Below are 57,671 nucleotides of genomic sequence, written 5' to 3'. Positions count from 1 at the left end.
TAATCAAATAAGTGATATAAGTCCATTAAAGAATTTGACTAATTTACAAATACTCAATTTAGCCTATAATCAAATAAATAATATAAGTGAGTTAAAGCAAATGTCTGCATTAAAGACACTTTGTCTATATAAAAACTCAATTGATGAAGCTGATATAAAGATTTTAAGTGAATACTTGCCTTATTGTGATATTCAAGTTTTCAACATAATCTAGTAGTAATTTTTTTCATTTTATGCTATACTGAAGTCAAAGGCGATGGAGTTCGCCATAACCGCGAAATGCTGATGACTCCTGCAGGTAACAATTTTGTTATTTGTGGGAGTTATTTTGTTTTTAAGCAGTTTTAAATTATAATATAAGGCAGGGATAAAAAATGAGAAAGTATATATTTATTAGTATAGGAGGCATGTTAGGTGCTATTTTAAGGTATGTTATCAGAAACACTCCCATTAGTTATTATCATGGAAATATACCCATAAATACTTTAATTATTAATATCACTGGAAGTTTTATTTTGGCCTTGATTTTAACAATGGCCTATGAAATTTTAGAATTTGATGTTGATATCAGACTGGGAATTGCTACAGGATTTATAGGCTCATATACTACCTTCTCCACATTATGCAAGGAATTTACAACGTTGTTTTTTGAAGGAGATTATTTTTCGGCAATTTTCTATGTTATTATTTCATTGATTTTGGGAATTATAGCTGTGTATTGTGGAATAGTTTTTGCAAGAAAAATTATAGTAAAATTGATTAAAAAGAAAGAAAAATCAATGAGTAAAAGTGGGGTGCAGTGAATATGAATTTTGTTTTTGTTGGAATAGGAGGCGCATTTGGAAGCTTATTAAGGTATAAATTAGGTGAATTTATTTCAAAGAAATGTTCTAAAGGATTTCCTGTAGGTACTTTTGTAATCAATATAACAGGGGCTATTCTTCTTGGGATAGTGAGTGGTCTAGGTATCAGTAAAGACATGTACCTATTATTGGGAGAAGGTTTTCTAGGAGCATATACTACTTTTTCAACATTTATGTATGAAGGATTTAATCTGTTTCAGGAAAGAGAGAAATTAAATGCAATTAGTTATATCTTAGGGTCTTTAATATTAGCTATTATTGGGTATGCTTTAGGACTTTGTATAAATAGGCTCCTTTAGATAAAGTCTAAGTAAGTTAAGTGTTATCAGGTGACTCAGAGAATTAGGTGAAGTTTACTATAGGAGCTGAGTATCCCTTTTGGATAATCAACACTCATGAAGGGGGGTATATTATGTTTAAAGAAATCAGAAGAAAAGATCGAAAATTAGAAAATAGTGAGGCTGAGGAACTTTTAAAAAGATGTGATTATGGCATTTTGTCAACTTTGAATCAGGAGGGATATCCTTATGGAGTACCAGTGAATTATGTGTATTTAAATAATGCACTTTATTTTCATTGTGCTCTGGAAGGAAGTAAAATTAAAAACATTTCTATTAACAGTAAGGTGTCCTTTTGTGTAGTGGGTAAAACTTGTGTTATTCCTGATGAATTTACTACTAATTATGAAAGTGTTGTTGTGTTTGGAGTGGCAGGAGAGGTTCTTGGAGAAGAGAAGTATAATGCACTCCTTGAAATATTAAATAAATATTCCAAAGAATACCTAGAAACTGGAAAAAGTTATATAAGAAAGATGGAAGATAAAACTAAAGTTATAAAAATAGAGGTAGAACATATTTCAGGTAAAGCACGAAAGTAAATTAATGAGAAAAGTACTTAAAAGAAAAAACCGGCCAAAGGCCAGTCTAAAATAATTCGAAAAGGGAATGATATTTATAGTATGTCCAAAATCTTGAAATTATATACATATTCATTTAAATATAATATAAATGAAATAATTGAGTAAATATAGATTCAATAGTACAGTGAGTTTAATCCAGCAACAATAATAGTTTAATTGACAATTAGAAATAGAATGATTATATTTAATGCATATCTATTATTAAAGGAGATGGTGTTTTGAATTATTTAAATAAACCATTAAATACAGATAAACTATTATTAAAAAATAGATTGATTATGCCTCCTATGGCAACAGCGAAATCTGGAGCAGATGGAAAAGTAAGTGAGGAAATTTTAGAGTACTATGATGAAAAATCAAAAGGTGGTTATATTTCTCTTATTATTATTGAACATAGTTTTGTGTCACAGCAGGGGAAAGCCAGCAGCAATCAAATGTCTATTGCACAGGAAAGTATGGTAGGGGAATTAAAAAGATTAGCAGAAACTATTCACAAAAATGGATGTAAAACAATAATGCAGATAAATCATGCTGGAAGTGCGGCAAATACGGAAGTCACAGGTATGGAAATTGTGGGACCTTCTGCCGCTCCCAATCCTTTTGGAACAGGAATGACTCCGAGAGAACTTCAAAAAAATGAAATTGGGGCAATTGTAAATGAGTTTAAGGAAGCTGCAATAAGGGTAAAAAATGCAGGTTTTGATGGAGTAGAAATTCACTCTGCCCATGGATATCTTTTAAATCAGTTTTTATCGCCTATTACCAATAAAAGAGAAGATGAATATGGGGGAGACATAACAGGGAGAATTAAAATTCATAAGGATATTGTCAAAAGTGTCCGTGAAGCTGTAGGGGAATCTTTCCCAATATTTATGAGGCTAGGTGCAGCTGACTATATGGATGGAGGATTAACCATAGAAGACAGTAAATTAGCTGCACAGCAGCTTGAAAAAGCAGGAGTAGATATTTTGGATATTTCAGGAGGCCTCTCCAGGTATACTATTCCCGGGGTAAATGAAGAAGGCTATTTTACATCTCTTTCAAAGACAATTAAAGAAGTTGTGTCAATACCTGTAATCGTAACAGGTGGAATTGTTAATTCAAAAACAGCAGATGATATTTTAAGTAGGGGAGAAGCTGATTTGATAGGAGTAGGAAGAGCTATATACAAGGATTCAAATTGGGCTAAAAATGCAATGAAGTAATTGAAAAAAATAAATCAATAGACAGTTTAAATCTTTTAAAACTGTCTATTGATTTATGGAACTAATTTGGACTATTTGATTTTCTCTGCACTTATCTCTTCACCTGATTCATATAGGTATATTCCTGTGACTTCATCTTTGTTATTTGTATTAAATTTGATTTCAACATCATATACTCTTAGAAAAAATTTATTTTGTGATTGAGCAAAGAGTTCATATTTTTGTCCACTGTTGTTTTGTTCACAATACAGGTGTCCATCTTGTTTGGTTATAGATATATTACCAAGGTTGCCTTCAATTCTATAATTTCCCGTATACCTGTCAAGTTGGGTATCATCAATTTTTATTATGGATTTTCTCTTTGGCATTTCATAGTTTTTCCCAAGGGATATATCTGCCAGCGTATTATTAAGAGAATTTACGTTGTAGTATCCCACATTGGTAAGAATAATTATGGTTAAATTTTCATCTGGGTATCTTGCTATATTACTTGTAAAGCCCAGTGTATTTCCTCCATGATATATTTCTTCACCATAAGTTCCTTTGGATAACATCCACCCATAACCGTAGTATATTCCAGAGGATGCCATTTCTATATGATTTGAAAAAATATCTTTTAAGGTAGACTGTTTTACCAGCTTATCTGTATAAAGGGCTCTGTCCCATTTATACAGATCTTCTGTAGTAGAACACAAGTTCCCTGCACCATAGGCACCATTGAGTGTTATTATATCGCTTATAGGAAAAACGTCCAGGTATCCACTATATCCTGTAGAAGTATACATTTTTTTAGTACCGTCATAACTTAAGCCTGTATTTTTCATATTAAGAGGGTCAAATATATTTTTTTTAAGATAATCTATATAATTTGTACCGCTGACTTTTTCTATTATATACCCAAGCAATATATATCCTGAGTTGCTGTAGTTGAATTTACTTCCGGGCTCAAATTCAAGGGATTTATTTTTAAACAAACTTATTATATTATTTATATCTTTCAAAGAATCAATATCCATTGACCAAAACTCAGGTAAGTTTGTACAATTTACAATTCCGGAACTATGGGTTAGAAGTTCTTGGATTGTTATAATATTACCATTTGGGAAGTCTGGTATGTATTTGGATATTACATCATCTACATTTATAAGGCCTTTTTCAACTAATTGCATTATTGCCATGGCTGTAAATTGTTTAGTCATAGATCCTATGGGAAATGTGGTGTCTTTAGTGTTTTTGATGTTTTGTTCAAAGTCAGATTTTCCATAGCCTTTATTGAGAATTATACTGCCATTTTGTGCTACGAGTACACTGCCATGAAAGTTATCTGTGGTTTCCAGGGTACTTAAATAGTTGTCTAATTTTTGTGTAGTAGTTAAGCAATTTTCAAAACTTAATCTGTTTTTGAAATAATCTTCTATATTTCTTGAAGGAGTATATATTTCAATGGATTTTGTGTTGTTGTCCCAATTTATTGTCTTTCCAAATACTTCACTGAAAAATTCAAGTGGTACAAAAACAATATTGGTTTTAATAACAGGTGCTGTATTTAAAGTTATATTTTTTCCATTTACAGATATTTTTTTATTATTGTTTTGAATTTTTATTTTATAATTGGAAAGGTTTAATAGGGCATTGTCACCTTTTACTTCCAAGTCTGCATTTGTTCCCAGTTTTTGACATGACACATTGAGGGAAAGCATAACTACTGAATTTACATCTTGATAGGGCTGTACATATTTTGATGGTAGAGTGTTTCCGTCAATATTTATGCTGAACTCATTTGAAGTAGATGTTGTTTCAGCATATGTTGTAGTATCTATTGTATAACTGCTTGAAAGTACTAAAAAAATCCACATGAAAATAAATGCAAAAACTTTCTTAAACATTAAATTATCATCTCCCTTATTAAGAAATTAATTCTTACTATAATTATATCATAAATGAATAGAAAATTTTTACAAATGAAGTAAATTATTATTTTATTTTTAACATCTTAATTTTATTATATATGATAAAATGTGTATATCATGTAACATTAATGAAAATTTATGAATTTACAAGTACAAGGCGGGGATAACAAATGACAATTCAGATTTATTTGGTTTTTATTTTAACCTTTATTATTTACATAATAGGAACATTGGCTTATTCTGCAAGAATTGTAGGGGTAAGAACGGGGAGAATTGCAGTATCCTTTGCTGTATTTAATGTTTTTGTACTGATACAAAGAACGGCAAATACCATTCAGGCCCCTTTATTGGGAAAGACGGTTGATAATAGTATAAATACAGGACAGTCTACTGACCTACTTTATATTTTTAGATGGGTAATTTTTTCTATTACTTTAGCTACAATAGCAGGTGCAATTTTGATGCCCACTTTTATAAAAATATTCAGTAAGTTGGTTGAATCATTTAGTGTATATAGGTCTTTACCTAAATTGATATTTCATGCATTTTCAAAATCAGGAATTGAACAATTTAAAAATAGCATTTCAATTCCTAAAAAAGGTAACTTATATGAATTAAAAAATTTTAATAAGGCTCCTAAGAAGGTAATGTTACTAAATATGATTGCATTTTCTGTATCCAGCATAAGTATCTTGTCAGCATTATATGCTGCATGTTTAAGACCGGATTTAAGAACTACATGTAGTACTTTATCATCTGTGATTAATAGTGTTTCTACGATATTTATGTTTGTATTTATTGATCCTTATTTGTCCATGATGACAGATGATGTAGTAAGAGGAGAATCTACAGAACTGGAATTCAACCGCTGTATAATTTTTATTGTGGGAGGCTTGATTGCAGGAAGTATACTTTCCCAATTTTTATTAGTGCCTGCTTCAAAGCTAATAGTAATTATTGCAAAATTTATTTAATAATTTGTGGGAGGATTCTCATGTACTTTTATAGTAGATTGTTATTTTTATTAGCTTTTATATTAGTAGGGTTTTATACTTTTTTGCATAAAAGAATTAATGTTTCAGGTGTAAGGCCATTTATTATATGTGTTTTGTTAATAGCTGTATGGAATAGCACATATTCTATGGAATTATTAAGTTATACACTGAAGGCAAAGGTTATATGGTTTGTAATTAGAATGACATTTATAGTATACATTCCTGCATTTTGGCTAATGGTAACACTGGAGCTAACGGATAGGCGAAATTTTAAAAGCTGGAAAAATAGTATTCTTATTGTTATGCCTACCATTTCAGCTTTTCTAATTTTAACCTCTTTCTACAATAATTCGTTTATATATAATTTTCATATCGAATCTACACATGGATATAAAATTTTACGATTTGATACAGGCTTTTGGTTCTGGATTAATGCAGCTTATAATTATATTCTTAATACAGTTAATATAGGACTATTGATGCAGGCTGTATTTTCAAAACAATATATTTGGAAAAAGCAAGCCGTTACTATGATTGTAGGAATGTTCATACCAATTATTTGTGATATTATATTGGTGGGTAACTTGGGTTTCAATAAGAATTTAGATTTTACTCCTATTTCATTTCTACTTTCATTATTAGTTACTGCTTTTGGAATGCTCAAGTATAGATTTATGGATATTGTTCCTATTGCCCAAGAATATGCTTTTGATGACATGAACGAATTAATGATAGTGCTTAATCGAAATAAAAAGATTGTGGATATGAATAAAAAGGCACTAAAAATGTTTAATATTTCTATTGCAGAAGTAATTGGAATGCCAGTACATGAAGTTATACAGGATATTATAAAGTATGATTTTTCTAATCCACAGGATTCTTCGTTGCAAATTAATCTGAATTATAAATTTGAAGGAAAAGAGTTTTATTATTATGGTTCTATTAATATAATCAAAGGGAATAAATGTAATATAATTGGGTATCTAGTATTATTGGAGGATATAACAGAATTGACAATTACTCAACAAAAGTTAGAGGAAGCAAATGAAGAATTATGGAAATTAAATCAACAACTTTATAATAAATCTATTAAAGATGATTTAACTGGAATTTACAATAAAAAACAGGTTATTATGTTATTGCAGAATAATTTTAAAATAGCAATAAAAGATAAAATACCTCTTATAGTAGCTATGTTTGATATTGATAATTTTAAGCAAATTAATGATAATTACGGACATTTAGTTGGAGACAGTGTACTTAAAAAAGTAGCTGAGTTAATTAGAACAGAATTAGGAAATAAAGGAATTGTAGGGAGATTTGGAGGAGAAGAATTTTTGATGTTTATGCTATATACAGAATTAAATGCTTCTGCTGGATTATGTGATAAAATTAGGTTGAAGATAAGTAATTGCAAGTTTGAAGATGATAGATTAACTGTTACTGTTAGTGTAGGGGTATCACAGTTGAAATTAAATGATGATATTGATTCGTTAATAAAAAGAGCTGATGATTGCCTATATAAGGCAAAAGCTAATGGAAGAAATAAAATCGAATTGGAAGAAATACTTTAAAAGGGTACAAGTTTTTTTATGGGGTATTTTTGAAGGAATTCTATTTTAAAGTGAAAATAAAAAATAACATAAAAGCAGCAGTAATATTTATAGGTATTATTGCTGTTTTTACTTTTTCATTAATTTAAATTTTCTATATAATCTTGTGAAATATTGGCTTTATTATCCGTATTAATTAATGATAGGACAAAGTGAAAGGAGCTAAAAATGAAAATTAATGATGAAAATTTTTTATTAGAACTTAAGAGAAAGAATCCTATGGCTTTAGAGTACATAATTAATACTTATTGTAATTTAGTCTTTAAAATCGTAATAAATGTACTTGGAAAAGATAATTATGAAAATGCAAAAGAATGTATTAATGATGTATATCTTTTAATATGGAATAAAAGTCATTTATACAATTCTGAAAAATCTTCACTTAAAAATTGGCTTTTGGCCGTAAGTAAATATAAAGCTATAGATTATAAAAGAAGTTTAGTTAAACAGAATAACCTCCAAATAGAAGAACAAGTACTGATTTCTAAAACAGATATTGAAAGTGAGTATATATTCAGGGAAAAGAAAGAAATATTAATAAAATTTCTGCAGCATGAACATAAGCTGGACAGGGAACTTTTTATACGAAAATATATTCTAGATGAGGATATGGGAAGCTTATGTAAAAATTTTAGTTTATCAAAAGGAGCTGTTTACAACAGATTATGGCGTACTAAAAATTCACTTATAAGAAAATTGAATATTTCAAATGAAGTGGAGGAATTAAAATGAAACTAAATTTAAATGAAGATGATATATTAATGCTTTTGAATGATGTTAATATAAATGAAGATGAATTCAGTTATGAAGAAATTAATGAAATTGAAAAGAAGAGAATCTGTAAAAATATTATGGGCAGAGTAAATTCTAAAAAATCTAAATGCAAAAGAAATTTTATTGCAGCAGCTATTATTTTATTCATAACTATTCCTGTAATTATATCCCAAAGAAATGTTTTAGCCAATATGATAGAAAAGCTCACCGTGATATCTGGTATTGGAGAAGTGAAGATTTCTTCAGATACCCCCAAAATTCTTAAAAATAGTTTTAAGCAGGGAAACATAACTTTGGCTAATATGTATATAGACAAAAGTAAAATTGTAGTCACTTTAACCATTGAACCGGAAGAACCTGAGTGCTCTTATTACATTATTAGAGACGAACAGGGTAATTCCTATGAACTCAATAGGAGTGATAATCTTGCCATGATGCCGGATAATCATATAGGGTCATACAGGGCAGAATATAATGGCAAAGTAAAAAAGGCGGATAGTTATACTTTAAGTATTATAGATAGTGATAAAAAATTCACTAAAGCAACTTTTAAATTAAAAAGTTCTGACTTTAAAGAGGCACCTAAATCAAAAATATTATATACTGCAACTAATGGAATAACTACATTGAACGTAACTTCATTAAAAAGAGAGGGAGATATTTTAAAAGTAGATTACTATTTTATAGATACCCTGCCAGATTTTAAATATAAAAGAATAGATAAAGTCAATTGGGGGACCTTTGAAGAAAGCAAAAAATTAGGAGTGAAAGAACCAGTTAGTACAGAAGCAATAAATAAGGGTTCTATACAAGATTCCTATATTATAATTTCCGATGAGTATAATAACGCAGTATATGGACATAACAATATTAATTATCTGGATCAGGGAAATGAATCTCTATTTGATTTAAGCAAACTTACAGGTAAAAAATTAAAGTTAACTGTTCCAAAGGCAGTATATCATATTCAAAATGATTACCTGAGCAAAAATAATGATTTTAATATAAACTTAGATGTTCCTAAATCAGGAAAAAGTATTTTAAATAAAACTGGTGAGTACAAGAAAATTAAATATAAAATTATTAGTATTCAACGGCTATCAGATGACAGCGTAGAATTAATTTACAATTATATAAATAACAATAGTGGGAAATTGCAAACTTGGAACATTGAGTTTGGAAATTTTAATAATTGGGAGAATGGCAGTAGTAGTTGTAGGCGTATCAATGGCAATATTAAACAAACACTTCAAAAAGAGAAAGGAATAGGTAATAAATTGCAATTAAATGAAATTGATGCTTCTTTTTCTTCAATAGGCCCTTTTGAAATAGAATTAGAACCATCCATAATTAAATAGTTTTTAAAGAGCAAAGAACGGCAGTTATTTTACCCAATATCCAAGTAATAGTATAATTAAAGGCAGTAAACTAATTGTTTTAAGATAATAAACTGAGGAAAATGAGGTTTCACTTTTATGAAAATAAACAGATTATTGGCAATTATAGTTATGCTTTTAAATAGAGATAAAATATCTGCTGCGGAATTGTCTAAAAAATTTGAGGTTTCCATAAGAACTATTTACAGGGACATAGATGCAATTAACATGGCGGGGATTCCCGTAGCTTCAAAACAAGGAAATAATGGGGGATTTTATATTTTAGAGAACTATAAAATAAATCATCAATTCCTTGCACTGGAGGATATGATCTCCATAGTGGAAGCATTAAACAATATAACCGGGGTATTAAATAATAAAAATGTAGAAATTACTTTGGAAAAAATGAAGAATATAATACCATCTAGCAGAAAAAGTGAAGTTGACATGCATTTTAAACAAATTTTTATAGATACACTGCCCTGGGGATTCAAAAAGTGTGAAAGTGAAGATGTAAAATATAAAATTATATATAAAGCCTTAAGGGAAAACAGGTGCATAAGTTTTAAATATAGAAATTCAAAAGGAGAATATCTTTTAAGGGAAGCAGAACCTGTTACTCTTGTATTTAAGGGATTTTCCTGGTATATTTTTTCTTTTTGCCTTTTAAAAGGTGATTATAGAATATTCAAACTAACCAGAATGGATGGATTAGAGATTTTACACAAGGGAATTTCAAGGGAGCGAGTTTGCTACAGGGAATATATAGGTGGTGAAAATACTGAAAAATATCCTATAATACTTTCACTTAAATTTTCAGAAAAAGTAAGATATAGAATACAGGATTATTTCCATGAAGAGGAGATGACATTTCTTGAAGACGGAAGTGTTATAGTAAAGACGGAAGTTATAGAAGATAGCTGGATATATTCTATGATATTGAGTTATGGTGAGTATGTGGAAGTATTGACACCGGAGCATATAAGGAGAATTATAAAAGAAAAGTGCAAAAAGATAATTGATATGTATAAATAAATTCAAACATGACATAATGATGGCAAAGCTGTTTTATATAATGTAGATACCAAATATGAAAGGGGAAATATATTATGGAACAGAAATATTGCCAGAGTTGTGGAATGCCTTTAAGTGAGGAGTTTTATGCCAGTGAAGCAAATAATAAGAAAAACTATGAATATTGTATGTATTGCTATGAAAATGGAGAGTTTAGACAGCCAAACTTGACTATGGAAGAAATGATTGAGGTTTGTGTTCCTTTTATGAAGGAGGAAGGTATGGCAGAAGGGGAGGCACGATCTCTTATGAAAAATGTCCTTCCAAATTTAAAGAGGTGGAAAAAGTAGTAGAATATTTTAAACTTTACAGTAAAAGATGTAATGACAATGAAAACCCTGAAGTGGATATATGTGGTCATCAAATAATTTAAAATAAGATATTTCTATACAGATATCTATTGACATTAACGCTGCGTATAGGTTTATAGTTGAATTGTCAGGAGGTGAAGTTATGGAGTATACAGTGCAGAAGTTGGCTATTATGTCAGGTGTCAGTGCACGGACACTTAGGTATTATGATGAAATTGGAATCTTAAAGCCTGCTAGAATAAATTCATCTGGGTATCGTATATATGGGGAAAAAGAAGTAGATAGACTACAACAAATACTTTTTTACAGGGAATTTCAAATAAAACTAGATACTATTAAAAGTATTATGGATTCCCCCTATTTTGATAGGACAAAAGCACTTAAAAAACATCATAATAAACTTCTTGAGAAAAGAATGCAGTTGGATTTATTGATTTCCAATGTGGAGAAGACAATTGAATCCATGGAAGGGAGAATTAAAATGAATGACAGTGAGAAATTTCAAGGTTTTAAAGAAAAACTTATTTATGATAATGAAAAATTGTATGGAGAAGAAATCAGAAACAAGTATGGGAATGACGTGGTAGATAAGTCAAATAACAGGCTAAAAAATATGACCCAGAAAGAATATGAAGAAGTTACCAAACTTGAAGGAGAAATTCTTGAAACTTTAGATAAAGCCTATAGGACAGGTGATGCTTCTGGAGAACTGGCTCAAAAGGCCGCAGGGATGCATGCCAGGTGGATAAGTTTTTACTGGGGAAATTACAGTAAAAAAGCCCATGCATCTCTTGCCAAAATGTATGTGGAAGATAGCAGGTTTAAGGCATATTATGATAGAAAGCAGCCTGGAACAGCGGAATTTTTAAGAGAGGCCGTTTTAATTTATACAGGAATTAAAGAGTAATATTAGGTTAATGAAAGCATCTAACACTTGTTTCAGTTGGATGCTTTTTATCATATAATGCTTCTAGTTATTCTCTGGATGGGGAAGTGTTCTATAAGTGAAATTCTTGTTTTTGATTTTTTAGTTATAATTATTTTAGGGGCACTTGTGGGGGTAGATATATCAGACACTAAAATATCTCATATGCATACAGCATCTGTAGTTATTGCAATAGCTCTTTTTCAGAGGATAGTATCAGGCGTTATAATAAATCACAGGAAAATTGGTCGTTTGATTACTTTTGAACCTACCATAATTATTTAAGATGGGAGATTTATAGTCAATAATTTAAAGAGGATACGCTACTCCATAGATAATATACTTGAAATGATGCGTCAGCAGAGTATTTTTGATATAAGCGAAATACATCTTGGCATTATTGAATCAAATGGAAAGAGATCTGTACTGAAAAAGGACAGCAAGTCAGCTGTTACCATGGAAGATATGGAACTTACAAAAAATTGGCTGTATTCCCAGCTTAAAAAACTAAATGTTGAAAGTATACATGAGGTATTTTTTGCCTCTGTAAATGAAAAAAGAGAGCTTCAAGTTTCCATAAAGGATTGTCAAAAAAATAAAAATGAGCTTCCACCCATATATAATTAAATTACCATAAAAAATTATGTAGAAGCTATTTTAAATAAAAAGATTTATTGTCTAGGGCTCTCATGGTAGCAAGTATGCCATCTAAGTGATCATATTCATGTTGTATAAGTTCTGAAAGATCTCCTTGAAATTTTATGGAATTTTCTTTAAACTCCATATCCCTATAGGTTACTGTACAGTTTTTAAAACGTCTTACCTTTACTAAAAGATTAGGAAAGGACATGCAGTCATCTACTACTACCATCATTTCCTTGTCGGTAAAATTGAGTATGGGATTTATGAAAACTATAGGTTTTTCAATGTACATGTATATGAGTCTTTTGAATACGCCAATTTGAGGGGCAGCAATTGCCCTGCCTGCGTTGTATTTTTCTCTAAAATCCATTAAGGTATCATGTAAATTAGAAATGGTTTGCTTTATTAAATCAATATCCTTTCTTTCCACTGGTGAACTTTTTTTATATAAATCCTCATTTCCAAGAAGCAATATTTCTTTTACCATAAATATAAAAACCTCCTTATGTGTAGTACTTTTCCATACAATTTTATCATATAAGTAGGGGTAAAAAAAAGATTGTCTAATATTTAAGAGATGGTTTTTAGCAGACTGTGGTAAAATCAAAGTATAAGGTGGCATATAATTCTATTAATTTAGGAGGGTAAATTAATATATGTATAAAATAATGGTAATTGAAGACGATAAGTCACTTTTGGATAACATTACAGAAATGTTGGTTAAATGGGGATTCCATGCCCATGGAGTAATAAATTATTCAAATATTCTTACTGAATTCATTAAAAATAAGCCTCATTTAGTTTTAATGGATATTAATCTACCTTATTTTGATGGCTTTCATTGGTGTAATAAAATAAGGGAAATATCAAAGTGCCCCATTATATTTCTTTCTTCAAGAGATAGCAATATGGATATTATTATGGCTGTAAACATGGGGGCAGACGATTATATAACCAAACCTTTTTCCATGGATGTTTTGATTGCCAAAATAAGTGCACTTATAAGAAGATCCTATTCCTATGGAGAAGAAGATTATGAATTATTAGAGCATAATGGAGTGATATTAAATTTAACATATAAAATGTTGTCCTATGGTGAAAGAGAAATTGAACTTACAAAAAATGAATTTAAGATAATGTTACTTTTAATGAAAAATAATGGAAAAACCATATCTAGAGAGAGAATAATGAGAACACTTTGGGATGATGATAATTTTATAAGTGACAACACCCTTACAGTAAATATTAATAGACTTCGTGCAAGACTAAAAGATATAGGACTTTATGATTTTATAAAAACAAAAAAAGGACGTGGGTATGAAATATCATGAGTATAGTGACTTATATAAAAAACTCTCTTTTTAAAATAATATATTTTCTCTGCATTTTTACTGTAGTAAATCTAATATTATACAGCAGTAAGTCTTTTGGCGAATCGTTTTATGATATAGTTTACATGGATTTTTTGATTATAGCTATATCATTATTTTTTATATTTGTTGATTATAAAAAGTGGAAATATAATTATGAGGAAATATATGAATCTGTAATTAAAGGGGAGGAAATAACCTTAAATGTGGAGGAAAATTATATATTTGAAACCTGGCTTATAAAGGAAATTTTAAAAATTAAAGATAAGGAGAGAAATGAAGAGAGTCAGGGAATAAGGGATAAATTAGATGAAGTTAATGATTACATAACAAAATGGATTCATGAAGTAAAAACACCTTTATCTGTATGTGAACTTATATTAGACAAGATGGAGGAAACAGATATATCCGAGCAATTGAGACTTGAAATAGACAGAATAAAATTTCTTGTAAATCAGGTACTTTACATAAGTAGAACTTCAAATTTTTCAGAGGATTTCCAACCCTGTGAAGTCAATATAGGAAAAATTGTTAAAAATGTAGTAAAGGAAAATATGTCACTTTTTATAAGAAAAAAAATAAATTTAAATTTCAAAGATATAAATTTTAATGTAATAACGGATAGAAAATGGATTTCCTATATCATAGATCAAATTATAAACAACAGCTGTAAATATGTGTATGAAGGCGGAAAAATAGATATATGGGGAGAGGAAAATGAGAAGGAGGTAATACTTCATATTAAAGATAATGGAATTGGCATAGAAGAAAAGGACATAAGGAGAATATTTGACAAGGGTTTTACTGGAGACAACGGGAGAAAATTTGGAAAATCTACGGGAATGGGGTTGTATCTCTCAAAAAAAATAATAGACAACTTAAATCATCAATTAAAGGTTGAATCAGAAGTGGGAAATGGAGCGGAATTTATTATATGTTTTTATAAACTATCCGATTATTTTAACGTGACAAAAATGTAATGTTAAAAGGGAAAATGTAATTTAAATTCAATGGAAGACTGTAAAGTCAAGGAGTAAAATAACACTGAGCTTTTAAAAAGGAGGATTTTTAAATGAGTATAGTTATAGAGACGAAAAATTTAAAGAAAATTTATGGTTCAAAATCCATGTCTTTTACTGCTTTAAGTGGAATTGACTTACAGGTGGAAAAAGGAGAATTTCTTGGCATAATGGGGCCTTCCGGGGCAGGAAAGACTACTTTGCTTAATATTATTTCTACCATTGACGGTGCTACTAGTGGAGATTACTATTTTGAGGGAAAGGATATGTCAAAGGTTAAAGGCAAGGCTTTGGCAAGCTTTAGGAAAAATAAGATAGGTTTCATATTTCAAGATTTTAATCTTTTAGATAATATGTCGGTTCAGGATAATATAGCTCTTCCCCTTGCACTTTCAAAGGCGGAATATAGTGAAATAATAAGAAAAGTAAATGAAATATCAGATTTTTTAGGACTTAAAGAACACTTAAATAAATATCCCTATCAACTATCCGGGGGACAAAAGCAGAGAGTGGCAGCGGCAAGAGCCCTTATGACAATGCCTTCTGTAGTATTTGCAGATGAACCTACAGGTGCTCTTGATTCAAAATCTGCGGCAGAACTTCTAAGATGTCTTACAGATATGAATAAAAAATATAAAACAACCATAATAATGGTAACACATGATGCCTTTGCTGCCAGCTACTGTAGAAGAATAATGTTTATAAAGGATGGAAAAATTCATGCAACACTAGATAAGAATAGGGACAGAAAGGAATTCTTTCATAGGATTATGGATATGGTTTCTTCTATGAGTACTGGCTTGGATTATTATGTAGGAAATGACAAAGAGGGGGATTATTAATGAATTCTCTTGGTATTGCTTTTGGCAATTTTAAAAGGAACATAAAAGTTTATGGGCTTTATATAATGTCTATGATATTTTCTGTACTGGTATATTATAATTTCGTTGCCTTAAAATATAATCCTGATTTTGAAAGAGCAAAGGAATTTACACAATATATTAAAGGAACTTCTACGGTAGTAGCATACCTTCTTCTTTTATTCATCATATTTTTTGTGTGGTTCTCCAGTTCATTTTTTTTGAACCAACGAAAAAGGGAAATAGGCATTTATGCTTTTATGGGAGTTACAAATTCTGAAATTGCCCTTATATATTCCATAGAATTTATTTTTATGGGGGTTACAGCAATTATAGTAGGATTACTCCTTGGAATTATGTTTTGTAAATTATTTCTTATGATGCTGGCCAAAGTTGCCATAATGAATATGAAAATAAGGTTTTTCATATCCTACAAGGCAATAGTGGAAACAATTATTACTTTTTTTATAATCTTTCTTATAAATTCAATATTGGGTTATATAAATATAGTAAGAACCAGGCTTATTGATCTTTTAAATGCATCTAAAAGAGAGGAAGTTTATCCTAAAGTAAGTTATATAAAAGGCATATTATCTTTAATATTTATAGGTATAGGGTATTATTTTGCCAGAAAGGCAGGATGGGGAAATGGAGCAATCTTTATAAAAAATCTGCCTTTAGCTATTGTATTTGTGGTGATAGGAACTTATTGGCTATTTGGAGCAGCCTGTTCTGTAGTAATGAAATTTATGATAAACAAAAAAAAGATACTTTATAGGGGAGTAAATATAGTGAGTATGTCAAATATTGCTTTCAGGATAAAAAACAATTATAGAACCCTGGCGGCAGTGGCTATTTTAGTGGCTATAACACTGACTTCCTATGGCACTGTGTCATCTCTTAAATATTTTGTTAGCATAAGAGATTACATACAGGCTCCCTATGAAATTTCCTATATTTCAAAGGACAACAGCAAAATAAAATCCAAGGTGCATGATAAATTAAAAGAAAGCAATAAAAATTTAATACTCGAGGAGAATGTAAAGTTTCTTGTTTTAAAACCCCATATAGAAAATAAAACTGAATTTAAAATGGAGGATTCAGATACAGCGGTGGTGAAATATTCTGATTTTATCAGAGTGAGCAGGGATTTAAAGGCAAGAAATTTAAAGGAAATAGAAAAAGAAAAACTTTTGAAAGGGGAAGCTTTTTATATTCAGACGCCTACAGTAGTAATGAGCCTTATAAATCTTGAAAAGGTAAAGGCATATATAGATGGCAAAAGCTATTTTATAAAGAAAACATATAAAACTCCCTTGTTTGGCAATGGCATACCAACAGAATGTCTTATATTAAATGATGAGGATTATAATCTTCTTAAAAATAAGAATGAAGAATATGATTTTTCAGGATTAAAAATAAATAAGGCAGATGATATAAAAAAGACAGCTGGAAAATTAAGAGCTATTGATGAAATAAAAGACACACTTTATGTTACTTCTGGCAAGGATGCTTCAAGTTACAGTACCTTTGGGATAATTTATTTTCTTGGTGCCTTTTTGGCTCTTGTATTTATAATAGCCACAGGAAGTATAATATATTTCAAACTTGTAAGTGAAGCTTATATAGATAAGGGAAAATACAGCATTTTAAAGAGAATTGGAATGACTGATAGAGAAATATATAGTGCTTCTGCAAGACAGATAGGTATTTCATATTTATTTCCCCTTATAGTAGGAATAGTTCACAGTTCTGTGGCCATGTCTGTGTTAAGTGATCTTATGAATTACAATATAATAATGCCTGCAATCTTAAGTATAGTAATATTTATTTTTGTATATGGTATTTATTTTATTGTAACTACTAAAAAGTATTTAAAGATAGTATTATAAAGTTGAGGAATATTTAAGTGAAAAAATGTATAGTGTCACTTAAAGGGAAGGAATATTGTCTATAAATGTAGAAGTCATAATAAAAGGAGTGATATATAATACATGATAATAGACATACACGTACATTGCTTTCCAGATGAAGTGGCTCAAAGGTCAATAGCAGCACGTTCACAAAAATTTAGTATTGTACCTGTAACTGATGGAACTACAACACAATTAAAAAATTCAATGAAAAAAGCAGGGGTGGATATAAGTATAATGCAGCCTATAGCATTGAAGCCTGAACAAACTATGAAAATGAACAGGTGGTCATTAAATGCAAAAGGGGATGGAATTGAAAGCTTTGGTACAATACATCCAGATTTCCCTGATTGGAGAGAAGAGATAAAGTGGTTAGTGGATAATGGATTTAAAGGAGTAAAATTTCATGCAGATTGTCAGGGATATTATGTAGATGATCCCCATATGCTGAATATATATGAAAGAATACTTGATGCAGGACTGATTATATTATTTCATTCAGGCGTAGATCATGCCTTTACCAAGCCGTTCAAGTGCACTCCCTCAAGGATAAGAAAAGTTATGGATTCACTTCCAGGTGGAAACATTATTGCGGCTCACATGGGTGGGTATAGATATTGGGATGAAGTAGAAAAATACTTATTAGGAAGAGATGTTTATTTTGATACTGCATATTCCATACATGAGTTGGGAGTGGAAAGAGCAGAAAAACTTATTAAATATCATGGGGTCGAGAAAGTTCTCTTTGGTACAGATTGTCCATGGAGAAATCAAGCTGAGGATATAAGACTTATTAAATCTATGAATTTATCTAAAAAAGATATAAAAGCTATATTAGGGGAAAATGCCAGAAAAATTTTAAACTTTGTATAACCCTTTCCATTTATTAATTAAAGTGCCAAAGATCTATTTGGTGCTTTTATTATATATAGTTTTATGATATTAAATATAACTTTATATTAATTGGCGGAGTATAATTAATAAATTTATAAATTAACAAAAGTTATATTGAAATTAACAAAGATTAATTATATTATGATAATAAATATTAGTTTGAATTAATAATTAGTCTTTATAAGGAGAATGTTTATGAGAGATAATTTGTGTTATAAAGAAAATTTAAACAAAAAAATTGAGATAACTAGAGAATTACTCCATAAAAAAATAGAAAAGGGGGCTAGTAAAGGAGAAATACAGCGTATAAGTGAGATTTTGGACAAACTTATAGTTGATTACTTTAAATAAATCAGAGGATATGTTTTATTTAAACTCATTTAAGAACTGTACGTATAATTTTTATTAGATTTAACTTATAAAGTATAATCCTATGTTTTAAATCGATATTAAAACGGAAGATATATTAACGATTTCGTGATTTTAAGAAGATTTTTTTGATAAATTATCAAAAACTCTATTGTATTTTAATAAAAGTTATGATATAGTTTAATACAAGTTATTATTCAAGATAATGTTAATTTACATTCAACAGAAATTAATTACTGTGAAAATCATCTCATAAAGCATTACAGCACACTTTTAATAGTCTTGTAAAATAAAACTAGATTTAATTCCGCTTTTTATTGCAAACTCAATTCTATAGCAGCTTGTTAATAAGAATAATTATAAAACTAGCACAAATAAGTATATCCCTTCAGTTTTAAAAACCAAGAGATACACTCGTAAATAAGTCAAGATCCATCAAATCTTAACCATGTACATTTTATCATTTAAAAAGATTGTTTGTCAATCTAAAATTTATACTTTCTGGAATTTGTAATAGTGTGTACTAAATATTATACTTTGTAATATTTTGGTTTTAGCAGATAAATGCACACTATGGAAGGATTAATAAAAATAATTTTTTTAAAATAAGGAGGAAATAATTATGCCATATCATGAATTTAAATGCAGCCAGTGTATTCCTGAGAGAAAAAAACATGCTGTTGTAAAAGGTCCCGGTGAGAACTTAACAGATGCCCTACCACTAGGGTATCTAAACACAATTCCTGGAACAATATCGGAACGGGGTTGTGCATACTGCGGAGCAAAACACGTTATCGGTACACCTATGAAGGATGCTATTCATATGAGCCATGGACCTATAGGATGTACTTATGACACATGGCAAACCAAGCGTTATATTAGCGATAATGATAACTTCCAACTTAAATATACCTACGCCACTGATATGAAGGAAAAACATGTTGTGTTTGGTGCTGAAAAATTACTAAAACAAAATATTATTGAAGCTTTTAAGGCATTCCCAAACATGAAACGAATGAGTATTTACCAAACCTGTGCTTCAGCTCTCATTGGAGATGATATAAATGCTGTAGTTCAAAAGGTTATGAAAGAAATGCCTGGTGTAGATATTTTTGTTTGCAACTCTCCAGGGTTTGGGGGGCCCAGCCAATCCGGCGGGCATCACAAAATCAATATTGCTTGGATTGATCAAAAAGTAGGAACCCTTGAACCGGAAATTAAAAGTGACTATGTCATTAATTATGTAGGGGAATATAACATTCAAGGTGATCAAGAAGTAATGATGGATTATTTTAAGAGAATGGGTATTCAGGTTCTTTGTACTTTTACCGGTAATGGATCTTACGATGACCTGAGAAGTATGCATAGAGCACACCTAAATGTACTTGAGTGTGCACGTTCTGCAGAATACATCTGCAACGAGCTTAGAAAAAGATACGGGATTCCCCGTCTTGATATCGACGGATATGGTTTTAAAGCATTGTCTGCATCACTTAGAAAAGTTGGTTTATTCTTTGGTATTGAAGATAGGGCTCAGGCTATTATAGATGAAGAAATTGCTAGATGGAAACCGGAACTTGACTGGTACAAAGAACGACTTGCAGGAAAAAAGGTATGTCTCTGGCCCGGAGGATCAAAACTTTGGCATTGGGCTCATGCCATTCATGAAGAAATGGGAGTAGAGGTAGTGTCTGTGTATTCAAAATTCGGCCATCAGGGAGATTTTGAAAAAGGTATTGCCAGGTGTGAAGAAGGTGCACTGGCCATAGATGATCCAAATGAACTTGAAGGACTAGAAGCCATGGAAACATTGAAACCTGATGTTATTTTTACCGGTAAACGTCCGGGAGAAGTTGCCAAAAAAATTCGGGTACCGTATTTAAATGCACATGGATATCACAACGGTCCTTATAAAGGATATGAAGGGTGGGTCAGGTTTGCACGTGATATATATAATGCTATTTATTCCCCTATCCACCAGCTAGCCTACCTAGATATCAGCAAGGATGAAATACCTACAGATGCAGGATTTGTAACACAAAGATTAATTTCTGATGTAAATTTAAGCCAAGAGATAACTTCTTCGGATTATCTGAGAGAATACACAGGTAAATACGATAATATTTCAGAATTGTCTAAAAAGACGTACCCAAGTTTTCCATCTAAAAAACAACTGTCGGCATTATAATGGAGGTAAAATTTATGGAAGTAATGAAAGATAGAATTGAACAGCTTGTTGATTATATTATGAAGAACTGTCTGTGGCAATTTCACTCCCGTACATGGGACAGGGAAAGACAAAATAAGGAAATACTCAAAAAAACTATGCAGATATTGTGCGATGAATCTTTAGATCTTGATACTTCTTATGACAGATGCTACTGGGTAGATGCTGTATGTCTAGCGGATGACTTCAAAAACAATTATGCTTGGCTGGCTGACATGGATAAAGCAGAAATTAAGATATTAATGCAGGGACTCAAGGATCGCATGGATTTTTTAACTATTACAGGTTCTCTCAATAAAGAACTTACAGCCCCACTTTATTAGAAAGGAATGATTTTTATGTCTTGTGAAGTGAAAGCAAAAGAGCGTGCAGGGGTTATAAATCCCATATTTACATGCCAACCCTGTGGTGCACAGTATGCTAGCATAGGGATAAAAGATTGTATTGGAATAGTACATGGCGGACAGGGTTGCGTTATGTTCGTACGTTTGCTATTCTCTCAGCACTTCAAGGAAAGTTTCGAACTTGCCTCTTCTTCTCTACACGAGGATGCTGCGGTATTTGGTGCCTTAAAACGTGTAGAAGAGGCAGTAGATGTGCTTTTGATGAGATATCCCCATGTAAAAGTTGTACCAATTATTACAACCTGTTCCACGGAAATAATAGGTGATGATATTGATGGTGTTGTCAATAAACTTAACAAAGGACTTTTGAAGAAAAAATTTGCCGATAGGGAGGTATATCTTATTCCAATTCATACACCAAGTTTTACTGGAAGTATGGTGAGTGGGTACGATATTGCGGTAAAAGATTTCGTAAAATACTTTGCTAAAAAAGGTGAGACTAAGGGAAAAATTAACTTGATTACCGGCTGGGTGAATCCTGGAGATGTGACATCACTGAAGCATCTTTTGTCGGAAATGCAGGTGGATGCCACTGTTCTTTTCGAAATTGAAAGTTTTGATTCCCCTCTCATGCCAGATGGAAATGCAGTTTCTCATGGCAATACAACAATTGAAGATTTGACTGGAACAGCTAATGCCATTGGAACTATTGCGCTTAACAGGTATGAAGGTGGTCAAGCTGCTCAATACCTGGAAAAGGAATTTGGTGTTCCGGCTATTATTGGTCCTACACCTATTGGTATACGTAATACGGATACTTTTCTAAAAAATTTGAGCAAAATCACAGGAAAGCCAATTCCTAAATCTCTGGTTCATGAGCGTGGAGTTGCCATTGATGCAATTACAGATGTTACACATATGTTTTTAGCGGATAAAAAAGTAGCTATTTATGGTGGCGCCGATCTTGTAATAGGCCTTGCCCAGTTCTGTTTAGATATGGAAATGAAACCCAAACTGCTGCTTTTGGGAGATGACAACAAGTCTTATGTAAAAGACCCGCGTATCAAGGAATTGCAGCAAAATGTAGATTACGATATGGAAATTATAACCAATGCGGATTTATGGGAACTGGAGGATCGTATAAAAAATAAGGGACTTGAACTTGATCTCATTCTTGGACATTCTAAAGGTCGTTTTGTATCCATTGACAATAATATTCCTATGCTGAGGGTAGGTTTCCCAACTTATGACCGTGCGGGACTTTATCGTTATCCAGTAATGGGATATACAGGTGCCATATGGCTTGCTGAAGCCATGGCAAATACATTGTTTACTGATATGGAATACAAAAAAAATAAGGAATGGGTGTTGAATGTATGGTAAAATTAGGTCAGGTATATTTATAATTAATTTAATATTATATGATTTATCTTAAATTTTATTAGATTTTGCCAAATCCAGCTTATTGTTGGGTTCTGGCAGAATCATTAAGAAAGGGTATAAATAATGATTAATATAAGAATACACTATTTGCAGCATGTGCCTTTTGAAGGCCCTGCAGGTATAGTAAAATGGGCACGAAAAAAGGGGCACAAGCTTACAGGAACGCATTTATATAATTATGAGGTACTTCCACATATAGATGAGTTTGATTTTCTAGTGGTTATGGGAGGGTCTATGAACATTTATGAAGAAGGGGATTATCCTTGGCTTAAATATGAGAAACAGTTTATTAAAGATGCTATTAAAAATAATAAAATTGTGGTTGGTATATGTCTTGGGGCACAGCTTATAGCTGATGTTTTAGGGGGAAAAGTTACTAAAAATTCAGAGCGCGAAATAGGATGGCTTTCGGTTACTTTTAATTCAATGGCTTCAAAATATGACTTTTTTAAAGATTTTCCTAAAGAGTTTTATGTTTTTCAGTGGCATGGTGATACTTTCAGTACACTACCAGAAGGTGCTGAGTGCATTGCCAGCAGTAAAACATGTAGTAATGAAGCATTTGTCTATAAAAAAAATGTAATAGGCCTTCAATTTCACATGGAAAGTACTGAGGATAGTATTTCACTGCTCATAGACAACTGTTTGGATGAGATAAAAGAAGGTGGCAGCTTCGTGCAATCAGAACATGAGATTAAATCCAAAATGAATTTTTTAAATAATGTCAATATGTTGATGGAGAAGCTATTAGATGAACTTGAAGCTTATTATGTAGAAAGGAACTAATAATATGGAGAGGATAAGTTATACATCCAGAATATGCAGTGATGAGAAAAAAATCAACAATTTTTTAATTCAAAAGAGAGTGGGAGTATTAGGTATGTGCGATAAGGAGGGAATGCCTTACTCCATACCTGTAAATTATATATATGAAGATGGAAAAGTATATATTCACGGTATGGGAAGTGGGAAAAAAAATAGTATACTTAAAGAAAAATCTTCAGTTTGTTTCACTATTTTTGAAGAGTTTGGAACAGTTAAAGATTCCGTTCCTTGTAAATGTGATACATCTTATTTTAGTGTGGTTATCTTTGGAAAAGCAGTTCTAGTAGAAAATTTAGAAGAAAAGGCCAAAATACTTACATTAATTGCAGATAAATTTGTCCCAGGGTTTTTTAAAAATGCACTTTCTAAAGAATTTATAGCTAAGTATCATTCCTCTCGTGATAATAATACTACAGCTGTCTATTGTATTTTTCCAGAGGATATTACAGCTAAAGAAAATCCCGTTGATATGGGGAATATGGTGTAATTTGATTAATAGAAAGGAATTAAAAAAGACAGTATGAAATATTTTTTATCACATAAATTGTAGGGAGTAATTTTATCGTTTAATTGAAATAATATAATTATTATTATAAAATTATAATAATAAATTCATACAGGAGGTTTTATTGTAATGGAGATAAGAAAAGGAAAAAATAAATTTTATATAGGATATGAAGAAAAAGAACCTTTGGCTGAAATAGTGGTAGATGATTTTAATAAAAATCCAGTAACAATTGAACATACCTATGTGTCAGAAAAATTAAAGGGTCAGGGTGCAGGCAAGAGATTAGTTAAGAGTGTTGTTGATTTTGCCAAGGAAGAAAATAAAAAGGTTATACCAGCATGTGAATTTTCAAAGAAGGAATTTTCAAAGAACGAGGAATGTAGGGATGTATTGGATGATTCTGCAAATATTTAGGTATAAGCACTACTAAGATTGGATTAGTAGTGCTTATATATTTGTATATTTCCCAAGAAAAATTTATTTTCACTAAATTCTCCTTCTCCCAAATTGGAAAGAGTATCTTGAAATTGATATATGATAGCATCCATTTCATCTAGTTTGTTTAATAGTTGAGCTTCCAGAATCATTGGTCTTCTAGGAGAACCGTTTTCTTCTGAGCCATGATGAGAAATTAAAATATGTTTCAAAACCATTTCATCTTCTGCAGGAATATTTAATTCCCTGGCTGCATCATGGAGCATAATTACTCCCTGTACTATGTGTCCAACTAACTTGCCTTCTTTGGAATAATCTTCTACTACACCGTTTTCGTTGGAATCTAATTCATTTAACTTTCCTATGTCATGCAGTATGATCCCTGATATAAGAAGTTCTGTATTTATATCATATTTATATATGTCTGAAAGGGCAATTCCGCTTTTATACATTCTGTATATATGATATAAAAGTCCTCCTTGTATAGCATGATGAACTGTTTTTGCAGCAGGATAGTAGAGAAGTTTGTCTCTATTATCTTCTAGGAGTTTTTTAACTATTTTTTTGAAGTTCTCGTTTTTAAAATTGGATACTTTCATTAAAAGTTCATTATATATATCAGAAGGCTTTACAGGAGAAGTTTTTATAAAGTCCTCTATATTTATATTGTCATCTTTGGTAATTGTTCTGCACTGCAATACTGTGAGCTGGAGAGTACCTTTATAAGTTTTGGGAAGGGTTCTTATTTTAATAATGCTTCCTGATGAAACATGGGGAAGATCTGTAATACTTTTATTCCACAGGACTCCTTTTATTGAATCTCTCCCATCAGTAAAAGTAAATTTGATGTAGGGGGAATTGTTAGAGGTTACTCCTTCAGCCATGTCAGCTACCATAAGAAAAATATCATTAGGTTTATTGTGAATCAATTCTTTAATTTTCATTTAATAATACCTTCTTTCGTTTGATTTTGCGTCACTAAATATTATAATAATATAAAGGAATTCTAAGAATAAAAGTACCATAGATATAGTTAATATTATACCCTAAGTTCAAATTTGTTGTAAATGAATAACATAAAGTCAGGAAGGATATGTATATAAAATGATGTTTGTAATTCAGTTATTAATTAAAACTTCTGTAGAAACCATATATCTCATAGGAATGATAACTTTAATCGGGTTACTTCTTGGAGTATTAAGAAATAATTCCATGAGAAATTTTCAGAGAAGCTTTGGAAGCAGGGCATTAATGGTGACAGGGGTTATAGGAGTACCTATACATGAATTAAGCCATGCTGTTTTTGCCTTATTATTCAGGCACAAGATCAGTAGAATAAAATTGCTTCAAAAACCAGATTCTCAGGGAGTTATGGGATATGTGCAGCATAGTTATAATAAGGGAAGTATTTATCAACAGATAGGAAATTTTTTTATAGGCGTGGCCCCTATATTTGGAGGGATTGCTTCCATTATTGTGTTGATGAAGATTATAATACCTGATGCCTATGAAAAGTTTACCAGTATATTGATAAAAGGATTAAATATTACAGTAATTAATGGAAGTACCATGGATATAATGGTAAATTCTTATGGGGAATTAATAAAAATTATATTTTCAGCAAAAAACTTTCAAAGTATATACTTTTACATATTCTTGTTTGTAGCTGTATGCATATCATCTCATATGTCATTAAGTATGGCAGATATAAAAGGGGCTTCCAGAGGCCTTATAGCCATATTTATCATATTACTATTGCTTAACTTTTTTAATTTATCCAAATATTTAGCTTCTTTTAACTTTATAAAGTATAATATTATAGTAACAGGTTTTTTGCTTATTGCTGTAATACTCTCTGTAATAACATACCTGATAAGTTTGATTTCAATTGCCCTGAAGAGAACTTCTCTAATATAAAGAGCGAGGAGGAAATATGGACAAATATAACGGTAAAACTGAAAATGCTAATTTTTATGTGAGTAAGGATAATGACATAGAAGAGTATATTGTAGATGGTGGTATAGAAAAGTATATAGTTGAAGAAAATATGGAAACTAAAAAAGAAAATTTACCTGATGTGGTAAAGAATAAGAAGAGAAAGAAAGATAAAAAAGGTTTTTGGGGTATAATTGGAATTATTATTGCAGTACTTATAAAACTTAAATCTATAGTAATACTTATTTTTACTAAGCTAAAGTTTTTATTAATATTTTTTAAATTAGGTAAATTTGCTTCAACTTTAATATCTATGTTATTAATGATTCTGGTTTATGCTAAAATCTATGGATGGGCCTTTGGTCTGGGGTTTGTGCTTTTGTTATTTGTTCACGAAATGGGACATTACTTAAGTGCCAAAGCTGTCAGACTTGATGTGACACTTCCTCTTTTTATTCCATTTGTGGGAGCCTTAATAAGTATGAAAGAAGAACCTAAAGATGCTGTAACAGAAGCTAAAGTTGCAATAGGTGGTCCTTTAATTGGAAGTCTGGGAGCATTAATTTGTTTCATATTGTATTTTTCACTTAAAGAAAATTTTTTAATGGCACTAGCTTATACGGGTTTTATGCTGAATTTATTCAATCTTATACCTTTGCATCCTCTTGACGGCGGCAGAATTGTGTCTGCGATATCTCCTAAATTATGGATTGCAGGAATACCTATTGCAGCAATTGCATTGTTTAAGTTTTTTAATCCTATTATTTTATTATTGCTTGTACTTGGAATTCTTCAAGTTATTAACCAATATAAAAATCCTGATAAAACTTATTATGAAGTGAAGCCGGCTACAAGGTGGATATTCGCATTTATGTATTTTGGATTGATTTTATTTCTTGGAATGGGAATAGCATATATCCATGGTATCCATGAATATATGCTGGTTAAGTAGAAGAACTGTATTTACAGTTCTTTCTTTTTATATATATTTAAAGATATTAAAATGGAAATTATGAAAATTACAATTGATATTAGTGGCAAGATAAGAGAAGGCTTATTAAATATTTGTTTATAGGGAACATCTATATTAAGCTTTAAAAAAAGTACTACAATGATCCAAGGTGCAAAAAATACCATCAGTACTATTAGTCTGCTCTTTTCTACTCCGTATTTAAATAATATGGGCAGAATAATGGATATATATAAAATTCCCACGGTAGAAAGTATAGTGGATTCAAATAGCATTTTTTCAATTTCAGTTGAACCCATGAGCAAATTAAGTACTATATTAAGAAGAAAAGCTGCTGCGAAAAAAAATATACTTATAATATATTTACTTAGCACCATATCATCTCTGGAAAGAGGCATGGATAAAGCATATTTATCCCAATTGGCCTTTTCATCATAGGACATAAATGTTGTAGGAAGGATGGCACACATTACTATAATCATTGCTCCCATAGAATTACTTTTAGTTGATACAGACATAAAACCATAAAAAATTAAAAATATAGCCCAAACTTTCCACTGTTGTTTTAAATTCATAAAATCTTTTAATATTAATCCTTTCATTATAAGGCCTCCCTTGTATAATACAGCATTATATCTTCGATATTTGGCGGATCTATGGTATATTTCCCATGAATTTTATCTCTTAATACTAGTACCTCTACTCCAAAATTATTTTTACGGTATCCTTTCACTGCCGATTTATCCATAGCTTCAAATTGTGAAGGGGAACATTTTAATATACCATAACTTTCTATTAACTCATCTTTAATGTGACTGAATATAATTTTACCCTTATGGAGAAAGGTAATGTAGTCACAGATTTTTTCTAGATCACTTATAATATGGGATGATATGAGAATAGAATGTTCTGCATTCTGTATAAATTCTAGAAATACATCTAGAATTTCATCTCTTACTATAGGATCAAGTCCACTAGTGGCTTCATCAAGTATAAGGAGTTTTGAGTCATGGGATAGGGCAACTGCAATTGAAAGCTTCATTTTCATACCTCGTGAATACTCTTTTATAATTTTGTTGTAGGGTAGATCAAAATGTTTTATATAAAACTGAAAGGTATCCTCTTTCCAGGTTTTATAGATATTTTTCATAATAATATTAATATTTTGGGGACTTAAATTTTCAGGAAAACAACTCTCATCCATAACAACACCTATATGGTCTTTTACTAGTTTAATATCTTTTTTGTTATCATGTCCTAAAATACTGATTGTACCACTGTCACTATTAATCAAATCAAGAATCAACTTAATCAGGGTGCTTTTTCCTGCTCCATTTTCCCCGATGAGTCCCATGATAAAGCCGGCAGGTAGGTTTAAGGTTATATTATCTAGTTTAAATCCATCATATTTTTTTGATACTCCTTTAATTTCTAAAGCATAATCCATTTTTTAATCTCCTTTATATATTAGTGTCATTATTTCAATCAATTCCTTTAAACTGACTCCACAGATATTTGCAGATTCAACTATTTGATGCATAAGATTTTCAATGTTTCTAAGTTGTTCTTCTCTTATAAATTCAGTATTTTTATTGGCCACAAAACTTCCTTTACCTGTGATAGATACAATAAATCCTTCACGTTCCAGTTCTTCATATGCCCGTTTTGTAGTTATTACACTGATGCGCAGCTCTTTTGCCAAAAGCCTCATAGAGGGAAGAGGTTCTCCTCCTTTTAATTTATCTGATATAATCATGTTTTTAATTTGAGATACTATTTGTTGGTATATAGGCTGTCCGCTTGAGTTACTTATAATAATATGTATATTCAATTTTATGCTCCTTAACAATATTGTATATATATAATATATACAATATTCACAAAGGTGTCAAGGACAAAATATTGGATTAATCAGGCAATTAAAGAAGGAAGTACATGACTTGTTTCTCGTAAATTAGTTAGGGAAAAGGAAAAAAGGGGCTTTGAAAAATCAAAGCTGCCATTTTTGTTCTTTAGTATTATTTTTAAATATTTTGTACAAGTATATAACTAAAAGCAGTAATATAAATATGGTAGAAAATCTATACATAAAAGCGTAAGTGCTGTGTTCTGCAACAAAACTTAAAAGAATAGCTCCAAGGGTGTAGGATAGATCCATGGAAGATAAAAAAGTTCCATTTGCAGCTCCCTTTCGATTATGTGGAGAGCGGTTTACTGTCCATGCTTGTAGAGAGGGCTGAACAGCACCGTATCCAAGTCCATAAAATAAGGAGGATATTATAAGTAGTAATGTGGAATTTGCATAGGATAGTATTACTAGTCCTATTATCATGGAAATTGATCCTGGAATTATGATAATAACATGTCCTCTTTTATCAAATACTCTTCCTACAAAGGGCCTTGTAATTAAGATCATTGCAACAAATCCTATAAAATAAACCCAAATGGAAGATATATTACTCTCTTTACCGTATAACATTATATAACTCATAATGCCACATAGTGTTATTACCAGAAGAAAACAGAGTAAAGATGGTAGGGCAGCTCTTTTTTCAAAGGAATCTGCTGGTGAAAAAATTTTCTTTGAGTTAGAGGTTGAAGCAATTTTCTTAGGTGTTTTAACTTGAAAAAGAAATAATATTCCCACAATTACTAAAGCTATTGATATAAAAGCAATATTTTTAAAACTGTATAAGTTCATTAAAATTATTGCAACCATAGGGGACAAAGCCATGGATATTATCATAGAGAGAGAATAGTATCCCATACCTTCACCACGTTTTTCTTTAGGTATAATGTCGGAAAATATAGCGGCAGCACCGGTAGAGGCAAGTCCCCAGCCTATGCCTTGAATAATACGGACAATTATTATGGCATCCACAGGAAGCCATATATAAGACAGTGTAGTCAGGTTAAGGATTATTCCCCCTATTAAAAGCAAAGGTTTTATTTCAAGCTTATCCATTATGCCCCCGGAAATTAGTCTAATAAGCAGTGAAGTTATTGAGAAAGTGCTTACTACAAGACTTGCTTCAAAGTTGCTTCCACCACAGAGTTTTGTATATGCAGGCAGAGTTGGTACAAGCATGTAAAATCCTAAATATATAAATAGATTTGAAAATAGCATTACTATGTAACTTTTAGTCCATAGTTTTTTAGGTATTGGTTGAATTTCTTCTTCCAAGATGATTCCCCCTTAAGTGTAATTGATATTTTTGTTAATCTGCAATAGAACTTTGCGGTATATTTTTAATTCATCATAAGATATATCACAAAGTATATCTTTAAATATCTCCTCTAAAAAGGGAGTAACTCTCTTACATATGTTTACACCATCTTGTGTTATATGTATTGCAAAAGAGCGCCTGTCTTCTTTAGAGCAATGTCTTTCAATAAAATTTTTTCTTTCCAGTATATCAAGTATTCTGGTTAATGTGGACTGATCTTTATCTGAAATTTCTGCTAAAAGTTTTTGGCTTATTTTATTTTGTTTGGATAAGTTCATTAATACCAGCCATTGTTCAGTGGTCAGATGGAATTTTTTTAGTTGTTTATTCAAATAGTGTACTAATTTTTTGGAAGTTTTGTTAGTCAACATTCCAATATCTTCATCATAAGATTTGAACATATTATTTTTCACCTCCTTAAAATAAATTTGTCATATCAATAGTTTGTACAACAACTAATTATAAACACATTTATATGCATTTTTCAATAGGTAGTATATAAAAGTAGATAATACTAAGCCAGAAATGTTTGAAAAAGTTATTCCAAATATTTTTCATGCATAAAATAAGCTATTTCATGCTTTTTGTATTGTAATATTATTCTTATTAAGAATATAATGGTATTATAAGAGATTAACTACACCTTTAATTTAGAGAGATCACGTGATAAAAAGGAGAAGATTAAATATAAATGTTTATAAAAATATACAATGTAATGAAAAGGTATTTAATAGAAATAATAATATTGATACCTGTAATTATCATATTGATAAATACTCTTTTTATTTATCCCATTATAGGAAAATGTGATAATGGAGATTTTGAGAGATTGTTTTTATATGGGGGACTCTCAAATTTATGTAATAATTATAGTGAAATTTACGATGGATTTGTACATATACATTATTTGATATCATCACCAAATATTTTTTTAATATTCCTGTTATTTTATAAAAATTGGGTATCTGGAAGCATATTGCTAAAAGTAGCTGTAGTTATTTCATTACTTGTAAATAATTTTAGCAGCAATATATTTGATATAAGATACTTGGCATTTGTATATTCAGCAATATTTACGTTATCCATATTTCTTATACTTAGTTTCAAAAGATTTTCTATTTTATTAAAATTATTAGCGGGTATTTATATAATTTTAATTTTTACAGACACATCTTATATATCTTATTTTAACTCCTTTTTTGGAGAGGCAGGTACAATTGTTTTCTTTTTTTTAAGTATTGGAACGTATTTGATGTTAATAACTAAAAATAATCCTGAAATAAGATACTTTGTATACTTTTTTGCAGCATCTGCAGTTTTTTTGACATCTAAGGCGCAGGAGATTCCTTTATTTGTTTTTATGATTATAGTGTACATAGGATTATTTATTTATTATAGAGATAAGAAATGCAGAAAGTGTATTATGATATCTTCACTAGTTGTATTTATCCTTTGTGGTATCTCTTATATTTCATTGACAGATAGAATGAATCAGAACAATATGTATCAGGCAGTTTTTTCAGGCATTTTAAGAGGCTCTGAAAATCCAGAAAAAGATTTAGAGGAACTTGGATTGAATAAAAAATTTATAGTTTTTTACGGAAAATCTTTTTATAACAAAAATTCTAATGGGGATCCACTAGGAAAAGATATGATGGAACAATTCTATCCTAATATATCACCTATAAAGATTTTGTGTTTTTATTTAAAACACCCAGATAGAATGTGGCAAAAAATTCAGGATTCTGCAATGAATGCTTATAGTTTTTACATACCAGGTAAATGGAACTTTGCTAAAGGAGAATACTCTACCAATAAAAATATAAACACATTTAGGACAAAACTTATAAGTAGATATCCAAAGTTACATCATAATATTTATATTTTTATTTTATTTTCAACTGTATATATATGTGTAGTAATGATTTATCTTATAAAGAGAAAAGATAAGACTACAAGGCTTATTCTGTTAATGCTAATATTTATTTTAGCAGCAGGGTCATCACAATTTATTCTACCAGTTATAGGGTCTGGACATGGGGATTTTGGAAAGCATTTATTTCTATTGAACTTATGTTATGATACTATGTTTGGTATTTCTTTATTATGGTGTTTAAGTATTATAGTAAAATTATTATCCTATGGAATTACTATGTGTACTGGTAGTCAGAAGATAAAAAAGTTTAAGAAAAATTGCTGAACTAAACAGTTCTGGATTTTGTCATGTACAATAGTAGTGTAAGAGCTTATCCCTAAATTATTTTAATCTTTCTGAAAGCGATAAAAGCACAGGCAAGCTTAATAAGCCCCAAATAGGCTGCATCTGTTTTCTCAAATCGAACAAGCAATTTTCTAAAACGATTCATCTTAGGGATAAGCTCTAAGAATACGTTAATAAGGTTCAGATGGAGAATAGTATTTTTCATGGACAAACTCCACCTGAGCCTAAGAATCACTTGATAAAGTATTCAAAATAATTATGTGTATTATCTTTCTTTAGACAAATAATTTTCAAATGTAGATATCTTCAATGAAATACCTGTAACTTCTTCATCGTATGTGAAATCAGGTATGGAGATACCTATACTTAACATATCAATTCCTGGATTCGCATTACAAACTGCAGCTCTGTTATCAATTCTATCATCTATTATTGCTACAGGTGTACCATAGTCTTTGCGTATTTCTTCTTGCTTTAAGGCCTTGCTTTCAGCATCACTTATCTTATCATGTTGAGGATTACCTATAAGCAGAACTGGATTGGATATTCCACCTCTTATTAGTACTTCTCTTGATGGAGTAAACTGTAGAGGATCCCATCTACCTGAAATAAATAAGGCAACTGCCCCCTTTTGCTCTATTTCTTTTACAAAATCCACAATACCGGCAACTAAGGTATCTTCAATTAGCCATTCTGTGGTCCAATAGGTTGTATGAAAAACAGAATAAACATTTGTTTCATCACCTGTGGCATCCTTATAGCCAAGCCATTTAAGATGTGGATATTTCTCCGAAAGTTTATTTCTACACAAGAAATTAGTCCACGCCTCACGAGTATAGCCTGGAAGCAAATCAAAATTTGTTTCTGGATTTAAGAATTCAGATATATTATACTTGCTTCCTGCTGCCTTTAAGGCTTTTATTGTTCTGTTGGCTGGATCAAAAGCTGTTAAATCAAGATCAATCTCAACTACAGGCTTTTCACCCTTTTTAATAACTTGATCAATTTTATCGAATAGCTTATTTATTGTGTTTTTTTGTACATCTTCTTCAATTACTTTGTTTAACTTGTGTTTTTTATTAAAATAGACTATTTTATCTCCTTGTGCCATAATTACTTCAGTAGCAAGGTTAATGAACAAACCATTTTCAACGAGGCCAACAATATTTGTAAGAACTTCGTTAAGTTCCTCTGGATTATTTATTTCATTAAATTTACAATCTAGAATATAGTTCCCCTCATCAGTTATAAATGGACTTTTGTCTGGATTTAAGCGTAAAATTGGTGTTCCTTTGTATTTTTTTATATGCTGGGCAACTTTAGGCCAAGAAAAAGGTATAACTTCTACTGGAAGAGGAAAACTTTCACCTAACTTTTTAACATATTTTCTTGAATCTACAATAATAATTTCTCTTTTTGTTGCAGAAGCAATAATTTTTTCATGTAATAGGTCCCCTCCACCGCCTTTTATGAGTGTTAATGTAGAATCAAATTCATCTGCTCCATCAACTGTTATATCAATTTTTAAAGGTACATTGGCATCTACCACAGGAATTCCTTCTTGTTTGCATAACTTAGAAGTTACATTAGAGGTTGGAACAGCTATAATATTAAGGCCATTTCTCACTTGCTCTCCTAGATACTTTATAAAATAAGCCGTTGTGGTACCACTACCTACTCCAACTACCATTCCATCTCCGATGAGTTTAGATGCTTCCTTTGCTGCTAATGCTTTTTCTTTTTCAAAATCAACCATTTCTTATATCCTCCCTAATTCAAGTTCATTCCTTTTATAAAGTTCTTCCACAAAACTTCTGGTCTTCGAAAATGCCTCTTGTGCCGTGTCAACAACCTCTGCAATATAAGCATCATCTGGAAGGTTATCATCCACTCCAGGAATTTTTATTCTGTCTCCATAACTATTAACTGTCCCATATTCTCTCATATGCTCCACTAATTTGAATAGAGGTTCCCAATATTCCCTGTGAACAAATATTGCTTTGACTCTGTGTCTTCTAAGATGCATGGTTTGAATTTTAGATAGAGTCTCTGCAACTTCCCATAAAGTGCCATAACCACCTGGCCAAAAGAGAATTACATGAGAGTAATTTAACATCATACCTTCTCTTATTGAAAAATTATTCATTCTTAGCCTCATGTTAGAGTAGATAGTATAACTATCTTTTAAATTAAAGAAATTATCAATGCCAAATTGACAATCTATACCAATTACTTGTGCATTCTGACTTCTTCCTCCCTCAGCTACAGCTCTCATTATGCCAGGGCCTCCTCCTGTGCAAAGTGGAACATAACAACCACCAAGAGATTTTTCCTGATCTGTTGCGGCATATTTTCCCCATAACATACCAAATTCTTTTGCGGAATTCCAGTACTTACTAGAGTTTCTTCTTATATCTTTTTGTCTTTTTATTCTTCTACGGATTCTATCAACATTCGAAGATAATGACTTTTTTGTCAGGGAATCTGATTCGGCTTCTACATTGTTGTTTAAACTTGAAAGATGTTGATTTAATACATCAATATGTCCATCTAATCTCTCATTCGAGTTTATACTTGCAGAACCCATTACACTTACAAAACCATATTTTGCCTCATAATCAAATAGTAATCCTGCTGCATATATGTCGGTAACACTTTCTTCATTTGTGAGATCTCTATCATCTGGGACACAATTAGCCTTTGTACCTTCAATCAAAAAGGAAGCCATGCAAGTAAAATCAGTATAATTGTCACATTTCATACAAAAACCATCTTGATTAAGGTCATAAGCTGAAATATTTCCATTATTATTTATGTTGCTTAATATAAGGCTGTAATTATTTAAGGCAGATGGATTTGAAACGTCAAACATAATTGACTCATTAAAGAGAATTTTCACTTTATTTTGATCTGACATATTAATTCTCCAACCATTACCGGATTCACTCCAGATGTTAGTTTTGGGATCGAAAGATATAGTTCCTTGGATTTTTATACTGTTAATCATTATATGTTCACCCCTTGATTTTGAAAGATTTTTTGTAAACCCGAAACGTCATTTTTAGAAAGCATCCCGCCTATTGTTTCATATATTTGAACTTGCTCCTCAGAAAGTGGAACTTTTTTATCTATTAGTGAAATATAAAAATTAATACTTCTTATAGCTCTACCTAAAACATTGTTTGGACCTTCGTAAGATATTTCCTTAACTCTTTTTAGACAAGGGTCTTTTAATAATATAGCAGCATTTTTTATATCTTGATTTAAAAGTACATTATATAAGTCTATTCTTATTTTATCTTCATCTTCATGAATAGTTTTCTCATAATAGATTCTATCGAGCTTGGCAAGGAAAAGAGCCGATTTTCCTAAAACGGAATTTTCTATTTCATTTCTCTTTTCTAGAGTGCTTAAGATTGCTTTTGGGTCAAAAGCTCCCATTAAATGTGTTTGCTTATCCATATAATGAAGGCTAGTACCTATTCCAAGTCCATCAACTCCAGTAATCACACATTTTTCAATATCCTCTACTGTAAGTCCTGCTGAAAAGTATGTTTGTAAACCATTCTCATGTGCAGTATGCACTAATTCTACAAATTCTCTGTGAGTCATTTGATTTATTACAGGAATACTTGGTACATGAATCGAATCTGCACCATCCCAGGTTATTCTGTCAAATCCTCCTGCAACAGCTATTTTTATACCTAGTTTTGCAATTTCAAAAGGTTTTGTTATTTCAGTATTAGAATATACATCATCAAATATTGGGGTATTTATATTAAATGCAGCTGCTAAGGTTTGCTTTGTTGAATCTCTCATAACATTGCCAACAACACTTTTCATAAACTCAATGGCATCTGACACTTGCATTCTTTCAATAGCTACCTTACAGTCACATACACCATTTTGAAACATTGTATTACATGCACTAGCCGTCATATGAACTGACTTAAGTTTGTCCATATCAAAATTTTCTTTGGTAACGTAACCTTTAGCTTGTATGTCCGGATAGCCATTTTCAAATACCGGTCTTCCTATAAAAGCAGTAACAGGAGCATCATCTGATATATGCAACCGAACCTTTACAGCATTAATTGCTGCAGGAAGTCTGTAAGCCTCTACTTTATTTTTATCCGTAACCATATCTCTATCTATATGTTCCACATGAACAGCTACACCATCCATTAATTTTTTATCCATAGCTGTTATTCTTATGTGATCATCCCCTGGATCAGTGCTGAATATAAGAGTTTGATGCCACTTTCTAAATCCCGAGGTTCCAAGACCAGTATATCCATAGTCCAAGGTATAACCTTTTTTTAGTAAAGAGTATGAAAACCATATTGAACTTGTCTCATCTGCAGTAAAGTTTCTTCCTTGATTTCTAACTTCTTTGCAAACATTCATTGCAGAAGTCATGAATTTCTTATCTATTACAATATCATCAAAATATTCTTTCAAATCGGGTGATTCCTCTATAAAGGTATCTGTACTTTCAATATATACATTTTCTCTATCTGCTTTTAAAAGGATATTAGTGCTGCTGTAATTACTTTCTTTTAAATATGATTTCTTTAAATCTGAAAAATCCAAATATGAATTTAAAAGTAAGTTTCCATTTCCACCTTGAGAATTAAATACTTCAATTAAGTTAGTTAAATAATTTAAAAAGGTTAATTTAGGATATAGAACAATTAATTCTTTAAGCTGATTTATAGATTCACTATATAGTTCTTCTGTTGTAAAATATTCTATGAGTTTTGTAGGCTCTCTCTTTTGAAATTCGGAACCACTGGTCTCCATAATACCAATTATTCTAAAAAAATCCAGTAACTCTTCGAAAATTTGGCGTTGGAAAGCTGATGAAGTTAATTTTCTAGTTATTATGTTATTCTGATCCATAATATGTTCTCCTTTCTGAAATTAGATCATTTTTACAGTCTATAACTAAGAGTATTTTATAGTATATACCACAAGTTAGAAAATATGATAATATTTATAGACACAGTAAAATTAATAATTTCAATAATGAACCTATTTAATTTTGTCAAAGATAGAATTATTGAAATTACTAGTGATGTTAATTAATAGATGCAAAACACTTATTTATAGGTATATTTACGACTGTAAAAATTATAAAAAATAGACAAATTCCACTTTTTATTCACATAAAATTTAATATTCTACAAATTGTAGTAAAATCCTTCTAAAATATTCTATTATATTAATTTTTTATATGAATATCTATGATATTACATGATATAGGATACTATTTTTGTATCACTGATAAATTTATGTTTAGGGATAGGCTCTAAGTAGTAGGAAATTGTGCTCTAATTATAAATTTATAAGAAGGAGAAAAAAATGGAATTAGAAATAATAGCAGATAAGGGTATGAAAGAAAATAAATATTGGAAAGATAATATTAGAGGGGCATTTTATCTGAGTTTTGGTAGCGAATTTGAAGATGTTAACGACTGCAAACCGTATACTCAAATGAATAAAATTCTCTTGTTATAATATAATTATTTTTAGGGGTGTTTTTATGGTTTATAGTGTGTTTAAAGTAAATGGAGAGAAAAGTATTAGTAATCTTATTATAAGCATTATAATAGCAGAAGGAATAGGATTGCTTAGTAGTTTTTTAGGAATGTCTAATTCAAAAACATATATGCAATTTAATAAACCACCATTTTCTCCACCAAATTGGGTATTTCCTATAGTGTGGATAATTTTGTTTTTGCTTATGGCAATAGCAGCATATAGAATATGGCTTAGAGGAAAACAGGGAGAAGATATTACAAAAGCATTAACATTATATGCTTTACAGTTAATATTGAATTTGTTCTGGCCAATTATTTTTTTCAGATTCAAGCTTTATGGTGTAGCTTTTTTTGAACTATTACTCTTACTGGTAAGTATTATTATGACAACTTTTGAATTTAATAAATCAGATAAATTGGCAGCTTATCTAATGATACCATACATATTATGGGTGTCATTTGCAGGTATATTGAATTATACAATATGGATGTTAAATAAATAGATTAAAAGAATTTTTAAGGAGGTTCTTTTAATAAAGGGGGTACATTTTAAACTCTGGTGTTAAAAGTGTGTCGTATCTTTAATTAAATGAGAAAAGTTTTTACCTGTAACGGTATAGGCTTTTTTGTCAAATTTGTTTATGGTAAACAGTAGTTAATCAACACGTGTGATAAAATGAGATAATCTCCCAAAATGGGCATAAGAAAAGCACCTGCCATTTCTGACAGATGCTCATCTTCAATTTCTTATTTGGTTACCAGAGCTGTCCGGGAAGTACCTTTTTTTCTTTTGCTGGAAAATGAGAATCGAACTCTTCAACCTCATTTTCATCAACGAAGTATCCTTGCGGTGTATGATACGTGCCGGTAACATCGTCAAGAAAGTCATCCTTCAGTTCCTTGAGTAGAAAGTATGGAACTTCCGAATCTCTTGGCTCTGCATAATAGTGAATCCCTTTCGTACTGGCAACAACAAAGCCGGATTTACCATAGAAGTCAATATTTCCTTCCATGCAAACGGCTCCTACACCGAGTGATTTTGCTTTATCCAAAGAATAGTCCAGCAGTGCTTTACCGTAGCCCTTCCGCTTATATTCTGGCACTATGCTGATAGGGCCAAATGTCATAATTGGAATATTTCGTCCATCATCAGTTTGCAGTGTCGTGCGTACATACATCACATGACCGATGATTCTACCGTCCTTCTCCATAACAAAATCAAGATCCGGCACAAAATCATACCTATTGCGATAGCAATGAAGAACATAATGCTCGGAGCAACCGGGTCGATATACATTCCAGAATGCCTCTCTGGTTAGGTTTTCCACCTCGTGGTAATCCGCGAGAGTTTCTAAGCGGATAATATAGTCATTTTTATTCATTGTTTTTCCTCCTGAAAATTGTTGACCGTCAATATTGGGAGGTTTGTGTGAGATAGTATTACGCAAACCTCCAGTTTACGCTACAATCTCCAAGGTGTTGTTTTTCTTCAAACAGCAATCTCCTAAAATTTAATTTGGCTGATTTACAGCATATTCACTATACCACAAAAACAGGAAATTTTCGAGACTTTTCATAGAATTAGGGTATTTGAAATAAATAACAAGTCAAAATTGAGTTATGGATGCTATTTTTCGGTTCATTATCTAAATTAACAATAAGTGTTTTTATATTTAAAAAGCAGTCTTTTTTGTTTTTATCAGCTGGTTCCGAATTTCTTTTGTTGTAAACAATATTTTCTCTTTTACTGTCCGTAGGTCAGCGTATTTAACCATATTTGAACTACGCCAATTAATATAGATAAAAAGGCAGTAAAAAGGATTATAGTAGGTTGTGCTGTTGAGTGTAAAGGAAGCATTGAGGATATTCAGGCAACAATATGGTATAAATAGCAGCAAAAATAAGTACTGGATCTTGGATTCTAAACTTAAATCTAGCCTTGGTAATAATTATTATTGTAAAATAAAGGCTGAGGCAGCAGAAATATTAAAAACTATTAACTTAGTTTTGGTGCAACTTTATGTTTTCAGACACAACATAATGATAATTTCCAATTATTGATATTGCAACTAATGTAATAGTGTGTATAATGATTAGTATAACTAATAATTAGTAAACCTAACTATTAATTATACTAACTATTGGTTATATAATTATCAATATATTAAATTGATAATATTAGAAAAGTAATATGAAAAAACATTTTAGGAGTGTTGTTTATGAATAAGAAAGATACCGATTTAATTAAGATTGATCCAATGGAATTAAATTTCGAGGTAATTGAAGAGATAGTTAAAGTATCAGAATTAATAAATAAAATTGGTGAAGAAGGATATAAAAAGTTTGAATTAACACAGGTACAATTCAAAGTTCTATATTATTTATATTTATGTGGTGATGAAGGAAGTACTTCATCTACTCTTAGTAAGAAATTAGGAGTAAAGAAACCTAGTGTAACAACTTTAATTGATAGAATGACAGCAAAAGGAATTGTCATACGACAGGAAGATGAAAATGATAGGAGGTATACAAAGATTATTATAACAGAAGAGGGTAAGAAAATTTTAGCTGAGATATTACCAGATAAAGAAAATATTATAGCATCTTTATTAGGCGTTTTACCAGAAGAACAGATGAAAATTCTACATGAATCACTTGTAAAAATTAGACAACGTTTAACTAACAGGTTCTTATAAGCAAATATATTAGTTGGTTTAGGAGGATTTACATGAAAAGAAAAAAAATTGGAGTATTATTAGCTCTAACAATTACAACAGGGTTGCTTTCAGGTTGTAGTAAAAATGCTGTTTTGACAGGAGATAAAATAGTAAAACAGCAAAGCGACCATTTAATTGTTCAAGGAAACATAGAAACTAAAGAAATAAATATAAATTCAAAAGTTGCAGGAAAAATAACAGCTATAAATATAGATGAAGGTGACAGTATAAAAAGTGGACAAGTTTTAATAACTATAGATAATAGTTCTCTAGTTGCAAAGGAAGCTCAATCAAAAGCTCAAATCGATGCAGCCACTGGACAAATGAAAGCAGCAGAAGCAGCAAAATCAACAGCACAAGCACAACTTCAGAAGGCTCAAAATGGAGCAAGACCGGAGGAAATTGATGAAGCTAAGGCTCAATACGATTTAGCCAAAGCTACATATGATAGGGTAAATGAGTTATATAGTAAAGGCTATGCAACTAAAGAGGATTTAGATAAGACTCAAACATCTATGGATGTGGCAGAAAATCAATATAATATTGCCAAAGATGGGTCAAGACCTGAAGATATAGCAGCATTACAAGCACAAGTAAATCAAGCAGATGCAACAATACAGGGATATCAAGCTCAAATTAAACAAGCTGAAAGTGGACAAGATGAAGTACAAAGTTACATAGCTGATACAACAATCACAGCACCAGCAGATGGAATTGTAAATCAATTAAATGTAGAGGTTGGTGAACTTGTATCTACAGGAATGCCTCTTCTAGTAATGACAAATACAATTGCACCTTGGATTGAATGTAATGTAAAAGAAACAGATCTTTCAAAAGTGAAGTTAAATGGAGAAGTATCTATAAAACTTTCGTCTTATCCTAATCAACAATTTAAAGGTAAAATAGTTAGAATTAATAAGGATGCTGATTTTGCAGTTAAAAGAGCAACAAATGATAATGGGGAATTTGATATATTATCCTATGGAGTTAAAGTTGAATTAATTAATATGAATAAACCACTCCATGCAGGAATGACAGCATTTGTTGACTTTGGAAAGAAGTGATGATTATCATGAAAGAAAAAATATTAAGATTTAAGTATATGGTAATTCCTATTTTAATGTTTATAATACTTGGCATTGGGGGTTCTATTATTTTAGCATTTGAATTTAGTGCTCATTCACTTAGCAAAATTCCAACTATTATTGTAGATCATGATAACTCTTTATCAACTCAAGCTTTTATTAGGGAAATAAAGACAAATTCAAAATTTAATGTAGTTGCATATAGTCAGATTGATAATGATGTTAAAGATTTAATAGACAAAGGAAAGGTAGCTATAGGATTTATTATTCCTAAACATTTTTCAAAGGATCTAACTGATGGGAAAGATTCCAAAATTATGGTTGTTTATGACGGAACTCAAATGACCATGACTTCTTCTAGTAAAACAAGAGTTGCACAGATTCTGGGCACTATTAAATCAGCATATTTAATAGGTGTAGCAGAGGGACAATTCGGATTAATGCCAGAAGTAGCTGCAAGTTACATCAATCCAATACGTTATAATTCTAGAATCATAGGAAACCCTACTGAAAATATGTTTAATTTTTTTATTCCAGGATTTTCAATCAATACCATTCAAGTCGGAATGATTATAGTCGTAATTTTATTAATAAACAAAGGTAATAGCTATAAAAAAATATGGATTAAAGGTATTATGGTTGGACTTCTGGCATCAATTTCAGTTTTTATTATTCTGGAAATTTACTGCAAATATTTTGGTCTGCCTTATAGGGGTTCTGTTGAGGCAGCAATTGTGTTAACTATTCTCTTTTGTATTGGAATGACATTCTTGGGAGTGTTTTTAAGTATCTTGTATAATGGAAATCAGTTAAATGCACTAGGCTTTGTAGGTCCAATAGCTATAACTCTATTTTTGGTTGGATACACGTTTCCAACTGTAGCTATGCCTGATAGTATTCCTATAATAGCTAAATATATTCCATTTTACTACTATGCCATACCCCTAAGAGATTTATCACTTATAGGGGGGAGTTTTCAAGATAACTTACCTAATATATTTTGGCTTACTAAATTTGTAATTTTTATGTGGGTGGTTACATTCCTCTTATATAAAATTAAAGAGACTAAAAGACTTAGGAATATTAAAATAAGTAACAAAAATAGTACCATCAATAGTCAAGATGCAGAGGTGATAATATAATGACGCTTTTTCTAAAACTATTAAAAAAAGAAATAAATCCTATTGTTAAGACTATTATACTCACTATTTTAGGATCACTTATTTTCGGTTATGCCATGTCTAATCCTTATATCGAAAATATACCCTTTGGAGTAGTTGATAAAGATAATTCACATTTGTCAAGAACTGTTATACAACAACTTAAAATTCAACCAGGTTTAAATGTTAATTATTACGCAGATTCGGATACTGAACTTGAAAAAGCAATAAAAGATCGTAGAGTAAATGGAGGTATAATAATACCTAAACATTTTGAAAAAGATGTAAGTTTGGCAAAATCACCTAGTGCTTTATTACTAATAGATGGAACTAGTCTTCCTAAAGAATCCAGTACTTTGGGATATGCTAGTCAGGTTTTAAGTACAATAAATGCTGGTGCTCAAATAAACGTTTTTCAAGGGAATGGTATGGTCCCATATTTATCTAAACAAACTGTTTTAAACTTTTCCTATGTTGAACGTGTACTTTATGAGCCGCAAAGTAGTTATCTTAGATATTTAATTTATACTTTGGTGTCTTTGGTTAATCAAGGGTTTTTTGTACCATTACTTTTAGTACCTGCTTTATTGAAAAAGAAAGAGCAATTTGCACAAATTAAGATACGTTCAAGAGAAGGTGTAAAAGCTATACTCGGTCTTATAGTAAGAATATTACTATATTCTACTTTATGTACTATATTAATTTTTACTTGCTTATGCATTCTTGATAAATTATTCTGTGTACCTCTTCGTGGTGATATATTAATATATATTGTTGTAATGTATTTATTTTTTATTAACCTTACAGCTATGGGATTAATTTTTGCATCAGTTATGGATAACCTTGGTTACTTTATACTATTTTTTAATATGATAAATATAGTTATATTTCTGACCTGTGGTATTATATTTCCAGATTATTTGTTGCCAAGTGGAATGTCAGATGCTCTTAATAGTCTATGGCCATTCAGACATATGACTATAGCGTTAAAGATGTTGAATTTAAAAGGATTAGGTTGGGATCTTATGCTTCCTTATTTACAAAATGAGCTTAAGTTTGGACAATTTTGGTTACCAATAGGAATTACACTATACTCTGCTAGAATTGCTTTTATGAAATATAAAAATAGTAAATTATTACAGAAAGATATTTCACAAGAAAATATAGTACAGGTATAGAGTTATAAAAAAGTTTAATATGTTAGAATAAAACGAATGAGTATAAAGCAAATTGGAGTTTAGTTTCAATTCGCTTTATACTTTTATAATTATGTTCTGCTCTAGCATAAGTTAAGTTCTTAAAGCTATTAATTTTTCAATTCATATAACTCAGTTTAATTCTATAGGTTGATTATCCTTAACACTTGTCCCAAGCAGAAAGGATTTTTTCTACTTCTTCAATTAAATTTTCTTCTGATAAATACTTTTTCTGGGTAAGCCACCATTTGACAGTATATATCAAAGCACCAGTAAAAAATGATGCCATTATTTCAGGAGATGTGGGTATAGTTATTCCATTCTTTGCACTAATTTTAATTTTCTCCGTAATATCAAATATAATTTTTTCTGAAAGTATATTAAGAAGTGTAAAAATCAAATTACTACCAGATGCCATATGAGCCAATTGTTCGTGTTCCTTTAAAAAATCCAGCATGTGGCAGATAATACTGATATAAAAAGAGGATGCATTTTGATATTCTGAGGAAGTAGGGCTTTTTTTATCAAAATCAGTCTGTAATTGCTGAACAAAAAATCCAAAAAACTCATATTTGTCTGCGAAATGCTTATAAAATGTTGTTCTGCGAATCATCGCTCTATCACACAATTCATTTACTGTTATATTTTCAAAATGTTTCTCACTCATGAGCTGCATAAAGGCTTCTGTTAATAACTTGTATGTTCGTATAATCCTCAAATCATTTTTATTTTTCATAAAGTATTCTCCTTTTTAGGTACATATTAACATTTGTGTCTCTTATATATCAAATAGTAATATTTTGACTCTTGTACTAGTATTAAAAATATCATAGACTTAAAAGTAACAAATGTCAATTATCTAACATTTGGAATTAGATGCTCTTGGAAACTAATGAGTAAATGATAAAATTTTATACAGTTTGATTTATCTCTGATTTTTGTAATGAAATCATTAAAAACAGACATAACAAATAAACCTTATTAAAAAGACTTAAAAAATGGTACTTACACTATAGCTAACATTTACGATTTAATTCTTGTAATAACTATCCAGCCAGACTAACACCATAGTTTGGATTTTCTAAATGTACCAGAAACTCATTGATTTACCTTAGTCATACGAATATCTCGTTCTGCCTGGTCATTATGAAACAGTATGTCAAAGTTTAATAATATAATCATATTATTCTTCATATTTTATATAACTCTACTAAGATTTAAAGCATTAGTTTAATTGGACACAGCATACAAAGTGATACAGTTAGTATATTTATTATAACTCCACTAGGAGTCAGCAGTTCCCTTGAATTCTGGAAAAAGGCTTATATGCATCTATAGCTCTACTTCTTCGCTAAAAGGTCATTAGAAAGTTAGAAAATATTTATAAATTTTAGGGGGAAACTCCAAGGAATCTTAGAAATGAAAATCGAGTAAACTGAGATGTCATAGAATTTCCGAGAGTAATCAAATTAAATTAGGAGGTTATAAAGTGAATACTGACATATTATTTGAGCCTATTCAAATAGGTAATGTAGAATTAAAAAACAGAATTGTGATGTCACCAATGAATATGGGTTATACTGACCCAGATGGATATGCTAGTGAACAGTCAAATGCTTGGTATGCTACGCGTGCAAGAGGTGGATTTGGCCTTATTATTACAGAATGCGTGGTAGCAAATCCCTATCCGTGGCGCGGCAGCGATTCACTTAATCCTCTTTTGCTAGACAGTCAGAAAAAATATCGCTATCTGAGCCAAATAGCAGATGTTGTTCACTCTTACAAGGGCACAAAAATCTTCATGCAGCTCTCTCCCGGATGGGGACGACAAGGTCATCCCGATATGGTGCATAATAATATTGCTTCTGGTGCACCGTCAGCCATTCCACTTGAAATGGATCTGCGTAATCTAAGTCACGGGTGGGCAAAGCAATTTAAACGAATTGGCATTACATTGATTGAGGATCTTGGTGGTATCGAAAAACTCAAAAGTCTTAGCGATGAAGAATACGAAAAAGTTAAAAAAGTAGCTTTTGAATCTTTAGCAAAACAAAGTCCTGAATTTTTTCATAGTGCCAAAGGTCATACGCCTCGTGAACTAACTATTGCCGAAATTGAACAAATGGAGGACTTTATGGTGGAACAAGCGTGTGCTGCCTACAAGCTAGGCTATGATGGTGTAGAACTTCACACACCTCATGGGTATCTACTGCATCAATTTTTATCACCGCGCTCCAACCATCGTACCGATTTATATGGTGGCAATACTGAAAATCGTGCACGGGTGGTTACAAATATTATTGAACGTATCCGTAAAAAAGTCGGTCCTGATAAAACATTAGGTTGCCGTCTTTCAGGCAACGAATTAATGCCAGGTGGTTTAGATCATGAAGAAGTATGTAAACTGGTAAAATTTTTTAGCGATGCAGGTGCAAACTATTTTAATGTCTCACAGGGTTGCTATGAAAATCCTGGGGCAGGATTTGCTCCAGATGGCGAAGACGACTTTACACGTTGGGCACCCGGTTTCAAAAAAGCCAGTGGCGGCATGCCTGTGATTACCCCTAACTTTATCAACCCTGAAACAGCAGCTGCAGCAATTACTAGTGGTAAAACTGATTTAATTTCTCTTGGTCGTCAATCTATTGCAGACCCCTATTGGCCAGCAAAAGTAAAAGTCGGGCGTTGTGAAGATATCATAAAATGCATACGCTGTCAGCGATGTTATATGAATTTATTTGAGCCACGCTGGATTCGCTGTTCTGTGAATCCAACCGCTGGATTTGAAAAATATTATCCGGAGCTTTGGCAGGATAATGGCTTAATGGATGTACATTCAAAACGCTTTATGGATAAAAGATTAAATTTACCTCAAATTTAAGGAAGGGAGCATATAGAATGAATGAAAAATATTTTAATGATAGTTTCTTTAAAATTGATCCTGAATGTCATTTAATTGGAGATATGGAGTCAGTAAACCATTTTCCAGGAGTGAAGATGTGGTGGCGTGCTATTGATGGTATTATGAGACCTATATTGCAGGGTATGCCTAAAAAGTATTCCGATATATTGGAACCTTGGGAAATGCAAAAAAGCACTGACCCTGAAAACATTATACGTGCAATGGATAAATATGGTGTGGACATTGCTTGTCTTTTACCTGAATCTATGATGGACACCACAGGTTTCTCCAGTCGTTGGTGTACAAATGGTGACACATGGAAAGCTGTAGAAACACATCCCAACCGTTTTATTATTGAGCCCAATCTTTCTCCTATTAAACACCGTGGTATTACTAATGCTATTTGGGAAATGGAATACTGGGTAGAGCGTGGTGCAAAAATTTTCAAATATTACCCACCGGAAGATACCTTTATTAACGATCCAGATCTTTGGCCGTTTTATAAAAGAGCTGAAGAACTCGGGATTGTTTTAGACATTCATACAGGATTTTCATGGGTACCACCTGGAAAGAGTAAATATTGTTTACCTATTCAATTAGATGATGTTGCCCGTGATTTTCCAGCTCTCAAGTTGGTAGCATTCCATATGGGTTATCCATATTGTGATGATCTCAATATGGTAGCTATGGGGCATCCAAATGTATACCTGTGTTTGAGCTTACTTGTACCGTGGGCGATTACTGCACCTTATAAATTTGCAAAAATCTTGGGAGAAGCACTCCGTTTTGCTGGCCCAGACCGTATCATTTGGGGTACAGATAGTGCTGGATATGGGGCACAGATCGGTGCGGCAGTTATGGGTCTGCGTGACTTCCAGATTCCTGAAGAGTTACAATGGCAATATGGCTATTTACCTTTAACTGACGAAGATAAGCATAAGATTTTTGGGAATAATCTAGCTGGTCTTTTGGGAATTGACCCTACCGTAAGACGTATCGATAATTACCCAACCTCATAAACTACTCATTTTAGTAAAAAAATAGGTAAGTATAGGTAATTTAAGTAAATTTATAATAAGGGACAAAGTAGTTGTTACTTTATGTTATATATTTTACACTACATAACATAAGGTAACATATTCATTTAATTGAAGTTCAGAACTGGAAAGTGTATAGGAATTTCCTTTATAGATTTTACAAAATTTTATGTATGCATCAATAGAAGAATATATTCGCATAAAGTTTTAAAGAAATTGTAATGCATGGTAAAGTTAACCATAAATAACGTTGAATTTTTGAACTCACGTTATATTAAAACAATGGAGAATTTGTTCTGTTGAAATTGGAAAGCAGGTGGAACATTTATGCAAAAAAGCGTGTTGATAACTGGTGCTACTAGTGGGATTGGTTACGAACTTACACATGCTTTTGCCACAGAAAAGTACAATTTGGTACTTGTGGCCAGAAGTAAAGAGAAACTTGAAACAATTAAAAAAGAACTAGAGAAACAATACCAAATTTCAGTTGAAGTAATTCCAAAGGATCTCTCAGTCAAAGATGCCCCTGAAGAAATATACGAAACTTTGTTTGCCAATAACAAGCGTATAGACATATTGGTAAATAGTGCAGGATTCGGAGATTTTGGCGACTTTGTAGATAGTAACTGGAACAAACAATATTCTATGATACAGCTTAATATTGTTGCTGTTATTCACATGACAAGATTGTTTTTGAAACCTATGGTTGAACGAGGAAATGGGAAAATATTAAATCTAGCATCCACAGCAGCATTTCAGCCAGTTCCATTTCAGTCAATATATGCTGCATCAAAAGCATTTATACTTTCTTTTTCAGAGGCACTATCAAAAGAACTTAAGGATAGTGGAGTAACAGTCACAGCTCTTTGTCCCGGAGCTACACAAACTGCATTTTATGATGTGGCATCATTACAAAATTCTAAAGCTTTTAAAACCCTTAAGGTAGCACAAGCCAGGGACGTAGCATCTTATGGATACAGAGAACTTATGAAAGGGCGACCGGTTGTAATTCATGGTTTCATAAATAGGCTGTTGACTTTTATTATTAGATTTATACCGCGAAATTTGACAAGAGAAATATCCTATAGAATCACAAAGAAGGTAAATTAATTAAATTTGTTTAGAAGGGCTAATATCCTATAATGCATATTACTGGAGAGTCAATAAATATTCATTTTTTAGTGTTCGGATAATTTAATTTAAAAATACCTATAGAATTTTAAATTTATAATGAAAAGCTTATATATTAGTATTGCAAGCTTCTCATTGATGCTAGTAAAAGTATTAATAAAAGAAATTCCTGTACACTTGCCATTTCTAAACTTTGTCATATATAATAGTAGTGGAACAAATGCTTCATACATTAATTCTACAAATCTGGTATAGCTTACAAGCTCAGGGAAATAGGGTCTTAGAACAGTTGATACATACTTTGTATAATAGGCTTTGAAATTTCTATAAGCTGATAAGTGAAAGTATATGATTATTGTCATGACTTCTCTACGTAATAAGTTTCTACTCTTTATTATTAAGAAATAACTACAGTTGGTTTTCTCTATAAAATGGCTCCGGCAGTATTCTTAAAAAGCTATACAAAGGTATTTTCATTGAAATACTCAGAAAAACTTTAAAAAAGAAAAGTATTAATATAGATATGATTGGCATAAAAGCATCAAAAACGGATAAATCAATAATATCTATACAGAGATTAATAGATAAACATTAACACCTTATCCAGATGTTATTAATCTACGTTACAAGTGCAAATCATTGTAAAGTAAAGAGTATTCTTACAGGAGGATGGAAAACATAATGTATCATTTGATTTAATTTACAAAGGTTTTAAAGAAATGTACCTAGATACATTAAGCAGCAGTGAAAGAGCAATTAAGCTTTATCAGAAAAATGGATTTGTGAAAACAGTAAGGTATAATGATAATATGGCTGCTGATGTTTTTATGAAAACAATTATAGGATAGTGAATAGTAATTTGGAGGTAAATTCTATGGATAATTTGCTTTTTATTGGATATGAATTTTTGACAGCTTTTGTTCCTTTTATTGTGACTTTCTTGATATTCAATAATATGAATAAACGTAAAGGTATATTAACATCAAGAATTAATTGTGGAATTACTATTGCTTTTGCAATTTATATAATTTCCGTATTTCATTTTACAGGAACAGGAACTTTATATGATATACTTTATTATCGCTTTGAAATAACGCAAAATCTAAACTTTATGCCATTTTCTAATGAAATTGATATAGTGGCATATTTACAAAACATGTTACTTTTTATTCCTTTTGGTATTATACTTCCTTTTTTGTGGAAAAAATACGATAAAGTGCTCTATATTCTGGTATCAGGATTTTTATTCTCAATGTTTATAGAAGTCACCCAATTATTAAACAATAGAAGTACTGATATTGATGATTTAATATTGAATACGATAGGTGGACTCATTGGATATGGTATATATAAAATGTTTGTTTATGTAATAAAAAATGAACCTGAATCATGTGATTGCTGTAAATGTGAACCCATCATTTATATAGTTGTAATGTTTATGGGACGTTTTCTTTTATTTAATGAGTTTGGATTTGCAAAATTACTTTATGGATTTTAAATGATTAGACAAATTCCAATTTAAAATTGAGTAATATAAAATAGTAATTTGACGGAGGCAAATGTATGGATATAGAATTTAAAGTTTTATAATATTAAAAATTAGTAAAGGTAAATTCTATGTTGTAGTATTAGATCCAAATTATAATATTATTACTAAGACTGAATCTAATGAGAAAACAAATTTAAGTTTTACAACTCCTAAAGATGGAAAATATATAATTAGAATTGTTGGTGAAAAGGCTAAGGGTAGTTTTAATATAAAAATTAGTTCAACCAGTAATATAGCTGTTAATCACAAAGAGCTTTTTGATTAACCTTATATACAGGGGAATTTATATATGTGCTTGAAGTCTATTGGAATGATTGAGGGTATGAAAAAGTAAGTAGAGTGTTGTTCAAATTTGAGGAGGAGACTAATATGGATACAATAAAAGCCATAGAAGAACGAAGACAAAATAAAATACTGCCAAAAGAAATGAATTTTATATTAGAACATGAAGATTTATCAAATTATGTATTAGCTGATAAATATGTTGATTTTGACAAAAAAATTATACAAAATAAAGTTAAAGAATTGTTTAGTGATAATTTGGATGAAATTCAAAAAATAAAAATTGCTTTTGAATATGTTCGGGATGAAATTTCACATTCCTGGGATATTCAAAGTGAGATAGTAACAAGAACTGCATCAGAAGTGCTGAAGCATAAGGAAGGAATCTGTTATGCAAAGTCAATGTTGTTGGCTGCACTATTAAGGTGTCAAGGTATTCCAACTGGTTTTTGCTATCAAAGATTGACTTTAGGTGATACTCCAGAGACAGGATATTGTATACATGCTTTAAATGCAGTTTTTCTTTCAAGTATAAACAAGTGGATTAGAATAGATGCTCGTGGTAATACAAATGGTAAGAATGCTCAATTTTTAATAGACGGAGAACAACTGGCATTTCCGATTCGTGCAAAATATGATGAAGTTGATTATCCAACTATATTTGCTAAGCCTATTAAAATTACTACACAAACATTGGAAAATAATACTAGTTGTATTGAAATGGTTAAATATAAATTACCTGATGTATTAAAGTGATTTTACCTGGGATTGAACTAGAAAAAGAAAATGGATCATATAAAAGCTAAAATATTAATTACAAGTAACAGGGTATCTTATATTCCATCTCGTAAAACTCTTAGTTCGTTATGGTTTCAATTTTTTACCTGTACCATCAATCCGGCCAAAACACACCATGAGTTTGTTTGAGGCAGGCTTGCATACTGTATAGACAGATAGCCTTTGCCAACAGCCATTGGACCAGCTAAGGATGAATGAATTACTATAAAATTAAAAGGAGAAGAGAAGCCATGCAAGTTGATATTATTACATGGATGCAGCAATACTTAAATAAACTCAAACACCTGTTCGGTTACCGGCTGGTGCTCGTCGGGCTGCAGGGCAGTTACGGCCGCGAAGAAGCGACGGATAGCAGCGATATTGACATGGTTGTGATACTTGACCATGCAGAACCTGAGGATTTAAAAGCATATGGAATTATGCTGGATTCGCTTCCCAACCGAGAGAAAATATGCGGCTTTATTTCTGGCCTTCAGGAACTGAAGAACTGGGAACGCTCAGATTTGTTTCAGTTTTATTATGATACGATACCGATTCTCGGCAGTATAGATTTTTTGAAAGAATTGATTGGCAAAGAAGATGTCCGACGTTCCGTCCGAATCGGAGCCTGCAATATTTACCACATGTGCGGACACAACATGGTTCATGAAAAGGACAGGGAGATGCTGAAAGCACTATATAAATCAGCGGTTTTTACTGTCCAGGCGATTTCATATCTTCAGATGGGAACCTACCGAAAGAGAAAAACGGAACTGCTTCCGGTTCTGCAGCAACCGGAACGTGAAATACTTGAAACTGCGATTGTCCTAAAACAACAGACTGATTTAACTCAGGTTGACTTTGAAAGGCTTTCCGAGCAACTTTTTAGGTGGGCGTCGCATTTGATTACAGAATACCAGCAGGACGAAACAAAAGCTTATATTGAAAGCGGGTGTTCTGATGTGTAAACCCTTGTCTAAAATGAAGCTTGAGGAATTGTGGGAGCTATTTCCCATTCAGTTGACGGATCACAAGGAATACTGGACGGACTGGTATTATGAAGAACAGGAGTTTTTGTTCTCATTTTTGCCGAAGACGATTCGAATTTATCATATTGGAAGTACAGCTATAAAAGGAATCTGGGCAAAACCAATCGTTGACATTTTAGTAGATGCTCCGCTCAAGGCTCATCAAACAATAAAGGAACTTTTGTTAGAGAATGGCTATCTTTGTATGGCGCAGAGTGAAACCCGCATGGACTTTAACAAAGGATACACACCGGACGGCTTTGCTGAGCGGGTATTCCATCTGCACTTGAGAAAATTCGACGATCACGACGAACTGTATTTTCGGGATTATCTAAATGAACATCCTGAAATTGCAAAGGATTATGAGCAGTTGAAGCTGTCCCTTTGGAAACCGTTTCAGTATAACCGGGATGGATACACAGAGCGGAAAGCCGACTTTGTTCAAGAGTATACACAGAGGGCAATTGAACGGTACGGAAAGGAGAAATATCAATGAGTGATTGGTTTACCATCTGACGTATGGACAGTTTAATGTAAAAAGTTTATATAATGGAAAGTCACTGAAATCAGTGGCTTTCATCGTTTTTTGTTAAAATTAATATGTTGGTTAGGCTAAATTATTTCATTAAAATTAAGGCCGAATAATAAAAATGCACTAGAGGTGTGTTTGCTTTTTAGCGAGAGTAATTAGTGAAACAACTATCAAAAATGTAATTTTAAAAAATTACATTTTTGATAGTTGTAATAAAATTTCTTTTGTGTTATGATTACATCATAGTAAATAAAGTTAATTTTAGAAAGGCACAATATTTTATGAAAAAGTTAAGTGAATTGGTTAGATTAGTAAGTGGATCACCTCAGTTTAGAATTAATGAGGCGTTTGATGAGAAAACACCACTTTTTACTTATTATAGTCAAATGGATTTAACAGGTGATTTAGTAGGTATTATTTCAAAAAATGTGGACAATAAACAAGTCAGAACCAATGATAAAGTAAATACCTTATGCCAGGGTGATGTGGTTTTTAGTTTAATCACGGGAATTGCAACAATGGTAAGAAAAGAGCACCAGGGATACCTTTATACGCAAAACTACGTTAAGTTATTACCTGGCAAAAACATTGATTCAAAGTTTTTGGTTTATCTTATTAATGAAAACAAAACAATCAAGAAACAGTTTGTACTAGGACTGCAAGGCTCACAGGTTTTAAAGTATACTCTCAAGCAACTTAAAGAGCTTGAAATACCAAAAATACCTTCCATAGATAAGCAAAAAATTATAGGACAAGTCTATTTTAATCAGTTAAGGCTGCAAACCCTTAGAAATAGAGCAGCAGAACTTGAAACAAAAATCAGATTATCCAAGTTAGAAGAGGCGAGTGAGAAATGAATGAAGAGCAATTTGAAACTGAATTAATACAATATATTACCAGTGGAACCATAACTAAGCCTGAACACCTAGAAGGAATCGGTGACTTTGTGATTAGTGAAACATCTGCTGATTACGTTGTAAAAACAAAGCTGTGGAAGTATGAACCAAAAATTAAAACTACAGAAAAACTTTGGGATAACTTTAAAGAGATTCTTGAGAGGCACAATCAAAATACCCTTGATCATCCACTAAGTACTGTGGAATTTAATCAAGTTAAAAAGATTATATCTGGTATTCAAACACCATATGAAGCTGGACAATTTTTATATGGACTTAATGGTGTATCGCAAATCGAAATTGATTTAGATGATGGTCGTCACGTGTTTTTAACGGTCTTCGATCAAAAACAAATTGGTGCCGGAGATACAGTGTATCAAGTAGTTAATCAAATTGAACGCCCTGCAATTATAAGTGGAAAACAAAATCGTCGTTTTGATACGACACTTCTTATTAATGGTTTACCTATCATACAAATTGAAGAAAAACGTGATACACACGATGTCAATGAAGCACTAAATCAAATGCATCAATATTCTGAAGAAAACCAATATGGTGATATTTTTTCAACTTTACAAATATTAGTGGCAATTACGCCAAATAACGTGAAGTATATGGCGAATACCACATCGGATAAGTTTAATAAGGATTTTGCTTTTAACTGGCAGCGTAAAAGTGATAATAGGATTGTGCGTAATTGGAAAGAGTTTGCTGATTCAATGCTAAGTATTCCAATGGCACATCAGATGGCTACTAATTATATGATTTTGGATGGTACAAAAAATAATCAAATGTTAAAGGTAATGCGTCCATATCAAGTATATGCTACCCAGAATGTAATTGAAAATTTAAAACAAGTTGATTTTGAACTCGGCACAAATAAAGTAGGGTATATCTGGCATACCACAGGTTCAGGAAAAACTATCACTAGTTTCAAAACAGCTTGGCTTGCAAGTCGCATGCCAAAAATTGATAAAGTTGTATTCGTAGTAGATAGAATTGCTTTAACAAAGCAAACAAATGAAAATTATAGTGCATATGATCCAGATGCAAGTGAAGATATGGTTGGTAGTGTTGAAAATACATATAATACTACTGACTTGAGTCGGAAATTAAAGAGTAAAGATAATAATATCGTTGTTACTTCTGTTCAAAAGCTTGATACCTTAGTGAAACGTAAATCTTTTAAAGCACCTGAAAAAAATATTGTATTTATTGTGGATGAGGCACACCGTTCAACTGGTAGTGAAAATTTTGAAAAGATACAAAAGGCTTTTAAAAGATCTGCTTGGATCGGTTATACAGGGACGCCCATGTTTGATGAAACTACTAGTGGTTTGCGAACAGAAGATATTTTTGGACCATTGTTACACGCTTATACCATTCGTGAAGCAATTGCAGATAGAAATGTTCTGGGCTTTAAAGTGGATTTTGAAACAACAATTGATGAAAAACAAATGAAATTAAAATATCTACCAATTTTTTATAGAGAACGTTATCCGAAGTGGTCTGAAGAAAAAATTATAGAAAAGATTAATAATCTAAGTCAAGAAGATATGGATGATGCGGTTGAACCAAGTTTCTATGATGAAAATTCGGATCACATCAAATTAGTAGTTGAAGATATTTTCAAAAACTGGCGAAATCGTTCAAATGAAGGAAAGTATAATGCACTTTTTACCACTCATGTTGGAGGTGGGAAAGCCAGTACTCCAATGGCAATGATGTATTTTAATGAATTTCAACGGGTAAATGCTGAAAATATGAAGAATGGTGGACAAATATTAAAAGTAGCAGTTACATTTAGCCTAAACTCATCTAATAATGATAGTATGCTTGCCACTAATCAAGGCTTACATGATGCTATTAAAGCTTACAACAAAGAATTTGGTACAAGCTTTGGTATGGATGATGTAGCAGGATATACACAAGATGTTACCAGTCGGTTGGATAAAACTGCTAAAGACAAGAAGTTCTTAGATATTGTGATTGTGGTAGATCAACTTTTAACTGGATTTGATGCTCCAGAACTTAATACCCTTTATGTAGATAGAACACTTAGAGGGGCTGGACTTATTCAAGCCTATTCAAGAACAAATCGTATTGCTGATATGCAAGAAAAACCTTGGGGGCATATTGTAAATTATCGTTGGCCTGCTCAAAATGAGAAGTTGATGAATGAAGCTCTCGCAGTTTATGCTAATAAAGCTTCCGCAATTTTATCAGAAGATGAACAACGTGAATCTAACCAAGAGGATGGTATTATAGCTAAATCTTTTGAAGATGTATTTAATGAAGTCAAAGAGGTTGTTGAGAAATTAGACAGCTTGACTAATGAGTTTCAACAATTACCACCTTCTGAGAAGCAAAAAGAATATATGCTTGATTTGCTGCGTGATTATAATGCTGGTATGGCTAAATTAAAACAATATGCACCTGAAGAAGTTGATGGAAATGCAGTAGGTTTCAATTACGAAAATCCTGATGAGTTAGTTGAAAAATTAGGGATGACAAGTGAAGAGGAAACCATGCTTACTACAGTTTTAACCAATGAGCTTAAACAACATATATCAAAAGAAAAGAAAATTCCTTTTTATCAAATTGAGTTAAGAATGACTCATGTTAAGGATGTGAAAATAGATTATGATTATTTAACTGAATTGGTGGAA

59 protein-coding genes, 2 pseudogenes and 1 riboswitch (1 of these 62 running past the window's edge) are annotated in these 57,671 nt (G+C 31.3%); of the genes and pseudogenes, 46 read left to right on the top strand and 15 right to left on the bottom strand.

What is annotated here, in order from left to right; all coding sequences use genetic code 11:
* The 5 genes from V7Q02_RS08500 to V7Q02_RS08480 all read left to right on the top strand — a co-directional run.
* Positions 1-214, top strand: the final stretch of a protein-coding gene (locus tag V7Q02_RS08500; protein ID WP_333860580.1) for a leucine-rich repeat domain-containing protein. Its footprint begins 845 nt before the window's first position; the window shows 214 of its 1,059 coding nt (coding positions 846-1,059); its start codon lies off the left edge, out of view; its stop codon occupies positions 212-214.
* 29 nt (positions 215-243) lie between these two features.
* A riboswitch (Fluoride riboswitch) is annotated at positions 244-302 on the top strand.
* Positions 303-374: 72 nt separating this feature from the next.
* Positions 375-803 (top strand): fluoride efflux transporter CrcB, encoded by a 429-nt coding sequence (gene crcB / locus V7Q02_RS08495; RefSeq protein WP_333860579.1) that lies wholly within the window; start codon positions 375-377, stop codon positions 801-803.
* A 2-nt stretch (positions 804-805) separates the two neighbouring features.
* Positions 806-1,162 (top strand): fluoride efflux transporter CrcB, encoded by a 357-nt coding sequence (gene crcB, locus V7Q02_RS08490; RefSeq protein WP_333860578.1) that lies wholly within the window; start codon positions 806-808, stop codon positions 1,160-1,162.
* A gap of 113 nt (positions 1,163-1,275) precedes the next feature.
* Positions 1,276-1,740, top strand: coding sequence for a pyridoxamine 5'-phosphate oxidase family protein (locus tag V7Q02_RS08485; RefSeq protein WP_333860577.1), 465 nt, complete (start codon positions 1,276-1,278; stop codon positions 1,738-1,740).
* 260 nt (positions 1,741-2,000) lie between these two features.
* Positions 2,001-2,987, top strand: coding sequence for an NADH:flavin oxidoreductase (locus V7Q02_RS08480; RefSeq protein ID WP_333860576.1), 987 nt, complete (start codon positions 2,001-2,003; stop codon positions 2,985-2,987).
* A 71-nt stretch (positions 2,988-3,058) separates the two neighbouring features.
* Here V7Q02_RS08480 and V7Q02_RS08475 read toward each other — a convergent pair whose 3' ends face one another.
* Positions 3,059-4,873, bottom strand: coding sequence for a serine hydrolase (locus V7Q02_RS08475; RefSeq protein WP_333860575.1), 1,815 nt, complete (start codon positions 4,871-4,873; stop codon positions 3,059-3,061).
* Positions 4,874-5,067: 194 nt separating this feature from the next.
* Between V7Q02_RS08475 and V7Q02_RS08470 the strand changes: the two genes are divergently transcribed.
* From V7Q02_RS08470 to V7Q02_RS08430, 9 genes are all read left to right on the top strand, one after another.
* The gene (locus tag V7Q02_RS08470; protein ID WP_333860574.1) at positions 5,068-5,871 is read left to right on the top strand and encodes a lipid II flippase Amj family protein; all 804 of its coding nucleotides are present in this window, start codon (positions 5,068-5,070) and stop codon (positions 5,869-5,871) included.
* A 20-nt stretch (positions 5,872-5,891) separates the two neighbouring features.
* Positions 5,892-7,466, top strand: coding sequence for a histidine kinase N-terminal 7TM domain-containing diguanylate cyclase (locus tag V7Q02_RS08465; protein ID WP_333860573.1), 1,575 nt, complete (start codon positions 5,892-5,894; stop codon positions 7,464-7,466).
* A 207-nt stretch (positions 7,467-7,673) separates the two neighbouring features.
* Complete coding sequence (locus V7Q02_RS08460; RefSeq protein WP_333860572.1) at positions 7,674-8,237, top strand: sigma-70 family RNA polymerase sigma factor; 564 nt, start codon at positions 7,674-7,676, stop codon at positions 8,235-8,237.
* Positions 8,234-9,637 carry a hypothetical protein gene (locus V7Q02_RS08455; RefSeq protein WP_333860571.1) on the top strand — a complete coding sequence of 468 codons (1,404 nt, stop codon included), beginning with the start codon at positions 8,234-8,236 and terminating at the stop codon, positions 9,635-9,637. Before V7Q02_RS08460 ends, V7Q02_RS08455 begins: the two co-directional genes overlap by 4 nt.
* 117 nt (positions 9,638-9,754) lie before the next feature.
* A complete protein-coding gene (locus V7Q02_RS08450) occupies positions 9,755-10,690 on the top strand; it encodes a helix-turn-helix transcriptional regulator (protein WP_333860570.1) in 936 nt (311 codons plus the stop codon).
* Positions 10,691-10,764: 74 nt separating this feature from the next.
* Positions 10,765-11,019 carry a zinc ribbon domain-containing protein gene (locus V7Q02_RS08445; protein ID WP_333860569.1) on the top strand — a complete coding sequence of 85 codons (255 nt, stop codon included), beginning with the start codon at positions 10,765-10,767 and terminating at the stop codon, positions 11,017-11,019.
* A gap of 163 nt (positions 11,020-11,182) precedes the next feature.
* Entirely contained in the window at positions 11,183-11,947 is a 765-nt protein-coding gene (locus V7Q02_RS08440; RefSeq protein ID WP_333860568.1) for a MerR family transcriptional regulator, read from the top strand.
* A gap of 27 nt (positions 11,948-11,974) precedes the next feature.
* Positions 11,975-12,250 (top strand): hypothetical protein, encoded by a 276-nt coding sequence (locus V7Q02_RS08435; RefSeq protein ID WP_333860567.1) that lies wholly within the window; start codon positions 11,975-11,977, stop codon positions 12,248-12,250.
* A gap of 12 nt (positions 12,251-12,262) precedes the next feature.
* A complete protein-coding gene (locus V7Q02_RS08430) occupies positions 12,263-12,592 on the top strand; it encodes a YetF domain-containing protein (protein ID WP_333860588.1) in 330 nt (109 codons plus the stop codon).
* 25 nt (positions 12,593-12,617) lie between these two features.
* On the opposite strand, the gene V7Q02_RS08425 is transcribed toward V7Q02_RS08430, so the two are convergent.
* Positions 12,618-13,094, bottom strand: coding sequence for a peptide deformylase (locus tag V7Q02_RS08425; protein ID WP_333860566.1), 477 nt, complete (start codon positions 13,092-13,094; stop codon positions 12,618-12,620).
* A 169-nt stretch (positions 13,095-13,263) separates the two neighbouring features.
* Here V7Q02_RS08425 and V7Q02_RS08420 point away from each other — a divergent pair, with 169 nt between their 5' ends.
* The 12 genes from V7Q02_RS08420 to V7Q02_RS08365 all read left to right on the top strand — a co-directional run bounded on the left by V7Q02_RS08420 (position 13,264) and on the right by V7Q02_RS08365 (position 24,793).
* Complete coding sequence (locus V7Q02_RS08420) at positions 13,264-13,938, top strand: response regulator transcription factor (protein ID WP_333860565.1); 675 nt, start codon at positions 13,264-13,266, stop codon at positions 13,936-13,938.
* The gene (locus V7Q02_RS08415) at positions 13,935-14,957 is read left to right on the top strand and encodes a sensor histidine kinase (protein ID WP_333860564.1); all 1,023 of its coding nucleotides are present in this window, start codon (positions 13,935-13,937) and stop codon (positions 14,955-14,957) included. The genes V7Q02_RS08420 and V7Q02_RS08415 overlap by 4 nt, the downstream gene beginning before the upstream one ends.
* Positions 14,958-15,049: 92 nt before the next feature.
* Entirely contained in the window at positions 15,050-15,838 is a 789-nt protein-coding gene (locus tag V7Q02_RS08410; RefSeq protein WP_333860563.1) for an ABC transporter ATP-binding protein, read from the top strand.
* On the top strand, positions 15,838-17,748 hold the full coding sequence (locus V7Q02_RS08405) for an FtsX-like permease family protein (protein WP_333860562.1): 1,911 nt from the start codon (positions 15,838-15,840) through the stop codon (positions 17,746-17,748). Before V7Q02_RS08410 ends, V7Q02_RS08405 begins: the two co-directional genes overlap by 1 nt.
* A 102-nt stretch (positions 17,749-17,850) precedes the next feature.
* Positions 17,851-18,642 carry an amidohydrolase family protein gene (locus tag V7Q02_RS08400; protein WP_333860561.1) on the top strand — a complete coding sequence of 264 codons (792 nt, stop codon included), beginning with the start codon at positions 17,851-17,853 and terminating at the stop codon, positions 18,640-18,642.
* A gap of 216 nt (positions 18,643-18,858) precedes the next feature.
* Complete coding sequence (locus V7Q02_RS08395; RefSeq protein ID WP_333860560.1) at positions 18,859-19,014, top strand: Spo0E family sporulation regulatory protein-aspartic acid phosphatase; 156 nt, start codon at positions 18,859-18,861, stop codon at positions 19,012-19,014.
* Positions 19,015-19,654: 640 nt separating this feature from the next.
* A complete protein-coding gene (gene anfD / locus V7Q02_RS08390) occupies positions 19,655-21,220 on the top strand; it encodes a nitrogenase iron-iron protein, alpha chain (RefSeq protein ID WP_333860559.1) in 1,566 nt (521 codons plus the stop codon).
* 14 nt (positions 21,221-21,234) lie between these two features.
* Positions 21,235-21,582 (top strand): Fe-only nitrogenase subunit delta, encoded by a 348-nt coding sequence (gene anfG, locus V7Q02_RS08385; RefSeq protein ID WP_333860558.1) that lies wholly within the window; start codon positions 21,235-21,237, stop codon positions 21,580-21,582.
* 15 nt (positions 21,583-21,597) lie between these two features.
* A complete protein-coding gene (gene anfK / locus V7Q02_RS08380) occupies positions 21,598-22,986 on the top strand; it encodes a Fe-only nitrogenase subunit beta (RefSeq protein ID WP_333860557.1) in 1,389 nt (462 codons plus the stop codon).
* Between the two features lie 123 nt (positions 22,987-23,109).
* The gene (locus tag V7Q02_RS08375; protein WP_333860556.1) at positions 23,110-23,832 is read left to right on the top strand and encodes a type 1 glutamine amidotransferase; all 723 of its coding nucleotides are present in this window, start codon (positions 23,110-23,112) and stop codon (positions 23,830-23,832) included.
* 4 nt (positions 23,833-23,836) lie between these two features.
* Entirely contained in the window at positions 23,837-24,358 is a 522-nt protein-coding gene (locus V7Q02_RS08370; RefSeq protein WP_333860555.1) for a pyridoxamine 5'-phosphate oxidase family protein, read from the top strand.
* A gap of 147 nt (positions 24,359-24,505) precedes the next feature.
* Entirely contained in the window at positions 24,506-24,793 is a 288-nt protein-coding gene (locus tag V7Q02_RS08365; protein WP_333860554.1) for a GNAT family N-acetyltransferase, read from the top strand.
* A gap of 23 nt (positions 24,794-24,816) precedes the next feature.
* Here the strand turns inward: V7Q02_RS08365 and V7Q02_RS08360 are convergent, their stop codons facing one another.
* Entirely contained in the window at positions 24,817-25,758 is a 942-nt protein-coding gene (locus tag V7Q02_RS08360; RefSeq protein ID WP_333860553.1) for a 3'-5' exoribonuclease YhaM family protein, read from the bottom strand.
* 160 nt (positions 25,759-25,918) lie between these two features.
* On the opposite strand from V7Q02_RS08360, the gene V7Q02_RS08355 reads away from it, so the two are divergent.
* Positions 25,919-26,731, top strand: a complete 813-nt coding sequence (locus tag V7Q02_RS08355; protein WP_333860552.1) for a hypothetical protein — start codon at positions 25,919-25,921, stop codon at positions 26,729-26,731.
* Positions 26,732-26,747: 16 nt separating this feature from the next.
* Entirely contained in the window at positions 26,748-27,701 is a 954-nt protein-coding gene (locus V7Q02_RS08350) for a site-2 protease family protein (protein WP_333860551.1), read from the top strand.
* Between the two features lie 11 nt (positions 27,702-27,712).
* Here V7Q02_RS08350 and V7Q02_RS08345 read toward each other — a convergent pair whose 3' ends face one another.
* The 5 genes from V7Q02_RS08345 to V7Q02_RS08325 all read right to left on the bottom strand — a co-directional run bounded on the left by V7Q02_RS08345 (position 27,713) and on the right by V7Q02_RS08325 (position 31,347).
* Positions 27,713-28,321 carry an ABC-2 transporter permease gene (locus tag V7Q02_RS08345; RefSeq protein WP_333860550.1) on the bottom strand — a complete coding sequence of 203 codons (609 nt, stop codon included), beginning with the start codon at positions 28,319-28,321 and terminating at the stop codon, positions 27,713-27,715.
* Positions 28,321-29,166, bottom strand: a complete 846-nt coding sequence (locus V7Q02_RS08340) for an ABC transporter ATP-binding protein (protein ID WP_333860549.1) — start codon at positions 29,164-29,166, stop codon at positions 28,321-28,323. The genes V7Q02_RS08345 and V7Q02_RS08340 overlap by 1 nt, the downstream gene beginning before the upstream one ends.
* A gap of 3 nt (positions 29,167-29,169) precedes the next feature.
* Entirely contained in the window at positions 29,170-29,544 is a 375-nt protein-coding gene (locus V7Q02_RS08335; RefSeq protein WP_333860587.1) for a GntR family transcriptional regulator, read from the bottom strand.
* A 165-nt stretch (positions 29,545-29,709) separates the two neighbouring features.
* Entirely contained in the window at positions 29,710-30,903 is a 1,194-nt protein-coding gene (locus tag V7Q02_RS08330) for an MFS transporter (RefSeq protein ID WP_333860548.1), read from the bottom strand.
* Positions 30,904-30,915: 12 nt separating this feature from the next.
* Positions 30,916-31,347 carry a MarR family winged helix-turn-helix transcriptional regulator gene (locus tag V7Q02_RS08325; RefSeq protein WP_333860547.1) on the bottom strand — a complete coding sequence of 144 codons (432 nt, stop codon included), beginning with the start codon at positions 31,345-31,347 and terminating at the stop codon, positions 30,916-30,918.
* Between the two features lie 314 nt (positions 31,348-31,661).
* Here V7Q02_RS08325 and wsfD point away from each other — a divergent pair, with 314 nt between their 5' ends.
* Entirely contained in the window at positions 31,662-33,146 is a 1,485-nt protein-coding gene (wsfD, locus tag V7Q02_RS08320; protein WP_333860546.1) for a glycan biosynthesis hexose transferase WsfD, read from the top strand.
* A 52-nt stretch (positions 33,147-33,198) separates the two neighbouring features.
* Here wsfD and V7Q02_RS15935 read toward each other — a convergent pair whose 3' ends face one another.
* The 4 genes from V7Q02_RS15935 to V7Q02_RS08300 are packed head-to-tail and all read right to left on the bottom strand — an operon-like array spanning position 33,199 to position 38,069.
* Positions 33,199-33,372 (bottom strand): hypothetical protein, encoded by a 174-nt coding sequence (locus V7Q02_RS15935; protein WP_442882160.1) that lies wholly within the window; start codon positions 33,370-33,372, stop codon positions 33,199-33,201.
* Positions 33,373-33,432: 60 nt separating this feature from the next.
* Positions 33,433-34,923, bottom strand: a complete 1,491-nt coding sequence (gene rpiA / locus V7Q02_RS08310) for a ribose-5-phosphate isomerase RpiA (RefSeq protein ID WP_333860545.1) — start codon at positions 34,921-34,923, stop codon at positions 33,433-33,435.
* 3 nt (positions 34,924-34,926) lie between these two features.
* Positions 34,927-36,174, bottom strand: coding sequence for an LOG family protein (locus V7Q02_RS08305; protein WP_279146071.1), 1,248 nt, complete (start codon positions 36,172-36,174; stop codon positions 34,927-34,929).
* A complete protein-coding gene (locus V7Q02_RS08300) occupies positions 36,174-38,069 on the bottom strand; it encodes a hypothetical protein (protein ID WP_279146073.1) in 1,896 nt (631 codons plus the stop codon). The genes V7Q02_RS08305 and V7Q02_RS08300 overlap by 1 nt, the downstream gene beginning before the upstream one ends.
* A 462-nt stretch (positions 38,070-38,531) precedes the next feature.
* On the opposite strand from V7Q02_RS08300, the gene V7Q02_RS08295 reads away from it, so the two are divergent.
* Both V7Q02_RS08295 and V7Q02_RS08290 read left to right on the top strand, forming a co-directional pair.
* Positions 38,532-38,687 (top strand): hypothetical protein, encoded by a 156-nt coding sequence (locus V7Q02_RS08295; RefSeq protein ID WP_333860544.1) that lies wholly within the window; start codon positions 38,532-38,534, stop codon positions 38,685-38,687.
* Positions 38,688-38,712: 25 nt separating this feature from the next.
* Positions 38,713-39,213, top strand: coding sequence for a TspO/MBR family protein (locus V7Q02_RS08290; protein WP_333860543.1), 501 nt, complete (start codon positions 38,713-38,715; stop codon positions 39,211-39,213).
* Between the two features lie 252 nt (positions 39,214-39,465).
* On the opposite strand, the gene V7Q02_RS08285 is transcribed toward V7Q02_RS08290, so the two are convergent.
* Positions 39,466-40,092: a GNAT family N-acetyltransferase gene (locus V7Q02_RS08285; protein WP_333860542.1), complete on the bottom strand. Its 627-nt coding sequence runs from the start codon at positions 40,090-40,092 to the stop codon at positions 39,466-39,468.
* Between the two features lie 837 nt (positions 40,093-40,929).
* On the opposite strand from V7Q02_RS08285, the gene V7Q02_RS08280 reads away from it, so the two are divergent.
* From V7Q02_RS08280 to V7Q02_RS08265, 4 genes are read left to right on the top strand one after another with little or no spacing between them, the layout of a single operon-like run.
* Positions 40,930-41,406, top strand: a complete 477-nt coding sequence (locus V7Q02_RS08280) for a MarR family winged helix-turn-helix transcriptional regulator (protein WP_333860541.1) — start codon at positions 40,930-40,932, stop codon at positions 41,404-41,406.
* Between the two features lie 32 nt (positions 41,407-41,438).
* Positions 41,439-42,491 (top strand): HlyD family secretion protein, encoded by a 1,053-nt coding sequence (locus V7Q02_RS08275; RefSeq protein ID WP_333860540.1) that lies wholly within the window; start codon positions 41,439-41,441, stop codon positions 42,489-42,491.
* A gap of 8 nt (positions 42,492-42,499) precedes the next feature.
* On the top strand, positions 42,500-43,654 hold the full coding sequence (locus tag V7Q02_RS08270; protein WP_333860539.1) for an ABC transporter permease: 1,155 nt from the start codon (positions 42,500-42,502) through the stop codon (positions 43,652-43,654).
* On the top strand, positions 43,654-44,850 hold the full coding sequence (locus tag V7Q02_RS08265; protein ID WP_333860538.1) for an ABC transporter permease: 1,197 nt from the start codon (positions 43,654-43,656) through the stop codon (positions 44,848-44,850). Before V7Q02_RS08270 ends, V7Q02_RS08265 begins: the two co-directional genes overlap by 1 nt.
* Positions 44,851-45,028: 178 nt before the next feature.
* On the opposite strand, the gene V7Q02_RS08260 is transcribed toward V7Q02_RS08265, so the two are convergent.
* Positions 45,029-45,604 carry a TetR/AcrR family transcriptional regulator gene (locus V7Q02_RS08260; RefSeq protein WP_333860537.1) on the bottom strand — a complete coding sequence of 192 codons (576 nt, stop codon included), beginning with the start codon at positions 45,602-45,604 and terminating at the stop codon, positions 45,029-45,031.
* 753 nt (positions 45,605-46,357) lie between these two features.
* Between V7Q02_RS08260 and V7Q02_RS08255 the strand changes: the two genes are divergently transcribed.
* The 4 genes and pseudogenes from V7Q02_RS08255 to V7Q02_RS08240 all read left to right on the top strand — a co-directional run bounded on the left by V7Q02_RS08255 (position 46,358) and on the right by V7Q02_RS08240 (position 49,917).
* The gene (locus V7Q02_RS08255; RefSeq protein ID WP_333860536.1) at positions 46,358-47,749 is read left to right on the top strand and encodes an NADH:flavin oxidoreductase; all 1,392 of its coding nucleotides are present in this window, start codon (positions 46,358-46,360) and stop codon (positions 47,747-47,749) included.
* A 17-nt stretch (positions 47,750-47,766) separates the two neighbouring features.
* Positions 47,767-48,789: an amidohydrolase family protein gene (locus V7Q02_RS08250; RefSeq protein ID WP_333860535.1), complete on the top strand. Its 1,023-nt coding sequence runs from the start codon at positions 47,767-47,769 to the stop codon at positions 48,787-48,789.
* 129 nt (positions 48,790-48,918) lie between these two features.
* A pseudogene (locus V7Q02_RS08245) lies at positions 48,919-49,020 on the top strand (transposase); the annotation flags it as partial.
* Between the two features lie 114 nt (positions 49,021-49,134).
* The gene (locus V7Q02_RS08240; protein ID WP_333860534.1) at positions 49,135-49,917 is read left to right on the top strand and encodes an SDR family NAD(P)-dependent oxidoreductase; all 783 of its coding nucleotides are present in this window, start codon (positions 49,135-49,137) and stop codon (positions 49,915-49,917) included.
* Between the two features lie 164 nt (positions 49,918-50,081).
* Here the strand turns inward: V7Q02_RS08240 and V7Q02_RS15930 are convergent.
* Positions 50,082-50,309, bottom strand: a pseudogene (locus V7Q02_RS15930) (IS982 family transposase); the annotation flags it as partial.
* A gap of 348 nt (positions 50,310-50,657) precedes the next feature.
* Here V7Q02_RS15930 and V7Q02_RS08235 point away from each other — a divergent pair.
* From V7Q02_RS08235 to V7Q02_RS08205, 7 genes are all read left to right on the top strand, one after another.
* Positions 50,658-50,786: a hypothetical protein gene (locus V7Q02_RS08235; protein WP_333860533.1), complete on the top strand. Its 129-nt coding sequence runs from the start codon at positions 50,658-50,660 to the stop codon at positions 50,784-50,786.
* A 26-nt stretch (positions 50,787-50,812) separates the two neighbouring features.
* Positions 50,813-51,436: a VanZ family protein gene (locus tag V7Q02_RS08230; RefSeq protein WP_333860532.1), complete on the top strand. Its 624-nt coding sequence runs from the start codon at positions 50,813-50,815 to the stop codon at positions 51,434-51,436.
* A gap of 420 nt (positions 51,437-51,856) precedes the next feature.
* Positions 51,857-52,525 carry a transglutaminase-like domain-containing protein gene (locus V7Q02_RS08225; protein WP_333860531.1) on the top strand — a complete coding sequence of 223 codons (669 nt, stop codon included), beginning with the start codon at positions 51,857-51,859 and terminating at the stop codon, positions 52,523-52,525.
* 272 nt (positions 52,526-52,797) lie between these two features.
* The gene (locus V7Q02_RS08220) at positions 52,798-53,514 is read left to right on the top strand and encodes a nucleotidyltransferase domain-containing protein (RefSeq protein WP_333860530.1); all 717 of its coding nucleotides are present in this window, start codon (positions 52,798-52,800) and stop codon (positions 53,512-53,514) included.
* Between the two features lie 13 nt (positions 53,515-53,527).
* Complete coding sequence (locus V7Q02_RS08215) at positions 53,528-54,070, top strand: GrpB family protein (RefSeq protein WP_333860529.1); 543 nt, start codon at positions 53,528-53,530, stop codon at positions 54,068-54,070.
* A 317-nt stretch (positions 54,071-54,387) separates the two neighbouring features.
* Complete coding sequence (locus tag V7Q02_RS08210) at positions 54,388-54,963, top strand: restriction endonuclease subunit S (RefSeq protein WP_333860528.1); 576 nt, start codon at positions 54,388-54,390, stop codon at positions 54,961-54,963.
* Positions 54,960-57,671, top strand: a 2,712-nt coding sequence (locus tag V7Q02_RS08205) for a type I restriction endonuclease subunit R, EcoR124 family (protein ID WP_333860527.1), incomplete at its 3' end; no start/stop codon positions are given. The genes V7Q02_RS08210 and V7Q02_RS08205, both read left to right, overlap by 4 nt.

The organism is Clostridium sp. (genome assembly GCF_036781005.1).
GTDB lineage: Bacteria > Bacillota > Clostridia > Clostridiales > Clostridiaceae > Clostridium_B.
Note: the sequence above shows the minus strand (reverse complement) of the source record. Positions and strands in the feature narration are given on the sequence as shown.

Bases quoted from the DNA above. Each gene is read 5' to 3' on its own strand.
- crcB (WP_333860579.1), top strand. From the start codon at position 375: ATGAGAAAGTATATATTTATTAGTATAGGAGGCATGTTAGGTGCTATT.
- crcB (WP_333860578.1), top strand. From the start codon at position 806: ATGAATTTTGTTTTTGTTGGAATAGGAGGCGCATTTGGAAGCTTATTA.
- V7Q02_RS08485 (WP_333860577.1), top strand. From the start codon at position 1,276: ATGTTTAAAGAAATCAGAAGAAAAGATCGAAAATTAGAAAATAGTGAG.
- V7Q02_RS08475 (WP_333860575.1), bottom strand. From the start codon at position 4,873: ATGTTTAAGAAAGTTTTTGCATTTATTTTCATGTGGATTTTTTTAGTA.
- V7Q02_RS08470 (WP_333860574.1), top strand. From the start codon at position 5,068: ATGACAATTCAGATTTATTTGGTTTTTATTTTAACCTTTATTATTTAC.
- V7Q02_RS08465 (WP_333860573.1), top strand. From the start codon at position 5,892: ATGTACTTTTATAGTAGATTGTTATTTTTATTAGCTTTTATATTAGTA.
- V7Q02_RS08460 (WP_333860572.1), top strand. From the start codon at position 7,674: ATGAAAATTAATGATGAAAATTTTTTATTAGAACTTAAGAGAAAGAAT.
- V7Q02_RS08455 (WP_333860571.1), top strand. From the start codon at position 8,234: ATGAAACTAAATTTAAATGAAGATGATATATTAATGCTTTTGAATGAT.
- V7Q02_RS08450 (WP_333860570.1), top strand. From the start codon at position 9,755: ATGAAAATAAACAGATTATTGGCAATTATAGTTATGCTTTTAAATAGA.
- V7Q02_RS08445 (WP_333860569.1), top strand. From the start codon at position 10,765: ATGGAACAGAAATATTGCCAGAGTTGTGGAATGCCTTTAAGTGAGGAG.
- V7Q02_RS08440 (WP_333860568.1), top strand. From the start codon at position 11,183: ATGGAGTATACAGTGCAGAAGTTGGCTATTATGTCAGGTGTCAGTGCA.
- V7Q02_RS08425 (WP_333860566.1), bottom strand. From the start codon at position 13,094: ATGGTAAAAGAAATATTGCTTCTTGGAAATGAGGATTTATATAAAAAA.
- V7Q02_RS08420 (WP_333860565.1), top strand. From the start codon at position 13,264: ATGTATAAAATAATGGTAATTGAAGACGATAAGTCACTTTTGGATAAC.
- V7Q02_RS08415 (WP_333860564.1), top strand. From the start codon at position 13,935: ATGAGTATAGTGACTTATATAAAAAACTCTCTTTTTAAAATAATATAT.
- V7Q02_RS08410 (WP_333860563.1), top strand. From the start codon at position 15,050: ATGAGTATAGTTATAGAGACGAAAAATTTAAAGAAAATTTATGGTTCA.
- V7Q02_RS08405 (WP_333860562.1), top strand. From the start codon at position 15,838: ATGAATTCTCTTGGTATTGCTTTTGGCAATTTTAAAAGGAACATAAAA.
- V7Q02_RS08400 (WP_333860561.1), top strand. From the start codon at position 17,851: ATGATAATAGACATACACGTACATTGCTTTCCAGATGAAGTGGCTCAA.
- V7Q02_RS08395 (WP_333860560.1), top strand. From the start codon at position 18,859: ATGAGAGATAATTTGTGTTATAAAGAAAATTTAAACAAAAAAATTGAG.
- anfD (WP_333860559.1), top strand. From the start codon at position 19,655: ATGCCATATCATGAATTTAAATGCAGCCAGTGTATTCCTGAGAGAAAA.
- anfG (WP_333860558.1), top strand. From the start codon at position 21,235: ATGGAAGTAATGAAAGATAGAATTGAACAGCTTGTTGATTATATTATG.
- anfK (WP_333860557.1), top strand. From the start codon at position 21,598: ATGTCTTGTGAAGTGAAAGCAAAAGAGCGTGCAGGGGTTATAAATCCC.
- V7Q02_RS08375 (WP_333860556.1), top strand. From the start codon at position 23,110: ATGATTAATATAAGAATACACTATTTGCAGCATGTGCCTTTTGAAGGC.
- V7Q02_RS08370 (WP_333860555.1), top strand. From the start codon at position 23,837: ATGGAGAGGATAAGTTATACATCCAGAATATGCAGTGATGAGAAAAAA.
- V7Q02_RS08365 (WP_333860554.1), top strand. From the start codon at position 24,506: ATGGAGATAAGAAAAGGAAAAAATAAATTTTATATAGGATATGAAGAA.
- V7Q02_RS08360 (WP_333860553.1), bottom strand. From the start codon at position 25,758: ATGAAAATTAAAGAATTGATTCACAATAAACCTAATGATATTTTTCTT.
- V7Q02_RS08355 (WP_333860552.1), top strand. From the start codon at position 25,919: ATGATGTTTGTAATTCAGTTATTAATTAAAACTTCTGTAGAAACCATA.
- V7Q02_RS08350 (WP_333860551.1), top strand. From the start codon at position 26,748: ATGGACAAATATAACGGTAAAACTGAAAATGCTAATTTTTATGTGAGT.
- V7Q02_RS08345 (WP_333860550.1), bottom strand. From the start codon at position 28,321: ATGAAAGGATTAATATTAAAAGATTTTATGAATTTAAAACAACAGTGG.
- V7Q02_RS08340 (WP_333860549.1), bottom strand. From the start codon at position 29,166: ATGGATTATGCTTTAGAAATTAAAGGAGTATCAAAAAAATATGATGGA.
- V7Q02_RS08325 (WP_333860547.1), bottom strand. From the start codon at position 31,347: ATGTTCAAATCTTATGATGAAGATATTGGAATGTTGACTAACAAAACT.
- wsfD (WP_333860546.1), top strand. From the start codon at position 31,662: ATGAAAAGGTATTTAATAGAAATAATAATATTGATACCTGTAATTATC.
- V7Q02_RS15935 (WP_442882160.1), bottom strand. From the start codon at position 33,372: ATGAAAAATACTATTCTCCATCTGAACCTTATTAACGTATTCTTAGAG.
- rpiA (WP_333860545.1), bottom strand. From the start codon at position 34,923: ATGGTTGATTTTGAAAAAGAAAAAGCATTAGCAGCAAAGGAAGCATCT.
- V7Q02_RS08305 (WP_279146071.1), bottom strand. From the start codon at position 36,174: ATGATTAACAGTATAAAAATCCAAGGAACTATATCTTTCGATCCCAAA.
- V7Q02_RS08300 (WP_279146073.1), bottom strand. From the start codon at position 38,069: ATGGATCAGAATAACATAATAACTAGAAAATTAACTTCATCAGCTTTC.
- V7Q02_RS08295 (WP_333860544.1), top strand. From the start codon at position 38,532: ATGGAATTAGAAATAATAGCAGATAAGGGTATGAAAGAAAATAAATAT.
- V7Q02_RS08290 (WP_333860543.1), top strand. From the start codon at position 38,713: ATGGTTTATAGTGTGTTTAAAGTAAATGGAGAGAAAAGTATTAGTAAT.
- V7Q02_RS08285 (WP_333860542.1), bottom strand. From the start codon at position 40,092: ATGAATAAAAATGACTATATTATCCGCTTAGAAACTCTCGCGGATTAC.
- V7Q02_RS08280 (WP_333860541.1), top strand. From the start codon at position 40,930: ATGAATAAGAAAGATACCGATTTAATTAAGATTGATCCAATGGAATTA.
- V7Q02_RS08275 (WP_333860540.1), top strand. From the start codon at position 41,439: ATGAAAAGAAAAAAAATTGGAGTATTATTAGCTCTAACAATTACAACA.
- V7Q02_RS08270 (WP_333860539.1), top strand. From the start codon at position 42,500: ATGAAAGAAAAAATATTAAGATTTAAGTATATGGTAATTCCTATTTTA.
- V7Q02_RS08265 (WP_333860538.1), top strand. From the start codon at position 43,654: ATGACGCTTTTTCTAAAACTATTAAAAAAAGAAATAAATCCTATTGTT.
- V7Q02_RS08260 (WP_333860537.1), bottom strand. From the start codon at position 45,604: ATGAAAAATAAAAATGATTTGAGGATTATACGAACATACAAGTTATTA.
- V7Q02_RS08250 (WP_333860535.1), top strand. From the start codon at position 47,767: ATGAATGAAAAATATTTTAATGATAGTTTCTTTAAAATTGATCCTGAA.
- V7Q02_RS08240 (WP_333860534.1), top strand. From the start codon at position 49,135: ATGCAAAAAAGCGTGTTGATAACTGGTGCTACTAGTGGGATTGGTTAC.
- V7Q02_RS08235 (WP_333860533.1), top strand. From the start codon at position 50,658: ATGTACCTAGATACATTAAGCAGCAGTGAAAGAGCAATTAAGCTTTAT.
- V7Q02_RS08230 (WP_333860532.1), top strand. From the start codon at position 50,813: ATGGATAATTTGCTTTTTATTGGATATGAATTTTTGACAGCTTTTGTT.
- V7Q02_RS08225 (WP_333860531.1), top strand. From the start codon at position 51,857: ATGGATACAATAAAAGCCATAGAAGAACGAAGACAAAATAAAATACTG.
- V7Q02_RS08220 (WP_333860530.1), top strand. From the start codon at position 52,798: ATGCAAGTTGATATTATTACATGGATGCAGCAATACTTAAATAAACTC.
- V7Q02_RS08215 (WP_333860529.1), top strand. From the start codon at position 53,528: ATGAAGCTTGAGGAATTGTGGGAGCTATTTCCCATTCAGTTGACGGAT.
- V7Q02_RS08210 (WP_333860528.1), top strand. From the start codon at position 54,388: ATGAAAAAGTTAAGTGAATTGGTTAGATTAGTAAGTGGATCACCTCAG.